The sequence below is a fragment of the Streptomyces sp. NC-S4 genome (genome assembly GCF_054353315.1).
On sequence record NZ_CM135937.1, the window covers coordinates 1,240,808 to 1,295,470 of the forward strand.

Below are 54,663 nucleotides of genomic sequence, written 5' to 3' on the forward strand. Positions count from 1 at the left end.
GGAGAACCGGGACACCGCGAAATCGCCGACCGAGCGGCCCCAGGCGCTCATGCATATGACGAACCCGCTGACGAGGAAGAATGTCTCGACGCCGAGCCAGCCGTAGACGGCGAGCGGGTGAGCGGTCGGGAAGATGTCCGCGGGGGCTTTCCCCCAGGCGCTTTCGAGGGCGGAGTAGTGGTAGAGGAGCACACCGAGCGCGGCGAGGACCCGTACCCCGTCGAGGACCACCAGGCGCCCGCCGGGAACCGCTCCGGCCGACGCGCGGCCGTGGCCGCCCGTCTCCGGCTCTCCGGCTGAACTGCGCGAGATCATCCCTCGACCGCCCCCTCGAATGTACGACTGTCCGATGACCGCCTTGGATCAGCGGAACCTTACAGCGCACGTCCGCGCAGCTCACATCGCCGATCGGGAGCCAGGGACGGCCTAGGTGAGAGCCGCCGGGGCTTGGAACCAGGTCGGCTCGTCGCTCAGGGCCCGGTGGATCCGCTCCAGGCCGAAGGGGTCCAGCGGCGGCAGCGCGTCCACCGCGAACCAGGCCACCTCGAGGGACTCGTGGTCGTTGGCCCGCGCCTCGCCGCCCGTCGCACGGCAGCGGAAGGTGATGTCCTGGAACTGGCAGATGTCACCGTTGGGGTAGGTCATCGGCTCCGTCATCTGGACGAGGACCACGCGCTCGACGACGCAGCGCACCGCCGTCTCCTCGTACACCTCGCGCACGGCGGTCTCGGCGGGCTGCTCCCCCGGCTCGGCGATCCCGCCGACCACCGCCCACTGTCCGGTGTCGGAGCGTCGGCCGAGCAGCACCCGGCCGAGGTCGTCGAACACGATGGCCGTGACTCCGGGCAGCAGGAGCAGCTGGTGCCCGGCGGTGGCGCGGATCCGGCGGATGAAATCGGGTGTGGTCATGCCCCGACCCTACGAGGCCGCCGGACCGGATCCGGCCTCAGGCCGCGCGGCGCGAGCGGATCCGGCGGTTCAGGAGCCATCCGAAGCCGCCCGCGGCCAGCAGGAGCAGGGCGTACTCGGGCAGCGGACCGACGACCGTGGCCGGGGTGCGGCCGGAGCGCAGCGGGATCTCGGCCACCAGCGCGTCCGCCGTGAACATCTCGGTCTGCGAGACGATCTTCCCGTCGGGACGGATGACGGCGCTGACCCCGCTGGTGACGGGGACGAGGACGGTGCGGCTGTGTTCGACGGCGCGGATCCGGTCCATGGCCAGCTGCTGGTAGGTCATCTGGGTCCGGCCGAAGGTGGCGTTGTTGCTCGGTACGGCGATCACCTGGGCGCCGGCCCGGACGGTGGAGCGCACGGCGTCGTCGAAGGCGGCCTCGAAGCAGGTGACCATGCCGACGCCGCTGCCGGCCATGTCGAAGACGCCGGGTTCCTTGCCGGGACCGAAGTCGCGGCGCACCCGGTCCACGTCGGCGCTGAAGAGCCGGACGACGGAGCGCATCGGGATGCGCTCGCCGAAGGGCTGGATCTTGCGCTTGTCGTAGGTCGCGGTGGGGCCCTTGACCGGGTCCCAGAGGATCATCGTATTGCGCAGCGGACCCGTCTCGGGGGCCACCACGGCGCCGATGGCGACGGGCACGCCGATGGCCTTGACGGCCCGGTCGATGACGGCGTGGGCGTCGGGCTCGGCGTACGGGTCGAGGTCGGAGGAGTTCTCCGGCCAGACGACGAAGTCGGGCTTCGGGGCGCGGCCGGCCCTGACGTCCTCGGCGAGCTGCACGGTGCGCTTGGCGTGGTTGTCGAGGACGGCCCGGCGCTGGGAGTTGAAGTCGAGGCCGAGCCGGGGCACGTTGCCCTGGATGACGGCGACCACGGCGGTGCCGTCCTCGGCCGCGTCGGAGACCAGCGGGCGGGCGGCGAGGCCCACGCCGATGGGGGCGGCGACGGTCAGCGCGGTCAGCGCGGCGGTGGTGCGGCCGGGGTGGCGGCGGGCGGTGCGCAGGGCCTCGTAGAGGCCGAATCCGCAGAGGGCGACCCCGAAGGAGAGCAGGGGCGTGCCTCCGAGGGCGGCGAGCGGGGTGAAGACGCCGTCGGCCTGCCCGAAGGCGAGCTTGCCCCAGGGGAAGCCGCCGAAGGGGGCCCGGGCCCGCAGGGCCTCGCCCGCGACCCAGACGGCGGCGGCGAACACCGGCCAGGCGGGGAGCCGGCTGACCAGGGCGATACCGAGGCCGGTGAGTCCGATGAGGAGGGCTTCGAGGGTGCTCAGCGCCAGCCAGGGCACCGGGCCGACCTCCTCACCGGTCCAGACGAGGAGAGGCAGCAGGTAGCCGAGTCCGGCGAGGAGCCCGAGGCCGAAACCGGCCCGGGCGCGGCGGCCGTGGAGGCAGCCGGCGAGCAGGGCGAGGGCGAGGGGGGCCAGCCACCACAGCGGGCGGGGCGGGAAGCTGAGGTAGAGCAGCACGCCCGAGAGGGCTGCGAGCAGGGCGCGCAGCAGCCACAGCCCCTTCCGGTTCGCGGCGGACCGGGCGGTCGCGGGGGGCGTGGCCGCGTCGGCCCGGGGCCCGTCGGCGGACTGCGAGGGCTCGTTCCCGGTCGTGCGGGTGACACTGCTGCTCATCTGGCGGAGTGTACGTCCCCGCACCTCGCGGGCGGGTGAGCGCCCGGCCGTGCTGTGCGGGACCCACCCCTACCGGGCGAGGGCGCGCAGGTGGGTGCGGATGACGCGGACGGCGTTCTCGGCGTCGTCGACGGTGACGGTGAACCGTTTTCCGTCGCCGAGGACGAGGGCCAGGCCCTCGCCGCGCCGGACGATGATCGCGGTGCCCTTCTCGGGGCGCCAGCGATGGCCCCAGCCGCCCCATTGCTGCGGGGTGATGCTGGGGACGAACTCGGCGGAGGCGACCTCGGTGAGCCGGATCCTGCGGCGGGGCACCCCCATGTGGCCGCAGCGCACCTCCATGGCCTCGGCGTCGACGGTGACGGCTACGTGTACGAAGGCCAGGGTGCCGTAGAGGACGAGCAGTCCGACGGCGAGGCAGCCGACCACGGACATGAGCAGCGGGATGATGCCGGCGGTCCAGGCGTAGTCCACGGCGAGCTCGACACCGAGCGCCAGACAGGCCGCACCGACGGCGGCCAGCAGCCACTGCACGCGGTTGGAGGCGCGGCCCGCCCAGAGCGGACCCGGAGGGTGACCCGTCATGAGTAGCAGCGTACTCACGTTCCGCTTGCCCGCCACCGTCTCTCGCCCACTCGGTGCAGCGCGGCTCCCGCACGGCGGACGAGCGCGTCGCGCAGGGCCGGGTGGGAGACGGTCATGAAGCGGTGCAGGTTCCGGGAGGCGAAGGCGACGCGCTGGGCGCTGCGGCGGCGCTCGGTGTCGTACGCGCGCAGGGCGCCGGGCAGCCCGGCGGGTCCGGCCGCGGTGACGGCGCGGGTCAGGGCCTCGGCGTCGAGGAGGGCGGTGCAGGCGCCCTGGCCGAGGTTGGGCGTCATGGCGTGGGCGGCGTCGCCGACGAGGGCGATCCGGCCGTCGGCGACGAAGCCGGGGAGCGCGGGGTACAGGTGCCGCATCTCGTACCGGATCCAGGTCGCGGGATCGGTTTCGGCCAGCAGGCGCGGGACGGGGGCGTGCCAGTCGGCGAAGGCTTCCCGCACCTCCTCGGCGGTGGTGGCCCCGGGGACGGCGGCGTACCAGTTGGTGCGGCCGGGCTCGACGGGTGTCATGCCGAAGAAGCGGCCCGCGCCCCAGGTCTCGCCGTACAGGCCGGTCTCGAATCCGGCGATGCCGATCCAGGCGGCCGTGCCGACCGGGCGCGGGCCGGCCGTCCGGCCGAAGTGCGCCGTACGCACCGTGCTGTTGATGCCGTCGGCGCCGACGACCAGGTCGGCTGCGAGTGCGGCCGGATCGGTGAGGTGCCGGCCGTACGCGATCCGCCCGCCGCCGCCGAGCCGCTCGAGCTCGGCGAGCAGCGCGTCGATGAGGTGGGGCCGCGAGATCAGCAGTTCGGGGCGGCCCGCCCGGCGCTCGATCCGTTCGAGCGGGAGGGCGGCCAGCACCTGCCCGTCGGGGCGCCGGATCCGGGCTCCCCGGTACGGGACGGCCCGCGCCCGCAGCGCGTCGCCGAGGCCGAGCCGGTCGAGCGCGGCCTGGGCGGTGGGGTGGATGCCGAAGGCGGTTCCGTAGCGTTCGAGCGCGGTGCGCCGTTCGAGGACGGTCACCTCCCAGCCCGCACGGCACAGGCCGACCGCCGTGGCGAGTCCGCCGACCCCCGCGCCGACGACCACGGCCGTGCCCGCCCCGTGCCCCGTTCTCCGCCCGTTCGAGGTTTCGCTCATGGCCTGCCCCGCCCCTTCGCCGCACGGTCGACATCAACCACCACAGCCGTGGTACTACATCTGTGGTACCACGGCTGTGGTTAAGGTGGCAACGTGAATCAGGACCGGAGGGACCGGCTGCGGGACGCGGCCATCGCCGTACTGGCGCGGGAGGGCGGGCGCGGGCTGACGCACCGGGCCGTCGACTCGGCCGCCGACGTGCCGACGGGCACCGCCAAGAACTACTTCCCGACCCGCGACGCCCTGCTGCGGGCCGCGGCCGAACGCTGCGCGGAGCGGTACCGGGCGCTGGCGCGGTCCCTGGCGGGGCCCGGACCGGGGCCTGCCGACGCGGCGCAGCTCGCGGCTCTGCTCGCGGAACTGCTGCGCGACACGGCCGGGCCCGGCCGCACCCGCGTACTGGCGTATCTGGAGCTCCGGGCCGAAGCGGCGCGCCGGCCCTGGCTGGCCGCCCTGCTGGACCCGGTCGCGGCGGCGGACTTCACGGCGCACGCACACCTGCTGCGTGCGGCCGGGCTGCCGGCCGGGCCGTCGCGGGCCCGTGCGCTGACCCTCGCCCTGCACGGGGCCGTTCCCCACCTGCTGACCGGCGCTCCGGCCACCCTGGCGGCTGCCGGCCTGGACGACCTGGACCGCTTCACGCGCGAACTGCTGGCGGCCGTGTGCGGGGAGGAGAACCGGTGATCACCCGAACGGACCGGGCCGTGGGAGCCGTCATCGGCTCGGCGGCCGGCGACGCACTCGGCGCGCCCTACGAGTTCGGGCCGGCGGGGGAACTGACGGCGCGCGGCGCGGAGATGGCCGGGGGTGGCGGCTGGGACCCCGGCGAGGCCACGGACGACACGCAGATGGCCGTCCTCGTCGCGGAATCCCTGCTGGAGCACGGAGGTCTCCAACTCCCCGACATCTTCGGCCGGTTCCAGCGCTGGGCCGCCGGACAGCCCAAGGACATCGGGCTGCAGACCGAGGACGTGCTGACCAACGGCGAGTCCTGGGAGCTCGCCGCGGCCCTGCACTTCCAGGTCAACGCACGGGCGGCGGGCAACGGTTCCCTGATGCGGGCCGCCACCTCGGCGGTCTACTTCGCCCCCGCCGGGCGGGAGGGGACCATGGACGCCGCGCGGCGGATCGCGGCCCTGACGCACGGCGACCGGGCCGCCTGGGAGGGGACCGCGATCCTGCACGAGCTCGTCCGCGTCGCCCTGGAAGGGGCCGATCCGCTGGCCGCCCTCCCCGCGGCGCTCGCCTCGGTGCATCCGGACCACCGCGAGCGGTACGGTCGCGTGCTCGCCCCCGACTGGCATCCGGAGCTGGCCACCGAGTTCAACGGGGCGGTGTGGCCCTGCCTGGGCTCGGCCGTGTGGGCGCTGCGGACCACCACCGGCTTCGCCGGGGCGGTACGGGCCGCCGTGGACCTGGGCGGGGACACCGACACGGTGGCCGCGGTGACGGGGGCCCTGGCCGGGGCCCGGTACGGCCAGGGGGCGGTCCCGGAGCACTGGACGGCTCCGCTGCACGTGCCGCTGCCCGGTTTCGGGGACCGGGTCCTGGACGCGGACGACCTGCGTACGCTCGCTCAGCGGCTCGCGGCGGCCGGCTCCCGCTGAAGCTCCAGGCGCCGCCCCCGGAAGGCCGCGCGCAGCCGCCGGTCGTGCGTGACCAGGACCAGCGTGCCCCCGAAGTGGGCCAGGGCCGCCTCCAGTTCCTCCACCACGGCCGGCGCCAGGTGGTTCGTGGGCTCGTCCAGCAGCAGCAGGTCGAGGGGCCGTGCCACCAGCCGGGCCAGCTCCAGCTTGCGGCGCTGACCGGCGGAGAGGGCGCGCACGGGCCGGGTGAGATCGTCCGCGGCGAGCAGTCCGTGTTCCGCCACGCGGTCGGCGTGCTCCTGGCCGAACACGTCGACGGCGGAGCGCGGTTCGCGCTGCCACGGGTCGTCCTGCCGGAGCAGCCCGACCCGCGGGGGCCTGCGTACGGTGCCCTGCGCGGGCTCCAGTTGACCCGCGAGCAGGTGCAACAGGGTCGACTTCCCGACGCCGTTGGGCCCGGTCACCAGGAGGCGCTCCCCCGGTGGCAGCGTGAGCGAGACGGGCGCGAGCCGTCCCGGCAGGGCCGCTCCGGCGATCTCCACCACTCCCGCCGAGCCCCCGGTGAACCGGCCGGTGAAGACCAGCGGGCGCGGGGGCGGCGCGACCGGGCGCTCGGTCAGCCGGTGCAGCCGTTCGCGGGCGGCCCGGATCCGGCTCGCGGCGCCGTGGGTCCGGGACCGGGCGCGGAAGGCGCCGGCTCCGCTGAAGCCGCGCGGCAGCTTCCGCGGGATCGCGGCGAACCGCCCGATGTTGGTGTCGGCGAGCCGCTCCGCGTCCCGCACCTCCTCGCGCCACTGCTCGTACTCCCGCTCCCGGCGGGCCCGTTCGGCGGCGCGGGCCGTGAGGTAGCCCGCGTAGCCGTTGCCGTAGCGGCGCACCGTCCGGCTGTCCCGGTCCACTTCGAGGACGGCGGTCGTGATGCGGTCGAGGAAGAGCCGGTCGTGGGTGACGGCGACGACGGTGCCGCGGTGGGCGAGCAGATGGTCCTCCAGCCAGGCGACCGCCTCGTCGTCGAGGCCGTTGGTGGGTTCGTCGAGCAGCAGCAGTTCCGGCTCGGCGGCGAGGGTCGCCGCGAGCGCGAGCCGGGCGCGCTGACCGCCGGACAGGGTGCCGAGGAGGCGGTCCGGGTCCGGCTCGGCGCGTTCGCCGAGGCGGCGCAGGGTGGCCGCGACGCGCCGCCGGGCATCGCGGCCGCCGCGCGCCTCGTAGGCGGCCAGGAGGTCCCCGTACGCGACGAGTTCCTCGGGGCCGGCCCGGTGGAGCAGGGACTCCGCGGCGCGGATCCGGCGCTCCAGGGCGCGCAGGTCCGCGAGGGCGAGGTCGACGGCATCGCCGACCCGGGCGGTCGGCGGGAGATCGAGGGTCTGCGCGAGGTGCCCGAGGCCGCCGGGGACGGTGACGGCGACCTCGCCGTGGTCGGGGCGCTCCCGTCCGGCGAGGAGACGGAGCAGGGTGGACTTGCCGGAACCGTTGTCGCCGACGACGCCGACCCGCTCGCCGGGCCGGACCGTACAGCTGACGCGGTCCAGGACGACGCGGGTGTCGTAGCTCTTGGTGACCTCGGACAGGACGATCTGGGTGGTGGCGAGTGGAGCACGCAAGGGCGATCCCTTTCACGGAATGGAATGAGAGACGAACCGTTCCGTCTCGTTACATCGGCAACCGTAGACCAGGTCCTGGTTCACGTGCAAGACGATTCGTCTCGTCAGCCGACGGGCGCGCCCTGGCCCGCGAGCAGCCGGCCCTCCGCGTACGCGAGCGCGGCGGCGGGCAGCGCCCCCTCGCGCCCGCTGCGCAGCACGGTCAGTCCACCCGTGCGCGGCAGGCCGGGCTCGGGCCGCAGTCCGAGGCGACGCAGCGCCTGGACCGCGACGGGCTCGGCGGAGCCGTGGTAGACCAGCTCCGCGCCCTGGGTCCGCTCGGCGAGGGCGGCCCGGATGGGGCTCTCGACCAGCTCGTAGTGGGTGCAGCCGAGCACCACGTCGGTGACGTCGGCCGGGGTCAGCGCGGCGGCCGCGGCGACGGCGGCCGCGACGGCGGCTTCGTCGGCCGTCTCCACCGCGTCGGCGAGCCCCGGGCAGGGCACTTCGGTGACCCGGGCGCCGGTGGCGAAGTCACGGATGAGCCCGCGCTGATAGGTGCTGCCGGTGGTGGCGGGGGTGGCCCAGATCGCCACCCGGCCGCCGGCGGCCGCGGCGGGCTTGATCGCCGGCACGGTCCCGATGACCGGGATGGCCGGCTCCAGCTCCGCCCGCAGGGTGTCGAGGGCGTGCACGCTCGCCGTGTTGCAGGCGACGATCAGCGCGTCCGGGCGGTGCGCGGCGGCGGCCCGGGCGACGGCCAGCGCCCGCCCGGCGAGGTCGGCGGGGGTCCGCGGGCCCCACGGCATGCCGTCGGGGTCGGAGGACACGACCAGGTCCGCGTCCGGCCGCAGCCGGCACACCGCCGCGGCCGCTGCGAGGAGGCCGATTCCGGAGTCCATGAGCGCGATCTTCACCCGGCCACCTTAGTCGACCCCCGCCCGGACGGGGCCCTCCGCCCGAACACGACCGGGCCCTGCGGTTCGGCCCGCCCCCTGCGGCCCACGCCGACCGAAGCCCGCCTCGCGGCCACGGCGAAGCCGCCGCACCCCCGACCGGCAGCCTGCCCCACCGCGCCCGGGGCACGGGGACGCGCACCGCCCCGACCGGGCCCTGCGCACGAACGCAGCGAAGCGGCACGCCCGGGCCGGCAGGCCGTCCGCCCGGGGCGGCGGAACACGCACCACCCCACCCGGACCCCGGCAGCACGAGCACGGCAAAGCCCTCGCACCCCGGGGCACCAGGAGGTGCACCGCCCCGACCGGGCCCTGCGCACGAGCGCAGCGAAGCGGCACGCCCGGGCCGGCAGGCCGTCCGCCCGGGGCGGCGGAGCACGCACCACCCCACCCGGACCCCGGCAGCACGAGCACGGCAAAGCCCTCGCACCCCGGGGCACCGGGAGGTGCACCGCCCCGACCGGGGGCCGGCCGCACAAAGGCCGCGAGGCCACCGCACCCGGCCCGGGGGCGTCCTGCTCGCGCCGGAAGCCACCGCTCCCTTGACCGGAAGGCCGTCGGCCCCGGCACCGGGCTCGCGACACACCGGCCGGGGCCCGTCACATGGGCACAGCAAGGCCTTCGCGCCCCGGCCGGGAGGCCGTCGCTCCGGGGCGGCGGGGTGCGCGGCGGCGGCCGGGGGCGGGAGGCCGTCGACCCCCGCCGGGAGGCCCGCCGCACCCGGGGCGGCGGGGTGCGGGACACACCCGTCGGGGCCCGGCACACTGCCGACATGGGCCTCCTCACCGCCGCCTGCGCGGCCTACGCCTCCCTCGCCGCCTGGCTGTGGCTCACCCTCGCCCAGGGCATGTTCTGGCGGACCGACGTCCGCCTCCCGCCGCGCACGGCCCCCGCCCGCTGGCCGTCCGTCGCGATCGTCGTCCCGGCCCGCGACGAGGCCGAGGTGCTGCCGCGGAGCCTGCCCTCGCTGATCGCCCAGGACTATCCGGGCGAGGCCGAGGTGATCCTCGTCGACGACGGCAGCACCGACGGCACCGGCGGGCTCGCGCACCGCCTCGCCCGCGAACACCCCGGACTCCCCCTCACCGTCACCTCCCCCGGCGACCCCGCCCCCGGCTGGACGGGCAAGCTCTGGGCGCTGCGGCACGGCATCGGGATCGCCCGCACCGCGCACGCCACCGAGCCCGACTTCCTCCTCCTCACCGACGCCGACATCGCACACGAACCCGACAGTCTGCGCGAATTGGTCGCCGCCGCCACCTCCGCGGACCTCGACCTCGTCTCCCAGATGGCCCGCCTGCGGGTGGCCGGCCCGTGGGAGCGCCTCGTCGTACCGGCCTTCGTGTACTTCTTCGCCCAGCTCTACCCCTTCCGCCGGATCAACCGGCCCTCCGCCCGGACGGCGGCGGCCGCCGGCGGATGCGTCCTGCTGCGTACCGCGGTCGCCGCGCGGGCCGGGATCCCCGACTCCATCCGCCAGGCGGTCATCGACGACGTGTCCCTCGCCCGCGCGGTGCACCGCTGCGGCGGCCGCATCTGGCTGGGGCTCGCGGAGCGGGTGGACAGCGTGCGCCCGTACCCCGCGCTCGCGGACCTATGGCGGATGGTCTCGCGCAGCGCCTACGCCCAACTGCGCCACCAGCCCCTGCTGCTGGCCGCGGCGGTGGCCGGACTGGCGCTCGTCTACCTCGTGCCCCCGGCCGCCCTGCTGACGGGTCTCGCCGCCGGGCGTCCGGCCATCGCCTGGGCGGGCGGCCTGGCGTGGCTGCTGATGGCCGGCACCTACCTGCCGATGCTCCGGTACTACCGCCAGCCGGCCGCGCTCGCCCCGCTGCTTCCGCTCACGGCGCTGCTCTACCTCCTGATGACCGTCGACTCGGCCGTTCAGCACTACCGCGGCCGCGGGGCGTCCTGGAAGGGCCGTACCTATCCCCGTCCCAGTGACGCCTGAAACGGCGAACTGCCGCCGGAAGCCGCGTCATCCGAGGTCACCGCGTTGTGACGCTGCGTCAGCACGAAGTCGGTGCAACACCCGACCGGTGAGTACGAGTACCAACAAGATGGGGCGGAAGTGGCGAATCGTGCACGTGAACGTCAAGTGAAAGGTGAGGCCCTGACCTGCGAATATGCAGGTCAGCGCGGGGTTGACGCCACCTCGCTATGGACCCGGTGAAGTCGTGGGCTTAACTTAGGTCCCATGACCTCCCCCCGCTCCACTTATGGCGGCGGTTACTACTCCGCGCCCTCCTTCCCGGACACCCCCATCTACGACTCCCTCGTCGCCGAACGCGGCACTCCGCAGATCGCCCCGATCCGCGTCCCGGCCGCCTACGAGTCCCCGAGCGCCGGATACTCGAGCGGCGGGTACCTGCCGGCTCTCGCGTCGTCGATGCCCGCCCTGCCGCCGGCCCAGCCCCAGCAACAGACCTCGGGGTACGGATACCCGTACCAGCAGCAGTCGGCCCCGCAGCCGATGCCGCTGCAGCAGGCGCCGGCCCCGTACATCCCGCAGCAGCAGCCGATGGGGGGCCGCGGCGGATTCGTGGCGCAGTCCCAGCCGCAGCAGCCCCGCCCTGCGGCCATGGCCACCGGGTACGAGGCGATGCGCCCGGCCGCGCCGCGCCCGATGCAGGTGCCCGCACCGGTGCCGGCCGCCTCGTACGAGGATCCGTACGGCCGCCCCTACCAGGGGCGCGGCTACTGACGGGGCGCCGGGACGCGGGCGGCGGAGGGGCTGGCAGGATGCCCCCATGTCGAACATGCACGTGCAGGCGCTCCACGTCCATCCCGTCAAATCGGTAGCGGGGACCGCTCCCGACGAGGTGGCCGTGGAGCCCTGGGGTCTTTCCGGGGACCGGCGCTGGGCGCTGATCGATCCCGAGGGCGCCGTCATCACCCAGCGCCGCCATCCGCGCCTCGCCCTGGCCGCGGCCCGTCCCGCGGGCGGCGGCCGGATCGCCGTGACCGCACCGGGCATGGCGGAGCTGTTCGTGGAGGTGCCCGAGCCGGGACCGCTGGAGCCGGCGGTGCTGTTCGGGAAGAAGGTCGAGACCGTCGTCGCGGCGACCACCGCGGCCGACTGGTTCAGCGCGTACCTCGGGGAGTCGGTACGGCTGGTGCACATGGACGATCCGGCGGTACGCCGTCCCGTGGACCCGGACTACGCCCTGCCGGGCGAGACGGTGAGCCTCGCCGACGGCTATCCGCTGCTGATCACCACGCTCGCCTCGCTGGACGCGCTCAACTCGCTGATCGCCCAGGGGGACCATCCCGAGGAGGGTCCTCTGCCGATGAACCGTTTCCGCCCCAATGTGGTGGTTTCCGGGGCCGAGGCGTGGGCGGAGGACGGCTGGCTCCGCATCGCGATCGGTGATGCCGTCTTCCGCGGTGTGCGCGAATGCGGCCGGTGCGTCGTCACCACCACGGACCAGGAGACGGCGGAGCGGGGCAAGGAGCCGCTGAAGACCCTGGGCAAGCACCGGCGGATCGGCCGGTCGCTCGCGTTCGGGAGGCAATTGGTACCGGTTCGGCTGGGTACGGTGCGCGTCGGCGACGAGGTCCGGGTCCTCGCGTGACGCTCCGCCGCCCTCGCTAAACCGGTGAGGCAGGTGGGGCGAGAGTGACGGGTGGGTGGTCGCGGACCGGCGACCGGCCGTCCGGATTGACACCTTCGAGGGGCTCCGCGCCCGGGCTGGAACCAACTGGCACGACCAAGCCGTTGGATCGGTCAGGACAGAGGCGCAGACAGGCGGAGACTGGCACAGGTTGGGGGAGCCGGACCGTGCGGACAGCATTGGGTGTGTGGCGTTGGCGGCGCAATCCGCTGCGGCGGCCGACCGACCTCTTCGAGGCGTGGGTGGCGTTCGCCGCGCTGGTGTGCGTCCTGGTGGTGGCTCCGGCCATCGGCTGGGTCGCGGGCCTGCGGGTGGACGGTACGCTTCAGCAGGCCGCGCACCAGCAGCAACAGGAGCGCCATCTCGTCCCGGCGGTCGTCCTGCGGCCCGCCTCCGAGTCGGCGGCGGCCGCGAGCGCCTCCGCCGACGCGTCGGCGCAGCGGACGGCCCCGCACCGTACGCAGATCGTGGCCGCGTGGACCGCGCCGGACGGCAGCAGCCACCAGGGCACGGTGCCGGCCGCGGAGGAACCGCCGCGGCCCGGCGAGCGGTTCCGGATCTGGACCGACGCGCGCGGCAGGCTGGTCGGGCAGCCGCTCGACCCGTCCTCGGCCGTGTTCCACGCGGGGATGGCGGGGCTGGCCGCCGCGATCTGCGTGGCCACCCTGGTGGAGACGGTCCGGCGGCTGGTCGTACGACGGCTCATGCATCGGCGGTACATACGTCTGGACCGGGCCTGGGCGGCGACAGGACCGGACTGGGGTCGGGCGGGCGCGGGCAGTTGACCTGGCCGCTCTTCGGCTCCGCGCGCGCTACGGTGGAGCGGCCGGATCGGTCGCTCCGGTCACTCCGGTGACTGCGGTGACTCCAGACTTCCGTGGCATCGGCGGTATCGGCAGCGCGAGTACGAGGGTGGGGGCACGACAGCACCATGGTTCAGGGCACGGTCCAGGTGACACACGGCGGGACTTCGCGGTGGCGGCGCCGCTCCGGTGAGTATCCGACGCTGACCGCCGCGCTCGCCGTCGCGGGCGACGGGGACGTGCTGACGATCGCCCCCGGCACCTACCGCGAGAACCTGGTGCTGGACCATGCCGTCACCCTGCGCGGGCCCGAGGGCGCGGCGGGGTCGGTGCGGATCGCCCCGCTCGACGGGGTCGCGCTGACCGTGCGCGCCTCGGCCGTGGTCCAGGACCTGTATCTCGAGGGGCAGGACCGGGCGGCGCCCGCGCTGCTGGTGGAGGACGGCTCCCCCGAGCTCACCGACCTGCGGGTGAGCACCCACTCCGCCGCCGGCATCGAGGTGCGCGGCCCGGGAGCCCGTCCCCTGGTGCGGCGGTGCACCGTGGAGAATCCGGCCGGCGTCGGCATCGCCGTACTGGACGGCGGTGGCGGCGTGTTCGAGGAGTGCGAGGTGGTGGCCGCCGGGCAGAACGGCGTCTCGGTGCGCGGCGGCGGCCGGCCCCGGCTGGAGCGCTGCCGCATCCACCACGCCACGGGCGCGGGCATCGCGATCACCGGCGAGGGCTCCGGGCTGGAGGCGCTGGGCTGCGAGGTGTACGAGGTCAAGGGCGCCGGCGTGCAGATCGCCGCGCGCGCCACGGCCCGGCTCACCGACTGCTCGGTGCACCGCACCTCGGCCGACGGGGTCACGCTCGACACCGACGCGGCGCTCGCCCTGACCGACTGCGACATCCACGACGTCCCGGAGAACGCGGTCGATCTGCGGTCCCGTTCCGTGCTCACCCTCAGCCGCACCACCGTGCGCCGGTTCGGCCGCAACGGCCTGTCCGTGTGGGACCCGGGCACCCGGGTGGACGCCGAGTCCTGCGAGATCCACGACAGTACGGGTGACTATCCGGCGGTGTGGATCAGCGACGGGGCCACGGTCTCCCTCGACTCCTGCCGGGTGCACGACGTACCGGACGCGCTGTTCGTACTGGACCGCGGATCGCGCGTCGACGTGGTCGACAGCGATCTGTCCCAGGTGCGCAACACCGCCGTCTCCGTGAGCGACGGGGCCACCGCACAGCTCGACGACTGCCGGATCCGCGAGGCGGCGACCGGGGCCTGGTTCCGCGACCACGGCAGCGGCGGCACGCTCGCCGGCTGCACCATCGACGCCGTGCAGACCGGTGTGATCGTCACGAAGGGCGCCGACCCCGCCCTGGAGCGGTGCACGGTCACCTCCCCCGCCGAGGCGGGTTTCTACGTGTCGGCGGGCGGCCGGGGCACCTTCACGGCCTGCCGGGTGACGGGCAGTTCCGGCTTCGGCTTCCACGTCATGGACGGCTGCCGCACCACGCTGACGCGCTGCCACACCGAGCGCTGCGCCCGCGGGGGCTACGAGTTCGCCGAGGACGGGCCGACCGCCTCGGAGTGCACCGGCGACGAGTCCGGTGCTCGCCCCGCGGACCGGTCCGCCCCCGGCGGCGCGCCGGCCGGGGCGCGGGCGGGCATCCGTACGGCCACGTCCACGGCCACGGTGCCGCAGGGCCCCGCGGCACGGCCCGCGCAGACGCCCACGGCCTCCGTCCCGCGGCCCGCGGGCGGGGCGGAGGGCGGTCCGGCCGCCGCCGCGCGGGAATCCGGCGAAATGCTGGGCCGGCTCGACGCGCTGGTGGGCCTGGACAGCGTCAAACGCGAGGTGCGGGCGCTCACCGACATGATCGAGGTGGGCCGGAGGCGGCAGCAGGCGGGCCTGAAGGCCGCCTCGGTGCGCCGGCACCTGGTCTTCACGGGCTCCCCCGGCACCGGCAAGACCACGGTCGCCCGGCTGTACGGGGAGATCCTGGCCTCGCTCGGGGTGCTGGAGCGCGGGCACCTGGTCGAGGTGTCCCGGGTTGACCTGGTCGGCGAACACATCGGCTCCACCGCGATCCGTACGCAGGAGGCCTTCGAGCGGGCGCGCGGCGGAGTGCTGTTCATCGACGAGGCGTACGCGCTGGCGCCGGAGGACTCGGGCCGGGACTTCGGACGCGAGGCGATCGACACGCTGGTGAAGCTGATGGAGGACCACCGGGACGCGGTGGTCGTGATCGTCGCCGGGTACACGGCGGAGATGGAGCGCTTCCTGACGGTGAATCCGGGGGTGGCCTCGCGGTTCTCCCGGACCATCACCTTCGGCGACTACGGGCCCGGGGAGCTGCTGCGGATCGTGGAGCAGCAGGCGGAGGAGCACGAGTACCGGCTCGGGGAGGGTACGTCACAGGCGTTGCTGACGTACTTCACGGAGCTGCCCAAGGGCCCGGCCTTCGGCAACGGCCGCACGGCCCGCCAGACCTTCGAGTCGATGGTGGAGCGGCACGCGGGCCGGGTGGCCCAGCTCGCGGAGCCCAGTACGGACGAGCTCACCCTGCTGTTTCCCGCGGATCTTCCGGCGCTGCCGGTCCAGCCCGCTCCTTGCTGACCGCGTCCGCGATCCGCTGCCCCGGTAGTTCGGCCCGTGCGGCAGTGTCCAAGCGGGCGAGCAGGGCGTCGCGTTCGGCGGCAAAGGCCGGGTCCGCCTGGTAGTCGGAGTGGCCCAGGATCGGGGCGGGCAGCGGATGGCGGGCGCTGCGCCCGTAGGCGAGCGGGTCGGCGAGCGGGCCCCGGTCCACGTCGGGCACCGCGCCGGGCAGCGCCGGCCCGCCGATGGGGTCGGTGGCCCGCCAGAGGTTGCGCCAGCAGTCGACCTCGTCGTGCAGGGCGGTGAGCTGGCCCGGGCCGAAGTAGGCGGGGAACCAGCGGCCGTAGAGACGGCCGAGCGGGGATCCGTAGGTGAGCAGGGCGACCCGGCGGCGGGTGGGTGGCGGCAGCTGCCAGACGGCCGCGGCGGCGAGCACGCTGCCCTGGGAGTGGCCGGAGATGACCAGTCGGCCGCCGGTGCGGCCGGTCCAGCCGGCCATCCGCCACGTCAGGTCGGGTACGGCCCGCTCGGCGTAGCAGGGCGGGGCGAAGGGGTGGGCGGCGCGCGGCCAGAAGGTGCCGACGTCCCACAGGATCCCTATGGTCCGGCGGGCGGCGGGGTCCCGGTAGGCGCGGCGGCCCCAGGCGATGAAGGCGGCGATGCCGAGGCCGATGAGCCAGGACCCGGCGTCCTGGGCGGCGCGGGCGGCGGCTTCCAGCAGCGGCACGGTCCCACGGGCCGCCTCGCCCGGGACCTTTCCGCTGGACCATGCCCCGGCCAGCGCGCCCGCACCGAGGACCAGGGTGATCCCGGAGACGGCCGCCACGAACCAGGGCGCGGAGTCGGTGAGCGCGGCCGCGGTCCGGGCCCCGGCGATCCTGCGGCTGCGGGCGAGGTCCGGTGTCTCCCCCGGGTACTCGGCGGCCACGGCGGCGGCGAGGCGGCCCCGCGACCGTGCTCCGGTGACCGCGAACCAGCCCGCGAGCAGCGCCAGTACGAGGAGCAGCGGGGGCAGTACGGCGGCCTGCCAGGACAGCAGCACGGGCGGCCCGGGCAGCGGGGCGCCGGGCGTCCCGGGCGTGGCTCCCCCGTCCAGCCAGTCGGCGACGCGCTGGGCGACCCCGCCGGACATCACCCCGCCGAGCGCGCAGCCGAGCATGGCGACGGCGGGCCCGCCGAGGCCGTAGAGGGCCGTCGCCGGGTCGGGGGCCCTGCGGTAGAGGTGGCGGGCGACGGCGGCGAGGGCGAGCACGCAGAGTCCCTGGCCCAGCATGAGCCCGCCGAAGGTCAGGTCCCCGGGGAGCCGTCCGGTGGCGGTCCAGCCGGGGCGCGACCAGCAGGCATGGACGAGGACGGCGGCGAGCAGGGCGAGGGCGGCGCCGGGCAGCAGGGTGACGGCGGCCCGGTCGAGCCGGTGGTCGGGCCGGGCCTCGGTACGGCCGCGCCGGCATACGACCGAGGCCACGGCGACGGCCCCGGCGGCGAGCAGGACCTGGGTGAGCGTGCCGAGGGCCGCGAGGACGGGGGCGCCGCCCCGGCGGTCGTGGCGGGCGGTCGGTACGGAGACGGCCACCGCCACGGTGAGCAGCCCGGCGGCGGTGTGCGCGGCGCGCAGCCGGGCCACGAGGCGGCGGCCGTACCAGAATCCGGGGCGCCCGAGCGCGGGCACGGGGTCCGACGCGGTGTCCGGGTCGGCGGAGCCGGCGGGCGGGGGCTGGGACTCGTAGGCGCTCCAGGTGCGGTTCGACAGGTACCAGAGCAGTCCGGTCAGCGCGGCGGGGACCAGGGCCCCGAGGGCGAGGCGGCGCCCGGGCTGGGCCCACCAGCCGCCTCCGGGCGCGAGGAAGCCCAGCCAGGAGCGGAACCGGGCGCCGGCGCAGGTCCCGGAGCCGGCGCACTGCCAGGCGAGGAGGTCGAGCGCGACCTCGCAGGCGGCGGCGACGAGCAGCACGGTCAGGCTGAGGGCGAGGATCCGTACGAGGACCCCGTAGGTGCGCACGGCGCGCGGTGCGGGGTCGTCGGCGGGCGTGCCCGGCCGGGCCCAGTGGGCGAGGTTGGCCACCATGAAGGGCAGGAGGAGCAGCCACAGGGCGCGGGCGCCGTTGCCGGAGGTGAGCCGGGACCAGCAGTAGGCCTCGGGGACGGGCCGCCCGGCGTACCGCTCGGGGTGGGCCTCGGCGTCGGCGTCCTCGGTGCGGCGGAAGACGGCGGCAGTGGAGTCGCCGGTGACCCGGACGGTCCGCGGATCGCCGAGCAGCTCGCCGGGAGCGGCCCCGGCGACTCCGTGGACCAGGAGTTCGAGGGCGAGGGGTGTGTCGGGCGGGAGGTGGGGCGGGACCTCGGGAGGGGCCTGGGGCGGGGAGGTGTCGGGCTGGGGGCGGTCGGGCACAGCGGCCTCCGCTCGCGGGGCGGGATCGGCGCGGGTCCAGCATCCCGCGCGACGGAGCCGCTGCCCAGGCCCCACGCGGGGATCGGCACAGATCGGACGGGGTCGGACAGGGGCGGGCGGGGCCGGACGCGATCGCTCGGGATCGGTCGGGATCGGTCGGGATCGCTACGGACTTCTCACCGGTCCGGGGCTATGGTGGCGCGCACACCCGTCCAGAACCTCACCCCAGGGGGTACCGCCCATGGCTCGCCGACTCCGACCGGTGGGGCTCGACTTCATCGACGAGGCACCGGTCCGGCTGGTCTTCGCCACCGACGCCGCGGCACCGCCCGGGGCGGTGTACCGGGCGCTCGCCGAGGAAGTGGAGGGCTGGGCCGACTGGTTCGGGGCGGTCACCCTGGCCCGCCCCACGCACGGGGGCGCGGGCCGTGAGATCAAGCTGATGGGCGGGGTGCGCTTCCAGGAGACCATCATGGCCGCGGATCCCGAGCGGCGTTACGCGTACCGGATCGACACCACCAACGTCCCCGGGGTGCGGGCCCTGTTGGAGGAGTGGCGGCTGACTCCGGCCGGTACCGGCACGCACGTCCGCTGGACCTTCGCGGCGGACGGGCCGGCCCCGCTGCGCCTCGGCCTGGCCGCCGCCCGCCCGGGCCTGGGCCACTCGTTCCGCACGGCGGTCCGGAACCTGGACGGCCGCCTCAGCGCCCGCCGCGCGTCGGGCCGGTGACAGCGGCGAGGCGGGCGTACTCCCACGGGTCGTGCGCGCTGAAGACGGTGACCTCGTCCGCGTGGTCGCGGACGAGGCGGCGCAGGCGGTCGCGGGTCGCGGTACGTGCCGCGGCGTCGGTCTGCGCGCCCTGCTGGACCGGTTCGAACACGGGGTGGGCGAGCGGCGGGGTCTCTTCGAGCTCCCCGTGATAGGTGTACGCGTCGCCCGCGTGCAGCAGCCACCGGCCGTCGTCGTCGCGCACCGCGACACCCGCGTGTCCGGCCGAGTGGCCGGGCAGCGGCACCAGCAGCAGCTCGCATCCCAGCCCCTGCGGCCGGGCCACGCCGGGGAAGCCGAACCACGTCGTGTGCCCGTCGGCGGTCGCGGGTGACAGCAGCGGGCCGTGCGCCCGGTGCGCCGGCATGAACCGCTCGGCACTGTGCCGGTGGTGCGCGGCGGAAGGGTCGGTGACGGCCCGGTACTCGTCGGGGTGCACGTGCACCCGCGCGTGCGGGAAGTCCGCCAGCCCGCCGGTGTGGTCCCGGTGCAGGTGGGTGAGGACGATGTGCCGCACGTCCCGCGGCTCGTACCCGAGGCGGGCGACCTGGTGCAGCGCGGTCTCCCGCGGGTCCAGCGCGGGCCGGGCGTAGGCCACCCAGTCCGCGCCCAGCGCCCGGTCGGGCCGGCGCAGGTCGGCGGTGCCGAGGCCGGTGTCGACCAGGACCGGTCCGTCCGTGTCCGTCTCGATGAGCAGGCAGTGGCAGACGGCGGGCGGTGCGCGGTGCGCGGCGCCCGCCGCGGGCTCCGCGCCGAGCGGTGCGATCGTACGGAGCGAACCGCAGTTGAGATGATGGATGCGCACTAGGACCCCCTGGAGGACACGGGCGGGCTGTTCGCAACGGACGCTACGAGGGGCTTTCGTGACTCACCAAACGGTTGGACACGCGATGGAGGGCGCCCGGGGCGGCCCGCTGGCGGACTGCCCGGACACCGCCCTCGTCCCGCCCGCCCGCGAACCGCACTGCCCGGTCGACATCACCCTCACCGCGCTGGCCGGCCGGTGGACGCCGCTGGTCCTGAGGGAGTTCCTGCGCCGCGGCGAGGCCACCTACTCCGAGCTGTCCGCGGCCCTGCCCGCCCTGTCGGACAAGGTCCTCTCGGACCGGCTGGCCCAGTTGACCCGGGTGGGCGTCATCGAACGCCACCGCACGCCCGGTTGGCCTCCGCGGGTCCGCTACGTCCTCACCGGCCGGGGCCGCGCCCTGGAACCGGTGGTGCACAGCATGTGGGAGTGGGGCAGCGCAGGACAGCCGTAGCCGTCCGCTCAGGCGGCCGGTTCGCGCCAGACGCCGGTCGTCAGCAGCGTGTCGATGGTCTTCGCGTACGGGGCGATGTCGAGCCGCTGCGCCGCCAGCCACTCGTCGGAGTAGTACTTGTCCAGGTAGCGGTCGCCCGGGTCGCACAGCAGGGTGACGACGCTGCCCGTGCGGCCCTCCGCGACCATCTCCGAGATGATCTTCAGGGCGCTCCACACGCCGGTGCCGGTCGAGCCGCCCGCCTTGCGCCCTATGGCCGTCTCCAGCGCGCGGCAGGCGGCGATGCTCGCCGCGTCCGGGACCTTCATCATCCGGTCGATGGCCCCGGGCACGAAGCTCGGCTCCATCCGCGGCCGGCCGATGCCCTCGATGCGCGAGCCGCAATCGCTGCGCGCGTCCGGGTCGTTGTTGGTCCAGCCGTCGAAGAAACAGGAGTTCTCCGGGTCCGGCACGCAGACGCGGGTGTCGTGCTGCATGTAGTGCACGTAGCGCGCGATGGTCGCCGAGGTGCCGCCGGTGCCGGCGGTCGCCACGATCCAGGCGGGTTCGGGGTACCGCTCCAGGCGCAGCTGCTGGTACATCGATTCGGCGATGTTGTTGTTGCCGCGCCAGTCGGTGGCCCGCTCCGCGTAGGTGAACTGGTCCATGTAGTGCCCGCCCGTTCGGGCGGCGAGCTCGGCCGACTCCTCGTACATCTTCATCGGGTCGTCCACGAAGTGGCACGCGCCGCCGTGGAATTCGATGAGCCGGCACTTCTCCGGGCTGGTCGTGCGCGGCATGACGGCGATGAAGGGCACACCGATCAGCTTGGCGAAGTAGGCCTCGGAGACGGCGGTGGAGCCCGAGGAGGCCTCGATGACCGGGCGGCCGGGGCGGATCCAGCCGTTGCAGAGCGCGTAGAGGAACAGCGAGCGCGCGAGGCGGTGCTTGAGGGAGCCCGTCGGGTGCGTGGACTCGTCCTTGAGGTAGAGGTCGATGCCCCATGCCTCGGGGAGCGGGAAGCGCAGCAGGTGGGTGTCGGCGGAGCGGTTGGCATCGGCCTGGACCTTGCGGACCGCCTCCTTCAGCCAGGCCCGGTAGTCCGCGTCGCTGCGATCGACGTCGACGGTCGTGGCAGTCGTACCGGTGGTTCTGGTGGTGCCGGTGGTGCTCATGTGCCGCGCTCCTTCGTGGGTGAACTTCTCCCCCCTTCTTCGCAATGTACCCCTCCCACCTGCACAAACGTTCGCTTTGGGGATCCATGCGAATCCCTTTCGATCGCGTTCGGTTGCACTGCGCGGCACGGTGAGTGACCCTGGTGGAGCATCACCGAGGGTGCAGCACCCGTAACACTCATGTCGGGGAGTCGCAGCCGTGATCACTCATTCCCGCAGGCACTGCGTCGTCGAACTGCAGGCCTTGCCGTCGCGGATCGGCCAAATCCGCAGAATCGTTTCTGCACAACTGCGCCACTGGGAGCTCGACCCGCTCATAGACCGGGCTGCGCTCGGTGTGACGGAACTGCTCAGCAACGTCCACCGCCACGCGCAGCCGGACAAGACCTGCATCGTGGAGATCGAGCTCCGGCTCGGACGCCTCACGGTCTCGGTCATCGACAGCGATCCGCGGCTGCCGGTCGTCCGGGGGACGCAGGCGGAGGCGCTGGAGACCTGCGGCCGCGGGCTCGCCCTGGTGGAAGCCCTCAGCGAGGCCTGGGGGGCGCGCGAGCGGCCCGACGGCCCCGGGAAGGCGGTGTGGTTCTCACTCACGGCGGCCCCGGCCCGGGCGGCGCCGGTGCGGCCGGTCACGATCCGGACCACGCCCGTACGAGAACCGGCGCGCGCGGTGCTCCTGGCCGTCGATCCGGGAGCCGTCGCGACGGACCTGCCGGTGGCATCACCGGTCGGCGCCCGGCCCGGGTGACCACCCGCGGGCCCCGGGGCCCGGCCCGTTGCGCGGGTAAGGCCCGCGCAGGCCGGCCGGGGCCGGCCCGGTCCTCGCGGGGCAGCCCTCAGGCCAGGGCTCCCAGCGGATCGTCGAGCACCGGCTGCCACGCCAGCTCCGCCGCGCCGACCAGGCTGTTGTGGTCCAGGGTGCACGGCAGGATCGGCACCCCGCCACTGCGTCCCCACAGGCTGCGGTCCGCGACCACCGCGCGCAGCCGTTCCGGGTCGGCGTACAGCAGCTCCCGGTGCAGCCCGCCCAGGATGATCCGGTCCGGGTTGAGGATGTTCACCAGGCCCGCGAGGCCCAGCCCGAGCCGGTCGATCAGCTCCTCCGTGGCCGCCCGTACCGCCGGTTCCGCGGGCTCGTCGCGCAGCAGGTCGCGAGCCTGCTGGAGCAGCGACACCTCGGGGCCGGGGCTGCGGCCCGCCGCGGTGAGGAAGGCGAGCGGGTCCGCCTCCACGTCCAGGCAGCCGCGGCTGCCGCAGTGGCAGGCCCGCCCCTCGGGGTTCACGGTGAGGTGGCCGACCTCCAGGGCCAGGCCCGAACTCCCGCTGTGCAGGCGGCCGTCCAGCACCAGCGCCCCGCCGACCCCGCGGTGCCCGGTGGCCACGCACAGCAGGTGCTGGGCACTGCGCCCCGCGCCGTGCCGGTGCTCGGCCAGGGCCGCGAGGTTGACGTCGTTGCCCGTCAGGGCCGGGCCGTCGATCCCGGCCGCCTTCACGCACTCCGCGAAGATGGCCCGTACCGGAGAGCCGGCCGGCCAGGCCAGGTGCAGCGGGTTCAGCGCCGTACCGTCCGGCTCCGCGACCGCCGACGGGACCGCGAGACCCGCGCCGACGCAGCGGCGGCCGCTCTGCACGAGCAGCTCCGCGCCCGCCTCCACGACCGCGCCGAGCACCTGCGCCGGGTCGGCGGAAACCGTGACCTTGCCCGGGGCGGTGGCCACGATGCGGCCGCCGAGGCCGACCAGGGCTGCGCGGAAACCGTCCGAGTGCACCTGGGCGGCCAGCGCCACCGGGCCGTCCTCGGCCACCGAGAGCCGGTGCGAGGGGCGCCCCTGGGCTCCGCCGGTCCCGCCGGTCCCGACGGCTCCGGCCGGGCGGGAATCGACGCGGATCAGCCCGAGGGCCTCCAGCTCGGCGGCGACCGCTCCGGCGGTGGCGCGGGTGACCCCGAGCTCGGCCGTCAGCACGGCGCGGGTCGGGGCACGACCGGTGTGGACGAGCTCCAGCGCCGGCCCGAGCGCGCCGCGCCCCCGTTCCAGCCTGGTCCGCGCAGCCGTACCGGACGCGGTTGGCGCGGTCGCATCCCCCACCCGCGGCGGGGCCCCGTTGCCGTTCATGGCATCGATCCTCGCATGATCGGAGGGTGCCGGGTGCCGCCGCTCAGCCCAGCCCGCCCACCCGGAGTGTGATGTTCAGCCGCCCGGTGAGCCCGAGCTCCCGCGGGCCCGTGCCCGGCAGGACCTTGGGCACCCCGTGGTAGGCCAGTCGGCTCTCCTCCCCGAAGACGAAGAGATCCCCGCTGCGCAGCTCGACGTCCCGGTACGGGCGCCCGCGCGAGGCGTTGTTCCCGAAGCGGAAGACGCAGGTGTCGCCGAGGCTGAGCGAGACCACCGGCGCGGTGGAGCGCTCCTCGGCGTCGCGGTGCATGCCCATGCGGGAGTCGCCGGCGTAGAAGTTGATCAGCGCGATGTCGTAGGCCGTCCCGGGCCCGGGCTCCGGCGCTTCCCCGTACGCGGCGGTCACCGCCTCGCGCCCCAGCTCGGCGAGCCACGGCGGCATCGGCTTGACCGGTGCCCCGTCACCGTCGACGGCGGTGCGCGCGTACCCGTACGGGTACCAGTGCAGGCCGAGGCACACCTGGCGGGCGGTCATCACCCCGCCGCCCGGGGTGCGTACGGTGCGCAAGCCGGCGGGGGGCCTCGCCCAGGCGCGGCAGGCCGCCAGCAACTCGCCCTGGCGCCCCGGCCCGAGCCAGTCCGGCACGTGCACGGCGCCGGGGGCGATCGCGGTCGGCTCGCGCGGAAAGAGTTCCCCGTCCATGCTCTCCATTGTCACGGGCGGACCGAGAGGACTCACGGCATGGAGATCACCGAACATGTGAAGACCCTCGCACGCGAGGGCGAGCTGCTCGCCGAGGTGGCCGAACGCGCCGGTACGGACTCCCCGGTCCCCACCTGCCCGGGGTGGCGCGTCACCGACCTGTTGCGGCACACCGGTTCGGTGCACCGCTGGGCCGCCGCGTACGTCGCGGAGGGGCGGCTGGAGCCGGCGGGCTTCCCGGACGCGCCGGAGCTGGTCGGCGGCGAGCTGCTGGCCTGGTTCCGGGAGGGCCACGCGGACCTGGTGCGGATCCTGAACGAGGCGCCGGCCGATGTGCAGTGCTGGACCTACCTGCCGACGGTCCCGGCCTCGCCGGTGGCGTTCTGGGCCCGGCGGCAGGCGCACGAGACCACCGTGCACCGGATGGACGCGGAGGCTGCGCTCGGCGTGCTGTTCTCGGCGGTGGAGCCGGAGTTCGCGGAGGACGGGGTGGACGAGCTGCTGACCGGCTTCCACGCCCGGCCGCGCAGCCGGGTGCGGACCGCCGGGCCCAAGGTGGTCCGGGTGCGGGCCGCCGACACGGGCGGGGTGTGGACGGTACACCTGTCGGCGGCGCCGGCCCTCACGGTGCGGGGCGACACGGGCGAGGCGGCCGACTGCGAGCTGACCGGGGAGGCGGCCTGGCTGTACGCGGCCCTGTGGAACCGCCTCCCGCTGGCGGGTCCGGGGGTGACGGGCGACCCGGCACTGGCCCGGCTGTGGACGGACACGGCCGGAATCTGACCGGGCCGACGGCCGGCGCGGCGTGGGGGGGCTTGTGACGGGCCGTGCACGCTGTGACACTCCACGCATGGAGCGACGACGTACGCAGGCGGACCGGGACGCGATCACCATCGAGATCGGCTATGCCTTCGTCAGCGCCTGCTTCGCGGCCGTCCTCGCGTTCGGCGCGGTGTACGGACCCACGCTCGCGTTCTCCCTGGCCCCGTCGACGCGCGGCATCCTGGCCGTGGCGGGCGGGATCCTGGCGGCGGCGGTGTTCCTGCTCCGGATCACCCACGTGCTGCTCGGGTTCGCCCGCCGCCCGGAGAACGACGGGCGCTGAGCCGGGCACGGCGTAGCGCGACCGGATGCCTGAATGCCGCGTCCATGACAGGTCGCGCCGGCGGCTTACGCCGGATCCGCCGCGCCGCGTTTGTCCTCCACGTGGACGACGTCGAGTTCGATGCCGTCCTGATGGCGCCTGGAACGTCCGTACAACCCGACGGCGATGTCCGACGCGTCCACGAGCTCGTCGGGGCCGACATGGGTGAGGACGTCGTTGTGGTGCCCGACGACGGCCCATCCCTCGGCGTCCCGGGATGCCGATCGACCGGTTCGCCGCCCTTTCGCCTTCAGCCGAGGGTGGCCGCGTACGTGGTCTGGGTGCGGTACTTCCATGTCGGGCCCGCGTTCCAGGGATTGGGCATGACCGTGCTGGTCGCGTACGCGTAGCCCGCGCCGCGGTCGAAGGCGGTGCGCAGGGTGGCGCGCATCGCGCCGGGGTCGGGGACGTCGTGGACCAGGTGCCAGAACGCCGTCCCGCTGGGGTCGAGTTCGGCACCGGAGCGGTAGCCGGAGAGGGGGTCGAAGACGTTGCCGCCGAGCCAGCCGACGCCGGTGTACGCCGCGTAGGTGTCCTCGAACGTGACGAAGACGTCCGCGGTGCGGTGGCCCGGCTCCAGGTAGCAGTCGGCTATGGCGGTGCCGGGGTTGTTGACGACGAGGTCGGGGGCGGCCGGGTCGGCGGCGTCCATCGTGTCCTGGACGTAGCGGCGCAGCTCGGCGTAGTAGTCGCGGGTGGCGTTGGCGGGGCCGCAGTCGCGGCTGACGACGTCGAAGAAGATGCCGTCGACGTGGAGGCGGCCGTCGGGGGTCCTGAGGTAGTTGTCGACGGAGGCCTTGGCCGCGGCGATGTCGCGGTTGCCGTGGTCGGTGTGGACGTAGCCGAGCACCCGGGTCCGCTCGCCGGTGGAGGTGGTGCGGGCGCGCAGTGCGTCGGCACGGGCGCGCCAGGGGCCGTCGAACGGGGAGTCGCCGTTCCCCGGGTTGAGTACGACCACCGAGGGGGCCGGAGCGGTGGCGGTGAGGTCGCTCAGCATGGGGTCGTTCGCCCAGACGTACGCGGGGACGCCGATCTCCAGGCCCCGCACGCCCGGCGTCCGGGGGGTGGGGGGCGGCGCGGTGGACGCCGGGGCGGCCGGCCGCGGCCCGTCCTGCGCCGCGGCGATGATGGCGGGCGCCGACGCGGCCAGCAAGGCAGTGACCACGGCTGCGTACAGGGCCTTCACGGCGCGGGGCATGAACGTTTCCTCCGGCGGCGGAAGGGGGCGACCCGAGGAACACTAGACGCGCGGCCCCTCGTTCAAGGCTGAACCGCCCGCATTCGCATGAGGAACAGAAGAGCGAGCCATCCCCTCATCATGTGAATCTCCCGGATCTCCACAACGGTCCGCGCCGCCGCCCTCCCGTCATACGGCCGGCAGTCCGACCCCGTGCGCCAGTTGGCCGGCGGCGTGCGCGAAGAAGGCGGTGCGGTCCTCGACGACCCGGTTGAACTGACCGAACAGTTCGAAGGACAGCAGCCCGACCAGCTGGGCCCACGCGGCGACCAGAGCGGCGGTGACCGCGGGGGGCAGGCCCTCGGCGAAGTCTGCGGTCATCCGCTCGGCCTCGGGGCGCAGGGCGGGCGGCAGCGGCGGGAGGCCGAGGCCGGGGCCCTCGTACGCGGCGCGGAGGATGCCGATGAAGGTGTTGCCGACGCGGGAGGCCGGGCCCACGGTGTCGGTGGGGGCGCTGTAGCCGGGGACAGGGGAGCCGTAGATGAGGGCGTACTCGTGCGGGTGCTCCAGCGCCCAGGAGCGGACGGCCTCGCAGACCGCGATCCAGCGGGCTCGGGGCGGGGCCCCGGCGGCGCGGGCGCGGGCGTCGGCCGCCTCGGCGGCCGCGCCGACGCTGTCGTACGCGTCGATGATGAGGGCGGTGAGCAGTTCGTCCCGGCTGGGGAAGTACCGGTAGAGGGCGGAGGAGACCATGCCCAGCTCGCGGGCGACGGCACGCAGGGAGAGTCTGGGGGCACCCTCCGCCGCGAGCATGCGGCGCGCCTCGTCCTTGATGGCGGCGGTGACCTCGACGCGGGCCCGCTCCCTTGCCCCTCGCACGGTATTCATGCGGGTCAGTCTGCCACGCGAACGGAGCACTGCCCAGAAAACGGATTGCCGCTCTATTTCGAGAGCACTGCTCTTGTTTTGGCGCACCGATCCGTGCACACTGCTCTCAAGCGAGAGCAGTGCTCTCTCGATGAAGAAAGCGGCCCCGGAGGTCACGATGAACGCGCCCACCCCGTACTACGTCCAGGCCACCCCGTTCGAGGCCCGCTTCAACGCGCTCTTCGGCAAGCTGGCCCGCTTCGGCATCAGCCTGGCGGGCAGCGCCGAGCTGTCGGTTCGCGGCCGCAAGTCCGGCGAGATGCAGCGGATCCCGGTCAACCCGCACACCTACGAGGGCGCCCAGTACCTGGTCTCGGCCCGCGGCCACTCCCAGTGGGTCCGCAACATGCGGGTGGCGGGCGGCGGCGAGCTGCGCGTGGGGCGCAAGGTGCGCGCGTTCACCGTCACCGAGATCACCGACCCGGTGCTGAAGGCCGACATCCTGCGCGCCTACCTGGAGAAGTGGGGGTGGGAGGTCAACCGGTTCTTCCAGGGGGTCACCGCCAAGTCCTCCGACGCCGAACTGCGGGCGGCCGCCGGCGACCACCCGGTCTTCCGGATCACGGTCTCCGGCTGACCCCACGGACGGCCGGCCCCGAGGGCGGCCGTCTCCCGGAGGCGGGCCCCCGGACGGCGACCGCCCCGCCCGCACCCGTCCGGCTCAGCCGAACGGCCGGCGCAGCCGGTCCACCAGCCGCTCCCACAGGTGGTGCCGCCACAGCCAGAGCGGCAGCTCCCGGTGCGGCACGAAGGACCACAGGTCGTCGTCGGCCTCGTTGCCCCGGGGGCAGCCGCGCAGCAGCTCCAGACAGCGCCGGTCCACCGTGCGGTGGAGCCGCGCGACGTGGGCCAGGGCGATGACCCCCTGCCGGCGGACCTCCCGGTCCGCCGACTCCATCGCCCGCGCGACCACGGGGAACACGACCTCCGGGTCGGCGTGGTTGAGGGCGAGCCCGATCACCGCCACCCCGACCTTCGGCTCCCCGCGCCGGAAGGCCGCCAGGACGACCTCCGGCTGGTCCACCCCGAGGAGGCCCGAGCCGCCCGACCAGTCGGGACCGGTGCCCGCGCCTCCCCCGTGCACGGTGCCCTTCAGCCCTTGCTGCCGCTGCCGCTGCCCCCGCCGCTGCGGGCCGCTGCCGCCTGCCGGGCGTCCATCATGTGCAGCGCCTTGCGCGCCAGCGGGTACGTACGCACCAGCTCGGCCAGCGTCGTCGAGCCCCGCGTGATCCGGGCGAACGCCCGCCAGGCCGGACCGAAGCCGGTGATCGCCGCGTGCAGCATCCGCGGCCGGACCTCGAAGAGGTTCAGCATCCGCTTGCCGACCCCCATCTCCACGCCCAGCCCGGCCTTCACCGCGAAGGCGTAGTTGAGGGCCTGGCGGCGCGCGTCCACGGCGTCCTGGGCCTCGGAGATCTTCACCGCCCACTCCCCCGCCAGCCGACCGGAGCGCAGCGCGAAGGAGATGCCCTCCCGGGTCCACGGCTCCAGCAGTCCGGCCGCGTCGCCCGCCACCAGCACCCGGCCGCGCGAGAGCGGCGAATCGGGCTTGCGGCAGCGCGTCAGGTGCCCGGAGGAGACGGCCGGTTCGAAGCCGGCGAGTCCGAGCCGGGCGATGAAGTCGTCCAGATAGCGCTTGGTCGCGGCGCCCTCGCCCTTGGCCGAGATGACCCCGACGGTCAGGGTGTCGCCCTTGGGGAAGACCCAGCCGTAACTGCCGGGCAGCGGGCCCCAGTCGATCAGCACCCGCCCCTTCCAGTCCTCGGCGACCGTCTCCGGGACGGGGATCTCCGCCTCCAGGCCCAGGTCCACCTGGTCCATCTCCACGCCGACGTGCGCGCCGATCCGGCTCGCGCTGCCGTCCGCGCCGACGACGGCGCGGGCCAGCACGGTCTCCCCGTCGGCGAGCACCACGGCGACGGTGCGCCGGTCGGGAACGGCCGCCCCGTGCTGTTCGACGCGGGCCACGGCCGTACCCGTACGGACGGTGGCGCCGGCCTTCTCCGCCGCGGCGACCAGGCCGGCGTCGAACTCCGGACGGTTGATGAGCCCGAACAGCATGTGCTTCGAGCGCCGGGTGCGGGTCAGCTTCCCGTCCATCGAGAAGGTGACCGCGTGGATGCGGTCCTTGAGGGGCAGCACGAAGCCCGGGGGCAGGGCGTCGCGCGAGGGGCCGATGATGCCGCCGCCGCAGGTCTTGTAGCGGGGCAGCTCGGCCTTCTCCAGCAACAGGACGCGCCGCCCGGCCGTCGCCGCCGCGTACGCGGCCGAGGACCCGGCCGGTCCCGCCCCGACCACGACCACGTCCCACACCTCGCCGGTCTCCCCGGCCGCCCCGTCGTCCGCCCCTCGGGCGTCCTGCCCCGTGCCCGCGCCTGCGTCTGCGCCCACGCCTGCGTCCGCGCTCGCGCCCGCCTCCGCGCTCGCGCCCATGCCTGCGTCTGCGTCGCGTACGTCGTCGTCGCTGCTCACGATGTGTTGCTGCTCCTGATCACCCGGTTGCTCCGATGCCGGGGAAATCCTACGGCGAGACACCGCCCCGTTCCGCTGTGCGAGGATCAAGACTGTCTTTCGCCGTACCCGGCATACGCACACCCCGCGGATGCGGGCGGCGTACACGGAGAACAACGTCGCACCCAAAAGGAGCGTGCCCATGTCCCAGAATCCGATCGCCGAGACCATCGCCTCGCTGATGCCCCGCGCCAAGCAGGAGCTGACCGAGCTGGTGGCCTTCCAGTCGGTGGCGGACTGGGCGCAGTTCCCCAAGAGCGAGAGCGAGGCCGCCGCGAACTGGGTGGCCGACGCCCTGCGCGTCGAGGGCTTCCAGGACGTGGCGCTGCTCGACACCCCGGACGGCACCCAGTCGGTCTACGGTTTCCTCCCGGGCCCCGAGGGCTCGCCGACCGTGCTGCTCTACGCGCACTACGACGTCCAGCCGCCGCTCGACGACGCGGCCTGGACCTCCCCGGCCTTCGAGCTGACCGAGCGCGACGGCCGCTGGTACGGGCGCGGCTCGGCCGACTGCAAGGGCGGGTTCATCATGCACCTGCTGGCGCTGCGCGCGCTGAAGGCCAACGGCGGTGTGCCCGTGAACGTGAAGGTGATCGTCGAGGGCTCTGAGGAGCAGGGCACCGGCGGCCTCCAGCAGTACGCCGAGGCGCACCCGGAACTGCTGGCCGCCGACACCATCGTCATCGGCGACGCGGGCAACTTCCGCCTCGGCCTGCCGACGGTGACGGCCACCCTGCGCGGCATGTGCCTGGTCAAGGTGAAGATCGACACGCTGGGCGGCAACCTGCACTCGGGCATGTTCGGCGGCGCCGCCCCCGACGCGCTGGCCGCACTGATCCGCGTACTCGACTCGCTGCGCGCGGCGGACGGTTCGACGACCGTGGACGGGCTGGCCTCGGACGAGGTGTGGGAGGGCCTGCAGTACCCGGAGGCGGACTTCCGCGCCGACGCGAAGGTCCTGGACGGGGTCGAGCTCATCGGCGAGGGCACGATCGCGGACCGGCTGTGGGCCCGCCCGGCCGTCACGGTGCTCGGCATCGACTGCCCGCCGGTGGTCGGCGCGACGCCGTCCGTGCACGCGAGCGCCGGTGCTCTGATCAGCCTGCGGGTGCCGCCGGGCGTGGACACCGCCGCGGCCGTCAAGCTGCTGCAGGCCCACCTGGAGGCGCACACGCCGTGGAAGGCGCGCCTCGAACTCGAGGTCGTCGGCCAGGGCCAGCCGTTCCGGGCGGACACCGACAGTCCGGCGTACGCGTCGATGCGCTCGGCCCTGGAGGCCGCCTATCCCGGCCAGGAGATGCAGATCAGTGGCATGGGCGGGTCGATCCCGCTGTGCAACACGCTGACCTCCCTGTACCCGGATGCGGAGATGCTGCTGATCGGGCTGAGCGAGCCGGAGGCGCAGATCCACGCGGTCAACGAGAGCGTGTCGCCCGAGGAGCTGGAGCGCCTGTCGGTGGCGGAGGCCCTCTTCCTCGTCAACTACGCGGAGTCCAAGCGCGCCTGACCCGCGCGGGCGGTCGATCGGCCGCGGCGTGTACGCCCGGGGCGCAGTGCGCCCCGGGCGTACTGCGCTCCCGGCGAACTCGACGCCGGGAGGGGCCAGGCCGTCCGTACGTTGACCTCATGGATCTTGTCGAAGTACTGCCGAACCGGCTCCACATGCTCCGCTTCCCCATCGGCCAGGCCTATCTCTGGCAGGACGGCGAAGCCCTCACCCTGATCGACGCGGGCCATGCCGGATCCGCCGACGCGATCGAACGGGCGATCCGTTCCCTCGGGCCGACGCCCGAGCGGCTGGAGCGGATCGTCCTCACGCACTGCCATCGCGACCACGTCGGGGCGGCGGATGAGCTCGCCGCCCGCTGGGGCGCGCGGGTGCTGGCGCACCGCCTGGACGCGCCGGTGATCCGGGGCGAGCTGCCGATGCCCGAACCGGTGCTGCTGGACTGGGAGATCCCGCTGTACGCGCGCGGCCTGACCGTCCCCGAGGCCCCGCCCACCCGGGTCGACCACGAGGTGGAGGACGGGGAGGCGCTGGGCTTCGGGGACGGGGCGTACGTGGTCCACGCCCCCGGCCACACGGACGGCAGCATCGGGATCCACCTTCCGCGCCACGGCGTGCTGTTCACCGGTGACTGCGTCGCCGCCGTCGGCCCGCTCATGCTGGGCGTCTTCAACGTGGACCGCGCCCGGGCGATCACCGCTTTCCGGCGCCTGGCCGCGCTCGCCCCGTCGATCGCCTGCTTCGGCCACGGGGATCCGCTGACGGAGAACACGGCGGAGGCGCTCACGAAGGCGGCGCACGAGGCGGCCGCTGCCGGCTGAGGCCCGCCACCGGGGCCGCCCGCGGGCCGTCGGCGGGCTGCGCGGATCAGCCCAGCCCCGGTGGTTCCCAGGCGTGGTGCCGGAGGATCATGCGCACGGCGGTGCGGGAGGGAGTCAGCCGCATCGCCGTGTTGCGCAGGGCGACGGGCAGCGGATGGGCGAGCCGGTGGCCCATCCGTCCGGCCTGCCGTGCGGCCCTGGCGACCGCCTGGCTGCGCGGTCGGCGTTCGGCGTCGTAGCGGACGAGTGCCGCCTCGACGGTGGCTTCGCTGCCGAGCGCGGCGGCCAAAGCGACCGCGTCCTCCAGTGCCTGACAGGCCCCCTGCCCGAGGTTCGGGGTCATCGCGTGCGCCGCGTCGCCGAGCAGCGCGATCCGGCCGACCGCGTACGAGGGGAGCGGCGTGCGGAGTTCGCCGACGTCGTGGTGGAGCACGGCCTCGGGCCGGGTGGCGTCGAGCAGGGCCGGGATCGGGTCGTGCCAGTTCTGGAACCGCCGGCGCAGTTCGGCGAGCGGGTCGGCGAACCGCGTCCCGGCGGGGAGGCCGAGGACCGCGTGCCACTCGGCCCGGCCGTCGGGGAAGGCGATGTGCCCGAACTCTGCGCCGCGCCCCCAGGTCAGCTCGAAGTCGGTGCGCAGGGCGAGCGGCTCCGCGGTGATGGCCCGCAGCACCGCGGAGCCGCTGTGGACCGGTCCCGGGTGGGCCGGGAAGAGGCGGCCGCGGATCCTGCTGCCTATGCCGTCGGCCGCCACCACGAGGTCGGCGTCCAGGGCCGTGCCGCCCCGGTCGACCCGGACGGTCGCGGGGCCGATCCGGGTGACGGGTCCCGCCTCGCGGCCGGTCAGGAGCGTTCCGGCGGGCAGGGCCGCGCGCAGCAGCCGGTGCAGGGTGGCTCGGGGAATGCCCATGATCGGCGTACCCACGGCCCGTTCCAGCTCCGCGCCGTCCATCCGGGCCAGCCAACGGCCGCCGGGCGTGCGGGTGCCACCGGTGTACTGGCCTCGCGACGCCTCCCGTACCGCCGCGCCGACGCCGAGTGCGTCCAGTGCCCGCAGGCCGTTGGCGGCCAGCGAGATGCCCGCTCCCGCGTCGTCGAGCACGCCGGCGCGCTCGACGACCGTGACGTCCCAGCCGATGCGGCGCAGACCGATCGCGGCGGCCAGCCCGCCGATGCCCCCTCCGACGACCACTGCCGTGCTGCCCATGCCCGACCCACCCCTTCTACACCTGTAGAAGACCGACCCTACCCGAGCCGCCACGGGGTTACTACAGGTGTAGAAAGGGACCATGGAAACCCTGCCTGCCGATCGGCGCACCCTCCTCGCGGACGCGGCTCTCGACGTGCTCGCCGACGAGGGCATGCGCGGCCTGACCCACCGCGCGGTCGACCGCCGGGCGGCCATGCCTCCCGGCACCACGTCGGCGTACTACCGCACCCGGGCCGCGCTGCTCACGGCCCTGGTGACCCGGCTCGTCCAGCTCGATCAGGCGGAACTGCGGGCGACGGCCGAGCAGTTCCCCCTCCCGCGCACCGTCGGGGAACTGGTGGACGGCATGGTGGCGCTCACCCGCCGCCGGCTCGCCGGGGAGGGCCGCCGCCGCTCGCTCGCCCGGTACGCCTGCACCGTGGAGAGCGTGCGCGACCCGGAGCTGCGCGAGATCCTCGTACCGCGCGAGAACGCCGGCCGCGAAGCCGTCCGGCTGTTCCTCGCCGGGCACGGCGTGCGCGCGACGGACGTCGAGAACCGCACCCACACCCTGCTGACCTGCCTCGACGGGCTGGTCTTCGACCGGCTGGTGGGCGGTGGCGACGTGCCGCGCGAAGCCCTCGAAGGCCTGGTCGCCGCCGCCCTGCGTCCGTCGGAGCGGTCGGAGCGGTCGGAGCAAGCAGGGCAGCCGGATCAGCCGGTGGGGACGCCCGCCTCCAGGTAGAGCGGGTGGCCGCGTTCGCGGGCGCGCAGGGCCCAGCGCAGGCGCTCGTAGCGGTGTCGCGGGAGCAGATCGGCGGCCTCGGCCTCCGTGACGAAGCGCCAGGCCCGCAGTTCCGGGCCGGGCAGCCGGAGCCGGGCCGCCGCCTCCTCCGAGAGGCGGCCGCCGTCGAAGAGCAGGCGCAGTCCGCCGTAGCCGGGCGGCTGGGGCGGCTCCCAGTCGACCACCAGGAGCCCGGGCGTCCGTTCCAGTACGACGCCCAGTTCCTCCGCGACCTCCCGTACGCCCGCGCCCGCGGGCGCCTCGCCCGCTTCGACGACTCCGCCCGGGAACTCCCAGCCGGCCTTGTAGGTCGGATCCACCAGCAGCACCCGGTCCTGCTCGTCGAAGAGCAGTACCCCGGCCGCCACCGTCTCCCGGGTGGGCTCCGGTGTCTGCACGATGTCGCAGACCTTCGCAGTCTCCGAGCGGACGGCGTCGGCGATGCGCTCCGCCGTCTCCCGCGGGCTCAGCAGGCTGTTGTCGACGACGTGCGCGTCGGCGGTCAGCCAGCCGAGGGCCTGCTGGTAGACCGGGATGTGGTCGTACGCCCACCGGCGGACCCGTAGGTCGACCTCGGCGGGCTCCCCGGGTTCCTCCCGGGTCGCGATCCGCTCCCGGAGGATCGTTTCTGCAGGAGCGAGCAACACGTGCCGCACCGGGATCCTCCGAGCCGCCAGCCCGCCGAAGATCTCGTCCCGATAGTCCTGGCGCAGCAGCGTCATCGGTACGACGAGCACCCCGCCCAGTTCGGCGAGCATCGCCGCGGCCGTGTCCACCACCAACCGCCGCCAGCTCGGGAGGTCCTGGTAGTCGGTGACCTCCGCCAGTCGTTTGGGCGGCAGCAGGACACGCAGCGCGTCGCCGACGAGCTCCGGGTCGAACAGGGTGCTGTCCGGCAGGATTCCGGTCAGTTCGCGGGCCGTGCTGGTCTTTCCGGCGCTGAAGGTGCCGTTGATCCAGACAATCACGTCTACCCCTCTCCCCATGGCTCGTCCGGAGCCCCCAGTGGCTTGCCCGCCCCAGCCTGCCACGAAAACCTCACGATCGGCCCAGTGCTTATCCTCAAGGTCACAGCCCCGCACGTGAGCCCCGGAGGATTCACCACCGTGCCCGACAACCGCCGCCCGTCCGAGCCCCGCTACGGCAACCGGCCGACCATGAAGGACGTGGCGTCCCAGGCGGGCGTCGGCCTGAAGACGGTGTCGCGCGTGGTCAACGGGGAGCCGGGGGTGACCCCCGAGACCGAACGGCGGGTCCAGCAGGCCATCGAGGCCCTCGGCTTCCGCCGCAACGACAGTGCCCGCGTGCTGCGCAAGGGCCGCACCGCCACCGTGGGCCTGGTCCTGGAGGATCTCGCCGACCCCTTCTACGGCCCGCTGAACCGGGCGGTGGAGGAGGTGGCCCGCGCGCACGGGGCGCTGCTCATCAACGGCTCCAGCGCCGAGGACCCGGACCGGGAACGGGAGTTGGCGCTCGCGCTGTGCGCCCGCCGGGTGGACGGGCTGATCGTGATCCCGGCCGGGGACGACCACCGCTACCTGGAGCCGGAGATGCGGGCCGGTGTGTCCACGGTGTTCGTGGACCGCCCGGCGGGCCGGATCGAGGCCGATGTCGTCCTCTCGGACAGCTTCGGCGGCGCCCGGGGCGGGGTGGCCCACCTGATCGCGGGCGGCCACCGCCGGATCGGCTTCATCGGCGACCAGCCCCGCATCCACACGGTGGTGGAACGGCTGCGCGGCTACCGCTCGGCGATGGCGGAGGCGGGTCTGCCGGTGGATCAGTCGTGGATCTCGCTCGGGTCCACCGCCCCGGAACGGGTCGCGGCGGCGGCCGGGGCGATGCTCTCGGGCCCGGACCCGGTGACCGCCGTCTTCGCCGGCAACAACCGGGTGACCGTGACCCTGGTACGGGTCCTCGCGGCGCACGGCCGGCCGGTGGCGCTGGTCGGCTTCGACGATTTCGAGCTGGCCGATCTGCTGCGCCCGGGCGTGACGGTGGTCGCCCAGGACCCGGCGGCCCTGGGCCGGGTGGCCACGGACCGCCTCTTCCAGCGCCTCGCGGGCGCGGACCTGACCCCGTGCCGCATCCAGCTGTCGACCCGCCTGATCGCCCGGGGCTCGGGCGAGATCCCGCCGGCCGGCTGACCCTTCACCTCATCGGATCAGCCCGTGCAGCACGGGCACGGCCGCCCCGGCGGCGGAGAGCCCGGCGAGTACGGCCAGGGCCGGGCCGGTGCCCCCCAGGAAGGCCAGGCCGCCCGCCGCGAGGCCGATCAGGGCGGCGGCGATCAGCACGACGGCGGCATGCAGGGTCACGAAGTGGGCGTCGTCGCCCGAAGGTGTGGTCATGCCTCGATTGGAACGGGCCGCCGGGCCCGGTCCCTCCCCGGCCGAACGGATCCGCAGCGCGTCGATACCCACCGAACTCCCTGGATCGGACCGAGGTGTTCGCGGCCGTTCGGCGAAGTTCGGGACCCTGCGGCGGGCGGACGCCTAGCCTGGTGCTCCGCACGGTTCGGGGAGCAGGATGGACGGGCAGATCGCCTTCGGGGAAGAACTGGGCCGCTTCGCGGCGGACTTGCGCCGCCTCCGCATCGAGCGGGGCAATCCCTCGTACCGGGAGCTGGGATCGCGTGCGGTGAAGTCCGGGGCCGGCGGGCGACTGCCCGTCGCCACCCTGAGCGACGCGTTCCGGGGCAAGCGGCTGCCGGGCCTGGACAAGCTGATGACGCTGGTGCGGGTGCTGCACTCGTACGACGAGTACGGCCGCCCGACCGCCGTCCCGCCGCACACCTCCCCCGTGCTGGAACCCTGGCGGCAGCGCTGGCGGACCCTCGCGGCCCATCAGCCGCCCGCACCGGTCCGGGAGCGCGGTGTCCGGCGGCCGCTGAGCCCGCCGCCCACCGAAGCGGCCGCCTGCGGACCGCCGCCCGTGGCGTCCTCGCCGTCTCCGCCGTCCTCCCCCGAGACGTACACGAGGTCCCACGTACTGACCAGCGAGCGCAACAACATCGCGGTGGCGTTCTCCCCGGACGGCAGCCTCCTCGCCGTCATGGGCGAGGACGGGACGGTGGAGTTGTGGGACCCCGTCGGCGGTCGCCCCGTGGGCGAGATCAGGACCGGGGCGTCACCGTTCACCTTCGCGTTCTCGCCGGCCGGCCCGAGGCTCGCGGTCGGGGCGGAAGGGCTCCGGGGCGCGGTGCAGCTCTGGGACACCGAAAGTCTCGCTCCGGTGGGTGCGCCGCTGCCCTGCGGCAGCGCCATCGACGTGGTCGCGTTCACCCCCGACGGCCGCACGCTCGTCGCGGCCACCGACAACGAGGTGGTCCACCTGTGGGACACCCGGACCGGGGCACCGGCGGGCGGGCCCCTCGTGGGTCACATCGGGGAGGTCTGCGCGCTGGTCTGCCGTCCCGACGGAACACTGCTCGCCGCCCTGTCGGGACGGCACTCGGTCCGCCTGTGGGACCTGCGGGCGGGCACGAGCGTGGGACGGCCGCTCGGCATCGCCGAGGGCGATCTGTACGCGATCGCGTTCTCCGCCGACGGCGCTCTGCTGGCCACGGCCGGGCAGAACGGGGCGCAGTTGTGGGACACCACCACGGGCCTCCTGCACGGCCCGCCCCTGCACCCCGGGCACACGGTGTCGGGCGTGGCGTTCTCCACCGACGGAACCCTGCTGGCCACCACCGGGGCGGACCGCACGGTGCGCCTGTGGGATCCCGCCACCGGGGCCTGCGCCGCCCCGCCGCTGGCCGCGCCGACCCGGCGCTCCGAGATGCTGGACCGGCTCGCCTTCTCGCCCGACGGAGGCACCCTGGCGGGCTCGGGTGACGGTCGCACGGTGGTGATCTACCAGCGCGTCCCCGACCCCCGCCCGCTGGCCGACCGAGCCCTGGCCGCGGCCCGTGCCGAGGGGCACGCCCTCGCGCTGCCGGCCGTGTCCTCCGAGACCGGAGTACCGCTGTACGGCGTGGCGTTCTCGCCGGACGGCGCGCGCGTGTACGTACGCACCCAGGACCGGGAGATCGCGGTGTGGGACCCGACGACCCGCGCCGAGCTGCCCGGGACGCTGCCGCTGCCGGAGGAAGGGCCGTGCGCTCTGGAGTTCCCGCTGGAGCGGGGCCCGGCGGCCCTGTGGACGTGGGGCGGGCGCGACGGTCCCCCGAGCCGCCCGGTCTCCCTGGTCAGGCGGGTGGCGTTCACCCCGGACGGGCGCAGGGCCGCCTGGATCGGCTCGTCGGGCTGGGTGCGGCTGTGGAACGCGGTCGACGGCGGGCTCGCGACCGTCCATCTTTCCCCGGCAGCCGACAGCGCGAGGACGTTGGCGTACGCCCCCGACGGCCGGATGCTGGCCGTGGCCGTGCACCACAGGGTCGAGATCTGCTATCCGGACGCCGCCCGGAAGGTCGGTCCGCTGCTGAACGGGCACCGCACCTCGGTCAGGACCGTGGCGTTCTCCCCGGACAGCGCCCTGCTGGCCACCGCCGACGACCACGGGACCGTACGGCTGTGGCGCACGGGCGGCGATCACCCCGTCGAAGGCCCGGTCGTCGACGCCCACGCCGGGCCGGTCAACGACCTCGCCTTCGCCCCCGACGGCCGACTGCTCGCCAGTGCCGGTGCGGACGGCACCGTGCAGTTGTGGGAGGCGCGCACGGGTGAGGCCGCCTCGTGCCTGCCGCTGACCGGGCACACCGGCGCCGTCCGCGGCGTCGCGTTCGCCCCCGACGGGAGCCTGCTCGCAGCCGCCGGGGAGGACGGCACCCTGCGGTTCTGGATGCTGCCGGGCCCGCACGCGGCGGCGGCCCGGCCCCGGTGATCCGGGTCCGGGCCGCTCGTGGCGCCGGGATCAGTTGGTCGCCGTCAGGGTGGCCGAGCGGCGCGGGATGGCGAAGGCGTCCAGTTCCGCGCGGGTCAGGCCGGTGAGGGCGGTGACCTCGTCGGTGCCCACCGCGCCGCAGTCGAGTCCGCGGACCAGGTAGCCGGCCAGGGCCTTGGCGGTGGCCGGCTCGTCCATCACGTCGCCCTCGATCTTGGCGACGTACGCCTTCAGGCGCGCGGCGGCGGCCTCCAGACCCTCGCGGTAGAAGGTGAAGACGGCCGCGTAGCGGGTCGGCAGGTGCGCCGGGTGCATGTCCCAGCCCTGGTAGTAGGCGCGGGCCAGGGCGCGGCGGGTCAGGCCGTAGTGCAGCTTCCAGGCCTCGTGGACGTGCTCGGTGGTGCCGATCGGCAGCACGTTGGTGGAGCCGTCGGAGACGCGTACGCCGGTGCCGGCGGCCGCTACCTGCATGATCGCCTTCGCGTGGTCGGCGGCGGGGTGGTCGCTCGACTGGTACGCGGCGGAGACCCCGACGCAGGCGCTGTAGTCGAAGGTGCCGTAGTGCAGGCCGGTGGCGCGGCCCTTGGAGGCCTCGATCATCCGGGCGACCGTGGCGGTGCCGTCGGAGGCGACGATGGACTGGCTGGTCTCGATCTGGATCTCGAAGCCGATCCGGCCCGGGCGCAGGCCCCGGGTGGTCTCGAAGGCTTCCAGCAGCTTGACGAAGGCGCTGACCTGCTCGGCGTAGGTGACCTTCGGCAGGGTCAGGACGAGGCCCTCGGGCAGGCCGCCGTGTTCCAGCAGGCCGGAGAGGAAGATGTCCGTGGTGCGGATGCCGCGGTCACGGACGTTGGACTCCATGCACTTCATGCGGATGCCCATGTACGGGGCGTTGGTGCCGTTGGAGAAGGCTTCCGAGACGAGACGGGCGGCGCGGGCCGCGGCCTGGTCCTCCTCCTCGTCGGAGCGGACGCCGAAACCGTCCTCGAAGTCGACGCGGAGGTCCTCGACGGGCTCGCTCAGCAGCTTGGCGCGGACGCGGTCGTAGACGGGTACGGCCAGCTCGTCGGAGATGCCGAGCACCTTGGCGAAGGTGGCGGCGTCCGGGGCGTGCTCGTCGAGGGCGGCGAGGGCCTGGTCGCCCCAGGAGCGGATGGTGTCCGCGGCGAAGACGTCACCGGGGACGTACACCGTGTGGATGGGCTGCCGGGTGCCGGGGTCGCCCGGGTAGTGGCGCGCGAGCTCCGCGTCCACCGGCGCGAGGGAGGCGCTGATGCCCTCGCTGACCGCGCCTGCGAGGCTCGTCGCCACCTTCTCCTGCTGACCCATCGTGCACTCTCCTCTTTTCCGCTTCACGGAAGCTTAGATCCGCATAGCAGAATTTAGTCACGGGGTTCCGCTCAGTCAATGGTCCCCCTGCCGTCCTGGACGAACGACCCGGGGCCACGTGGTGACAAACACCACACGGCCCCGGAGCCGGAGAGTGCGCAGGTCAGCTGCTGCGGAGTCGGATCAGGCCGGGGCCCTCGCCTCCCCCAGGCGGGGAACGAACAGGGCCGTGACGAGGGCCGCGGCCGGCCACACCGCCAGCCCCCAGCCCACCGCCGCGTAGACGGCTCGGCCATCGGCCGCCAGGATCCCGGCGAACACCACGGCGTTGAACAGACCGGACTCCGTACCGAGCCAGGCCACCCAGGGGTCCCGCCGGGTCAGCGCGCCCACCAGCCCTCGGACGAAATGGGACAGGAACAGCAGCACGAACCCCGACAGGAGCAGGACCAGCACCCCCACCCACCAGGGGGCCGGCGGCCAGAACAGCAGCAGCACACCGATGAGGGCACCGGCCGTCAGCGCCGCCGCGACCCCCCGGCTCTCCTCCTCGGTCACGTCCGCGGAACTCCTGGAGACGAGGAACGCCAGCAGGCAGGCGAGCAGCGCGGCACCGAGCGCCCCGAGGGTCAGCGAGCCCCATTCGCCGAGGAGGACGAGCTGGGTGTACACGCCGGCGGCGGCGAGCACGGAGCCCCACAGGAGCCGCGGCCGGGTGCCGGGGACCGACGAGGCCGGAATCGGGTGGCGGGTCCCGCCGGGCGCGGCGGGGGCCGGCGGCGCATCGGTTCCGAGGGCGGTCTCGGTGTCGCGCCGGCGCCCCGGATCGGTCACCGTCCGGGAGCGGGACCGCGAGCGGGCGCCCGCCGCCCCCTTGCGCAGCCGGTCGATCACCTGCTGCGCGTCGGCCGGTCGCGCCGCGGGCTCCTTGGCCAGCAGCTCCAGCACCAGCCGTTCGAGTTCCTCGGGCACCGCGGGCCTGAAGTCCCTGATCGGGGCGGGCTCACCGGTGAGGTGCTGCGAGAGCACCGACAGCCCGGAGCCGGTGAACGGCGGGCGGCCGGCCAGCAGTTCGTACAGCATGCAGCCGAGGGAGTACAGGTCGCTGCGGCCGTCGATGCGACGGTCACCGCGTGCCTGTTCCGGGGACATGTAGGCCGGCGTGCCGATGGCCGCGCCGGTGGCCGTCAGGCCGGTCCCGGTCTCCTCCGCCAGGCGGGCGATACCGAAGTCGCAGATGGTGACGTCGGCCTCGGCGGGCCCGTGGACCATGATGTTGGCCGGCTTGATGTCCCGGTGGACCACACCGGCCCGGTGTGCCGCGGCCAGGCCCTCGCAGATCTGGACGGCCCACCGGACCACGGCGGCGGGGTCGACACCCGAGCGGTGCTCACCCAGTACGGCGGTCAGGGGACGCCCCCGCACCAGCTCCATCACGAGGAAGAGCACCGGGGTGCCGTCGACCTCGACCTCGCCGTGGTCGTGGACGGTCACGATCCGGGGGTGGGCCAGGCTCGCGGCCGTACGGGCCTCCTTGCGGAACCGCTCCTCCAGGAGGTGGTCACCGGCCACTCCGCGGGAGATCACCTTGACCGCGACCTCCCGGTCGAGCCGCAGGTCCCGAGCCTGCCACACCTCGCCCATCCCACCGGCCCCGAGCCTGCGCTCCAGCCGGTACCGCCCCTCCAGTAACGCGCCCCGCATAGGAAGAACTCCCTCCCCGTTCCCGAGCCCTCCCCGGGCCGATCGCAGCCTACGCCCCTCCCACGACCGCACGAGAGGGGTTGGACGAGCGATCCCCCGCCCAGGGGAAAGGCGGGGCCGAAACCGACGAGGGCCTCCCGGTCCGGTGCGGACGTCACCGTCAGCACCGGCCCCGGAAGGCCCTCGCTCGTTCGTGCAACCGAGACGCGTCGCGTCCTCGTCCCGGGGGCGGGGCTACTAGCCCTTGCGCGCCTTGATCTCGTCGGTCAGCTGCGGGACGACGGCGAAGAGGTCGCCGACGACGCCGTAGTCGACGAGGTCGAAGATCGGGGCCTCGGCGTCCTTGTTGATGGCCACGATGGTCTTCGAGGTCTGCATGCCGGCCCGGTGCTGGATCGCGCCCGAGATACCGGAGGCGATGTACAGCTGCGGGGAGACCGACTTGCCGGTCTGGCCGACCTGGTTGGAGTGCGGGTACCAGCCGGCGTCCACGGCGGCACGCGAGGCGCCGACGGCCGCACCGAGGGAGTCCGCGAGGTCCTCGATGATGTGGAAGTTCTCGGCACCGTTGACGCCACGGCCGCCGGAGACGACGATCGCGGCCTCGGTCAGCTCGGGGCGGCCGGTCGACTCGCGCGGGGTGCGAGCGGTGACCTTGGTGCCGGTGGCCAGGGCGCCGAAGGTGACGGCGAGCGCCTCGACGGCGCCGGCGGCCGGGGCGGCCTCGACCGGGGCCGAGTTCGGCTTCACGGTGATGACCGGAGTGCCCTTGGAGACGCGGGACTTGGTGGTGAACGACGCGGCGAAGGCGGACTGCGTCGCGACCGGGCCCTCGTCACCCGCCTCCAGGTCGATGGCGTCGGTGATGATGCCCGAGCCGATGCGGACGGCCAGGCGCGCGGCGATCTCCTTGCCCTCGGCGGAGGACGGGACGAGCACGGCGGCCGGGGACACGAGCTCGTACGCGGCCTGGAGCGCGTCCACCTTCGGCACCACGAGGTACTCGGTGAACTCGGGGGCGTCGGCGGTGAGGACCTTGACCGCGCCGTGCTCGGCGAGCACCGCGGCGGTGGCGTCGGCACCGGCGCCCAGGGCGACGGCGACGGGCTCGCCGATGCGGCGGGCCAGCGTCAGCAGCTCGAGGGTGGGCTTGCGGACGGCGCCGTCCACGTGGTCGACGTAGACGAGAACTTCAGCCATGGGACTGCTCTCCTGCGATTGCGAAGTGTCTGGGGGCTAAGAGGGGTGGCCGAGGTTCTTAGATGAACTTCTGGCCGGCCAGGAACTCGGCCAGCTGCTTGCCGCCCTCGCCCTCGTCCTTGACGATCGTGCCGGCGGTGCGGGCCGGGCGCTGCGCCGCGGAGTCGACCGCGGTCCAGGAGCCCTCGAGGCCGACCTCGTCGGACTCCAGGTCCAGGTCGGACAGGTCCCAGGACTCGACCGGCTTCTTCTTGGCGGCCATGATGCCCTTGAAGGACGGGTAGCGGGCCTCGCCCGACTGGTCCGTCACCGAGACGAGCGCGGGGAGGGAGGCCTCCAGCTGCTCGCTCGCGGTGTCGCCGTCACGGCGGCCGGTCACGGTGCCGTCCTCGACCTTGACCTCGGAGAGCAGGGTGACCTGCGGGACGCCCAGGCGCTCGGCCAGGATCGCCGGCAGCACGCCCATGGTGCCGTCGGTCGACGCCATGCCGGTGATGACCAGGTCGTAGCCGGCCTTCTCGATCGCCTTGGCGAGCACCAGCGAGGTGCCCATGACGTCGCTGCCGTGCAGGTCGTCGTCCTCGACGTGGATGGCCTTGTCGGCGCCCATCGAGAGCGCCTTGCGCAGCGCGTCCTTGGCGTCCTCGGGGCCCACCGTCAGAACGGTGATCTCGGCATCGTCGGCCTCGTCGGCGATCTGCAGCGCCTGCTCGACGGCGTACTCGTCGAGCTCCGACAGCAGGCCGTCGACGTCGTCACGGTTGACGGTCAAGTCCTCGGTGAACTGCCGGTCGCCCGTGGCGTCGGGCACGTACTTCACACAGACAACGATCCTCAGGCTCACGCCGGCTCTCCTACCGCATCGTCTTTTCTGGTACCGCCTTATGCAGGCAGCATAGGCGCCTTGTCGGGCGGATCCCGGTCGGGGCGGCCCGCGCTCCGAAGGGAATGTTACTCGTCAGTACATCGTGGGTCCCGCCAAGTCGCAAGGCTGGTGAGCTGTGATCTGCCCAACGCCGCCCGACCCTGCCGAGCAGGGACGATTCAGTCGCGCAACGCGTTGAAGCGCCCCTGGTGGTACAGCAGGGGGCGGCCTTCCCCGGCCGGGTCCCCGACGACCGCCTCAGCGATGATCACACGATGTTCGCCCGCGGGCACACGTGCGACCACCCGGCAGACCAGCCACGCCAGGACGCCGTCCAGCACCGGTACCCCGTGCGGGCCGGTGGCCCAGCCGGTCGGCGGGCCGAAGCGGTCGGCTCCGCTGCGGGCGAACAGGCCCGCCAGCTCCCGCTGGTGTTCGCCGAGTATGTGGACGCCGAGGTACTCGCTGTCGCGCACCGCGGGCCAGCTGGAGGCCCCGGTGGAGATCGTGAAGGACAGCAGCGGCGGATCCGCGGAGACGGAGTTGAGCGAGGTGGCGGTGAACCCCACCGGGCGGCCGCCGTCCTGGGCGGTGATCACCGCGACGCCCGCGGCGTGCTGCCGGAAGACCGAACGCAGCAGGTCGGGCGAGCCGGTGCGGGCCGTGCCGGTGGCCGGGTCGATGGCCGTACCGGCGCCGGTACGGGGGGAGAGCGGGGAGCGGGGGGACGGAGCCGTCGGGACCGTCGGGACTGTCGGAGCAGTCATCAGGGTTCTGCCTTCTGCCGCGGGACACGCGGGCGCTGTCGGGGATCGGGGGCCGGGCTGTTCAGTGGCCCCGACAGCGCGCGCTCGCGTGGCGGACGAGGTCCACATGGACCCGTCCGTAGAGCAGGAGTTCATACCGCATGCCGCCAGCGTGGCGATCTCCCGTGGACCCAGTCAAGCGGGATCGGGCAGATGTCAGGCGCGTCACGCTGTGTGCGGGCGCGCGCACCGGCGCCCCCGGCCCCGCCGCGTCGGGCCGCGCGGTGACCGGGCCGCGCGTCATACGGCGGCCCCGAGGGCGGCGATCACGTCCACCTTGCGCGGCATTCCGGCCGCCCGCCGCACGATCCGGCCCGTCCGGTCCAGGACCAGCACGGTCGGGGTCTTCTCGATCCCGAGGGCCCGTACGAGTCCGAGCCGCTCCTCCGCGTCGATCTCGATGTGCGCCACCCCGTCCACCATCGCCGCGACCTCGGCGAGGATCCGCCGCGTGGCCCGGCAGGGCTGGCAGAAGGCGCTGGAGAACTGCACCAGGCTGGCCCGCTCCCCCGGTTCGGCGCCCAGTTCGGCCGCGCCCAGCCGGGTCCGCCCGTCTTCCTGCCCGAGCACCCGCGCTCCCCTCGCCGTATTTCGTCCGCGTACATCATCCTCGTACGCTCGTCCGTGGATCGGAGCGCCCCACGGGCCCTCGACATTCCCGGCGTGATGAGAATCTCCCCTGGCAGGGGCTTCTGGACTGGCCAGCGGGCCGCGTATGGGGCACGATCCCCATGGTCGCGTACCTACGCTTCCGTAACTTCCGGCCGGGAGAACCTCCCCAGGCAGAAAGCGGTGTCTCCCCACCATGGCTGAGCTCGTCTACCCTCCCGTGATCGGCGCCGCGCACGGACTCTTCCGCGCGCTGGACATCCGCATCGACATGAAGGGCACCGAGAACATCCCCCGCAAGGGCGGTGCGGTCCTGGTGTCGAACCACATCGGATACCTCGACTTCATCTTCGCCGGCCTGACGGCGCGGCCGCAGAAGCGCCTGGTCCGCTTCATGGCCAAGGAGTCGGTGTTCCGGCACAAGGTGTCCGGTCCGCTGATGCGCGCGATGAAGCACATCCCCGTCGACCGCAAGCAGGGCGAGGCCGCCTACCAGCACGCCCTGGAGTCGCTGCGGGCCGGCGAGATCATCGGCGTCTTCCCCGAGGCGACGATCTCCCAGTCCTTCACGCTCAAGAGCTTCAAGTCGGGCGCCGCGCGCATGGCCCAGGAGGCCGGGGTCCCGCTGATCCCGGTGGCGCTGTGGGGCACCCAGCGGCTGTGGACCAAGGGCCGGCCGAAGAACCTCAAGCGCAGCCACATCCCGGTGACGATGCGCGTGGGCGAGCCCGTGGAGGCCCCGGCCGACCAGTACGCCGGCGCCATCACCCGCCGGCTGCGCGAGCGCGTGCAGGAGCTGCTGGACGCCGCGCAGCGCGCCTATCCGGAGAAGCCGAGGGGTGCCGACGACTCGTGGTGGCTCCCGGCCCACCTGGGCGGAACCGCGCCGACGGCGGCCGAGGTCCGCGACGCCGGCTGATCCCCTCCGCGCACGGGGCGGGCAGGTTCCCGGGCCGCCCCTCCCAGATCCTGCCGGCCGGGCCCGCGGCGTCCGGTGCCGTGCCCGGCAGCGCCGTCGGGCGTCGCGGGCCCGGCAAGATCCGAAAGAGACGGCCTAGACGGGGGCGGCGCCCGGGGGTTCGCAGGGGGCGGCGAAGCACTGCCACTGCGGCTTCCCGTCCGGGATCCGCACCCCGTCGTCGCCGTGCCTGCCGGGACGGTACCCGCCCCATTCGTCGTGGCCCCACGGGCCGTAGGGGCCCCACTCGTCGTAGGGCTCCGTTTCCGGGCCGGTGCCGCCCGGCGGTTCGCAGGGGGCGGCGAAGCACTGCCACTGCGGCTTCCCGTCCGGGACGTGCACCCCGTCGTCGGTGCCGTCCGCCACGACGGTGCGCGGCGCCGTCGGGGTGGCGGCGAAGGCGGTCGTGGGGACGAGCACGCCTCCCGCGGCGATCGCGGTCGAGGCGACGAGCAGGGCGAGGCGCCGGGGTCGGGGTCGGGGTCGGATGTGGTGGGTCATGGCCGTTCTCCTCGTGCAGGAAGCCGGGATGGTTCCCTCCAGTAGGCGGCACCCGACATCTCCCGTCATGCCACTGGATCTCGTGGCTTGACGGGAGATATCGGGTGGGCCCCGTTCCGGCCGACGGCCGCGGCTGCGCGGGGGCCTCAGCCCTCCCCCTCGCGCTTCCGGCGGCGGTGGGCCGCGACCCGCTCCCGCGTGGCGCAGGCGCCGGAGCAGTAGCGGCGCGCGCTCCCCGGGCCGGTGGCGAGGAAGAACCGCCCGCAGCCCGCCGCGGCGCAGGCGCCCCAGGCGATCCGCCCGTACTCCGTGAGCAGCTGGGCGAGCGCGAGGGCGCCCGAGGCGAGGAACCAGTCGCCCCAGCCGGCCTCCTCGCCCCGGTCGACGTGCAGGTGCCAGGGGTGGCCGTCGTGCCGGGTCAGGCGGGGGCGGGTGCCGTACTCCGCGAACAGTGCGTTGAGGGCCTCGGCGGCGCGGTCCTCGTCGCCCTCCCCGAGCACCTCCCCCATCCGCCGGGCCGCGGCGCGCAGTTCGGCCGCGCTCGCGTCGGGGAACGCCTCCGGCGTGAGGTCGGCGGGGCGCTCCCCGTGCCCGGCCAGCAGCTCCGCGAGCGCGGCGCGCGGCAGTTCGGGGTCCGCCCGGACCGCTTCGGCGAGGTCGATCAGCCTCCGGGCCGACGAGAAGCCGCCCCTCCTCGAGTCGCTCATCCGCACATCCTTTCGCCGGGCACGTACATGACGTAACGTCTTGTACGTCTATCGCGTTACAGCATACCGGGGAGGGGTCCCATGGGAGGGTTCGGGCGGTACCTGGCGGCGGCACTGGCCGCGCGCATCGCCTCGGAGGGCATGGGCATGGCCGTGGTGTTACTGGCCCTGGAGCGCACCGGGAGCGCGGGACACGGGGCGTTCGTCCTGACGGCCTGGCTGGCCCCGCACGTCCTGGCGGCCCCGCTCGCGGGGGCCGCCGCGGCCCGGACCCGCCGGCCGCGCCTGTTCCACGCCGGCGCCCTGGCCGGGTTCGCGACGGCCGTCGCGGCGCTGACCGTCCTGCTCGGCCGGGCCCCCGCCCCGCTGGTGCTGGCCGTGGCGGTGCTCGGCGGCTCCTGCGGGCCGATGGTCACGGGCGGACTGTCCAGCCTGATCACCGGCCTGGTTCCGGCGGGGCCCGGGCGGGACCGGGCGTACGGCTGGGACGCCGCGACCTACAACGCGGCGGCCGTCACCGCGCCGGCGGCGGTCGGCCTGGTCGCGGCCCTGGGCTCGGCCGGGCCCGCCATGGCCGTCCTGGCCGCGTCCGGAGCCGCGGCGGCAGCGCTTGCGGCCACCCTCCCGTACGAGGACCGGGGCGCGGGCCCGGCCCCCGACTCGCCCCGGGCCGGGCTGGGCGCGGGGCTCGCGGCCCTGTGGCGGGTCCGTGAGCTGCGGGCGGTCACCTCGGCCACGACCCTGGGCTTCGTGGGCATCGGCTCGCTCACCACCGTCTCGGTGCTGCTGGCCACGGAGCTCGGCAGCCCGGGCGGCGGGGGCGTCCTGATGACCGCCTTCGCGGTGGGAGCGCTGGGGGGCTCGCTCACCTTGGGCCGGATGACGTCCGTGGAGCCCGGCCGGCAGGTGCGGTGGGCGCTGGCCGGCACCGGGGCGGCGCTCATGGGGGCAGCGTTCGCCCCGTCGGTGGCCGTGACGGCAGCGCTGTTCGCGCTCGCCGGGGTGTGCGACGGGCCGCTGCTCACGGCCACGCTGCGGATCCGCGCCCAGTACGCGCCGGACGGGGTGCGCACCCAGGTGTTCACCCTGGGCGCGGGGCTGAAGATGACGGCGGCGTCGACCGGGGCGGCCCTGGTGGGGATCGTGGCCGACGCGCCCGCGGCGGCGCTGCTGACCGGGATCGCCGGACTGCTGCTCGCGTCGGCGCTGCTGCACGCCCTGACGGTGGTGCGGGAGCCAGGGCGGCCCCGCCGGCCCGCCCGTACCGGGGCTACAGAGCGCTCGGCAGGTTCCGCCACAACTGCGGCCGGTCCGAGGACTCCCGAAGGGCCCTGAGCGTGACCGGGTGCGGGGCGGCGTAGAGCTCGGGGTAGTCGATCTCGCCGAGCTCCGGGCGCACGGGGAAGGCCAGTCGCTCCCGGTCGAGGTCGAACCGGGCGTCCACGCCGGGCTTGTTGCCGCGCGGGTCGAGGCGGGACCAGCGCGCACTGCCGGGCAGCCGCAGGGCGACCAGGCCGTGCACGACGGGGTTCGCGCCGTGGTCGTCGACGAGGCGCTGGTAGCACAGGGCCCCCGGGATGCCCTGGGCGCGCAGCAGGGCGACGAGGGCGTGGGACTTGGCGTAGCAGATGCCATTGCGCGTGGCGAGGACCTCGGAGGCGCGCCAGGCGACGCGCGGGTCGCCGGAATCGCCCGAGTGCGGGATGGTGTCGCGGACGAACTCGAAGGCGGCCTTGGCGTATGAATATGCGTCTTCGTTGGCGCTCCAGAGGGTGTCGGCCGTTTCCTGTACGACCGGATTCCAGTGGTCGATCGCCTCGCCGGACGCCAAGTAGGCATGAATGTCCGGGCTCTGCTGGATGAGCTGCATGGCCGGAGCATAGCTATACCCCCGACCGCGAATCCATGGATTTACGGTCGAGGGTATAGCTATGCAAATCTTCGCAGGGTGCTGGTGCCGACTAGCGTGCCAGCTCTTCCTTCAGCGCCTGGAGGAAGCCGTCCACGTCCTCTTCCTGGGTGTCGAAACCGCACATCCAGCGGACGTCACCCGCGGCCTCGTCCCAGAAGTAGAAGCGGAAACGCTTCTGCAGCCGCCGCGAGACCTCGTGGGGCAGCCGCGCGAACACCGCGTTCGCCTGCACCGGGTAGAGGATCTCCACACCGTCCGTCTCACGCACGCCGGCGGCGAGCCGCTGCGCCATCGCGTTGGCCTGGCGGGCGTTGCGCAGCCACAGGTCCTTGGCGAGCAGGGCCTCCAGCTGCACCGACACGAAGCGCATCTTGGACGCGAGCTGCATCGACATCTTGCGGATGTGCTTCATCTGCCGGACCGCGTCCGGGTTGAGCACCACCACGGCCTCGCCGAACATCATGCCGTTCTTGGTGCCGCCGTACGACAGCACGTCCACGCCGACCGCGTTCGTGAAGGCGCGCATCGGCACGTCGAGGGAGGCAGCGGCGTTGGCTATCCGGGCACCGTCGAGGTGGACCTTCATGCCGAGCCCGTGGGCGTGCTCGCAGATCGCCCGGATCTCGTCCGGGGTGTAGACCGTGCCCAGCTCGGTGTTCTGGGTGATCGACACGACCTGCGGCATCGCCCGGTGCTCGTCCTCGAAGCCCCAGGCCTCCTGGTCGATCAGCTCGGGGGTGAGCTTGCCGTCCGGTGTCGGTACGGCGAGCAGCTTCAGGCCCGCCATCCGCTCCGGCGCGCCGCCCTCGTCCACGTTGATGTGGGCGCTCTTGGCGCAGATCACGGCGCCCCAGCGGTCCGTCATCGCCTGGAGGGCGGTGACGTTCGCGCCGGTGCCGTTGAAGACCGGGAAGGCTTCCGCGTACGGCCCGAAGTGGCTGCGGATGACCTTCTGCAGGTGCTCGGTGTAGTCGTCCTCGCCGTACGCGACCTGGTGGCCGCCGTTGGCGAGCGCGACGGCGGCCAGGACCTCCGGATGCACTCCCGCGTAGTTGTCGCTCGCGAACCCGCGCACCGCCGGGTCGTGGTGCCGCCGGGCGTCGGTCCTGCCTGCCTCGGTCCTCACGGTTGCGGAGTGAGCCACAGACGCTGTCCGTTCACATCGATGGCGGGCCGCTCCCAGACGCCGGCGATGGCCTCGGCCAGTTCCGTCACGTCGGTGAAGCCCGCGAACTTCGCATTGGGACGCTCGGCGCGCATCGCCTCGTGCACCAGTGCCTTGATGACAAGGATCGCAGCTGCCGCGCCGGGGCCCTCGTCACCCCCCGCCTTGCGGAAGGAGTCCGCCATGGCCAGGGTCCAGGCCTCGGCCGCCGCCTTGCCCGCGTTGTACGCGGCGTTGTTGGCGACCGGCTTGTGCGCCCCGGACTGGCTGATGAGCACGTAGCGCCCGCGGTCGCTGCGCAGCAGCCCGTCGTGGAAGGCCAGCGAGGTGTGCTGGACCGTGCGGATGAGGAGCTTCTCGAGGAAGGTCCAGTCCGCGAGGTCCGTATCGGTGAAGGTCTTGCTGCCGCGCCAGCCGCCGACGAGGTGTACCAGGCCGTCGACGCGGCCGAACTCCTTCTCGGTCTGCTCGGCCCAGGCCTTGGTGGCGTCCAGGTCGAGCAGGTCCACGGTGTCACCGGTGATGGTGGCGCCACCGTGGGCGTAGCGCGCCGCGTCCACGGCCTCCGCGAGCCGCGCCGGATCGGCGTCGGACGCGATGACCACCGCACCCGCCTCGGCGAGGCGGAGCAGGGTGGCGCGGCCGGCGGGCCCGCCGGCCCCGGCCACCGCCACCACCGCTCCGTGCAGCTTTCCGTTGCCGTTCCCGGAGCCGTTCATCTCTGCAGCCTCCTGTGGGCGAGTGCTCACGCGGCGACTCGCTCGGCCTGCTCCGCGTTCTGGGCGGTGATGCCCTTGGTCGCTGCGATGGTGCCCTTGAGCTTCTTGGCGAGCGCCTCAAAGAACATGCTGAGCGGAAACTCGTCCGGAAGCACGTCGTCGACGAGCTTGCGCGGCGGCTGCGTCATGTCCAGGGCGTCGGGGCCCTTGGCCCACTTGGATCCCGGGTGCGGGGCGAGGTAGGTGGAGACCAGCTCGTACGCCTTGAACCAGTGCACGAGCTTCGGGCGGTCGATGCCGGCCCGGTACAGGTCCTCGATCTCGGCGCACAGCTGGTTGGTGACCTGCGGGGCACGCATCCAGTCGATCTTCAGCTTGTTGTCCGTCCAGCGCACGACGTCGTGCTTGTGGAGGTAGGCGAAGAGCAGCTGGCCGCCGAGGCCGTCGTAGTTGCGGTTGCGGTCGCCGGAGACCGGGAAGCGGAACATCCGGTCGAAGAGGACGGCGTACTGCACGTCACGGCCGTGCTCGTTGCCCTCGGACTCCAGCTTCACGGCCTCCTTGAAGGCGGTGAGGTCGCAGCGCAGCTCCTCCAGGCCGTACATCCAGAACGGCTGGCGCTGCTTGATCATGAAGGGGTCGAACGGCAGGTCGCCGTGGCTGTGGGTGCGGTCGTGGACCATGTCCCACAGGACGAAGGCCTTCTCGCAGCGCTCCTGGTCATCGACCATGCGGGCGATGTCCTCGGGCAGGTCGATGCCCAGGATGTCGACGGCGGCCTTGGTCACCTTGCGGTAGCGGGCGGCCTCGCGGTCGCAGAAGATGCCGCCCCAGGTGAAGCGCTCGGGGGCCTCGCGCACGGCGATGGTCTCCGGGAAGAGCACCGCGGAGTGGGTGTCGTAGCCCGGGGTGAAGTCCTCGAAGGTGATGCCGAGGAAGAGCGGGTTGTCGTACCGGGTGCGCTCCAGCTCGGCGAGCCACTCGGGCCACACCATCTTGAGCACGACGGCTTCCAGGTTGCGGTCCAGGTTGCCGTTCTGGGTGTACATGGGGAAGACGACGAGGTGCTGGAGCCCGTCGGCGCGCTCGGCGGCCGGGTGGAAGGCCAGCAGGGAGTCGAGGAAGTCCGGCACCTTGAAGTCGTCCGCGGCCCACTTGCGCAGGTCGGCGACGAGGGCCCGGTGGTACGCGGCTCCGTGCGGGAGCAGCGGCGAAAGGGTCTCGACCGCGGCGATCACGCGGTCGACGGCGGCCAGGACGGTGGCACGGCCGTGGGCGCCCTCGACCTCGAAGTCGATGGAGCCGTCCTTGGCCTGCCAGGGCCGGATCTCCTCCACGGCGGCCTTGAGCTCGGGCCACGCGGGGTGGTCGACCACCCGCGCTCCGGCGGTTATCACGGCGCCGCCGGTACCGGGCACAAGAGTTTCCGTCATGTCACTTCCTCCACAGGAGAACCTCACGTATGGGCAGAGTATGCGTGTGAGGCTCTTCCCCTCAAGAGGGAACTCGGGAAATTATCCTGCGTCACCCCCCATTTCACCGGAAGTCTTCCCGTCCGTTGCTGCGGAACCGACCACTCCGCCCAATTGCGCCAAGGATTCCTCGGCCTGAAGCCGCCCCTCGACCGCGCCGGAACGGGTGGGGCGCGGCGGGCGGCAGAGGCGCACATCACACGCCCCGGAAGTGTGGAATGACCTTTTCGCCCCATTGCCTCAGGGTCTCCAGGCAGGCCTCCTGCCCCACCGTGCCCATCTGGATCAGGCACATGACCTCGTCGGCGCCCGCCTCCCTCAGCCGCTCCACGTACGCGATGGCGTCGTCGGCGGTCCCGTAGGCGTGGTCGGCGTTGAAGGTGGCCGTCGCGGTCGGTCGCACCGGGATGTCCAGCCCGTGCAGCCGGGCCACCACCTGCTCGGCGGCCCGGCGCAGCTCCGCGGCCTCGTCGGCACCGGCCACCACGGCCTCGTCCGGGACCCCGGCCCCGCCGTACCAGTGGCCGATGGACTGGGCGAAGAACCGCTGCCCGCGGGTGCCGATCCGGCGCGCCTCCTCCCGGTCGTCGAGCACGATCGTCGGGCACAGCACGCAGAAGTGGTCGTTGACCACGGTGGACACGAAGAGGCCGCCGTCCCGTCCGGCGATCGCCGCGTCGTAGACGGAGCGCAGCCGCGCGACGGACTCGGGGCCGGCGAAGCCCATCACCAGTGCCCCGATCCCCAGCTCGGCCGCCCGGACCAGGGTCTCGTCCCGGCTGCAGGCCAGGAACAGCGGCGGATGCGGGGTCTGCCGCGGCCTCGGCAGGATCGGGTGCGGGTCTATGTCGATCAGCTCCCCGTGGTACTCCAGCTCCTCCTCCTGCCAGGCGCTGCCGATGATCCGCAGGGCCTCCTCGACCTCGGCGGCGGTGCGGTCCCGGTCCACTGCGCACAGGGAGGTCTCCTGCTCGGTGCCGCCGCGCCCGGCCCCGAGGTCGAGGCGCCCTCCCGAGAGCAGGTCGAGCATGGCGGCCCGTTCCGCGACCCGCACCGGATGGTTGAAGTTGAAGGGCATGCACACGACGCCGTGGCCGATGCGTATGGTGCTGGTCTTGGCGGCGACCCAGGTCAGGAAGACCTCCGGGGCGCTCATGTGCGCGTACCACTTGAGCGAGTGGTGCTCGACCGCCCAGATCCGGTCGAATCCCATACGTTCGGCCAGCACGGCCTGCTCGACGCAGTCGCGGATGACCTGGTGCTCCCGCTCCACCGTCGGGTCGGCGAGCTGGGCCTCGAAGATGACGGAGAATTTCACGGTGCCTCCAGGGTTGGATCGCGTACCCGGTATCACTTCGATTCGAAATATGACTAGTAGTCAGGAGTCGAAGAAGCAAGAGCTGCCGCCGACCGCGTGGGCCGTTCTGGGCCTGCTCTCCTTCCCCGGCGAGCGCACCGGCTACGAACTGAAGAAGTGGGCGGACTCCTCCCTGCGCTTCTTCTACTGGTCGCCGGCGATCAGCCAGATCTACGCGGAGCTGCGCCGTCTGGAGGAACTGGGCTACGCGGCCTCCGTGCGCTCCGGGCCCGAGGAGACGCGGGCCAAGCGGCGCTACGCCATCACCGACGCGGGGCGGGCCGCGCTGGCCGGCTGGGCCGCCGACACCGGCGAGGCCGGACCCCCCGTGCTCAAGCACGGCCTGCTGCTGCGGATCTGGCTCGGCCACCTGGCCGAACCGGAGCGGCTGCGCGCGATGGTCGGGGAGCACCTGGAGCGCACCCGGGGCGAACTGGCCGCCGTACGGGAGGCCATGGAGCACGCGAGCGGCGTACCGGAATGGACCTTCCCGGCCCTCGCGCTGCGCTGGAGCGAGCGGCAGCACCTGGCCGAACTGGAGCTCGCCGAGGCCCTGCTCACCGACCTGGACGGGCTTGCCGGGGCCCCGGCGGACCCGGTCCGTCAAGCCGGCGGGGACGCGCCCACGCCCGGGTGACGCGACAAGGGCGGCTCCGGTCCCGGCAGGGCGCACAGC

53 protein-coding genes (1 of these 53 running past the window's edge) are annotated in these 54,663 nt (G+C 74.0%); 21 read left to right on the forward strand and 32 right to left on the reverse strand.

Annotation, left to right across the window (positions count from 1 at the left end):
* The 5 genes from ACXNSR_RS05155 to ACXNSR_RS05175 form a co-directional block, all read right to left on the reverse strand.
* Nucleotides 1-315, reverse strand: partial view of an acyltransferase family protein gene (locus ACXNSR_RS05155; protein ID WP_458640953.1) — the start only. It extends 885 nt beyond the left edge of the window; the window shows 315 of its 1,200 coding nt (coding positions 1-315); it begins with the start codon at nt 313-315; its stop codon lies beyond the left edge, outside the window.
* Nucleotides 316-426: 111 nt separating this feature from the next.
* Nucleotides 427-909: an NUDIX hydrolase gene (locus tag ACXNSR_RS05160; RefSeq protein ID WP_458640954.1), complete on the reverse strand. Its 483-nt coding sequence runs from the start codon at nt 907-909 to the stop codon at nt 427-429.
* 37 nt (nt 910-946) lie between these two features.
* Nucleotides 947-2,572, reverse strand: a complete 1,626-nt coding sequence (gene lnt, locus ACXNSR_RS05165) for an apolipoprotein N-acyltransferase (RefSeq protein ID WP_458640955.1) — start codon at nt 2,570-2,572, stop codon at nt 947-949.
* A 69-nt stretch (nt 2,573-2,641) separates the two neighbouring features.
* A complete protein-coding gene (locus ACXNSR_RS05170; RefSeq protein ID WP_458640956.1) occupies nt 2,642-3,157 on the reverse strand; it encodes a hypothetical protein in 516 nt (171 codons plus the stop codon).
* Between the two features lie 14 nt (nt 3,158-3,171).
* Nucleotides 3,172-4,293: an FAD-dependent oxidoreductase gene (locus ACXNSR_RS05175; RefSeq protein WP_458640957.1), complete on the reverse strand. Its 1,122-nt coding sequence runs from the start codon at nt 4,291-4,293 to the stop codon at nt 3,172-3,174.
* A 93-nt stretch (nt 4,294-4,386) separates the two neighbouring features.
* Here ACXNSR_RS05175 and ACXNSR_RS05180 point away from each other — a divergent pair, with 93 nt between their 5' ends.
* Both ACXNSR_RS05180 and ACXNSR_RS05185 read left to right on the forward strand, forming a co-directional pair.
* Nucleotides 4,387-4,977 (forward strand): TetR/AcrR family transcriptional regulator, encoded by a 591-nt coding sequence (locus ACXNSR_RS05180; protein ID WP_458640958.1) that lies wholly within the window; start codon nt 4,387-4,389, stop codon nt 4,975-4,977.
* Nucleotides 4,977-5,900, forward strand: coding sequence for an ADP-ribosylglycohydrolase family protein (locus ACXNSR_RS05185; RefSeq protein ID WP_458643569.1), 924 nt, complete (start codon nt 4,977-4,979; stop codon nt 5,898-5,900). The genes ACXNSR_RS05180 and ACXNSR_RS05185 overlap by 1 nt, the downstream gene beginning before the upstream one ends.
* On the opposite strand, the gene ACXNSR_RS05190 is transcribed toward ACXNSR_RS05185, so the two are convergent.
* Both ACXNSR_RS05190 and ACXNSR_RS05195 read right to left on the reverse strand, forming a co-directional pair.
* Nucleotides 5,870-7,480 (reverse strand): ATP-binding cassette domain-containing protein, encoded by a 1,611-nt coding sequence (locus ACXNSR_RS05190; RefSeq protein ID WP_458640959.1) that lies wholly within the window; start codon nt 7,478-7,480, stop codon nt 5,870-5,872. The two genes, ACXNSR_RS05185 and ACXNSR_RS05190, sit on opposite strands and share 31 nt — an antisense overlap.
* Nucleotides 7,481-7,584: 104 nt before the next feature.
* Nucleotides 7,585-8,376 (reverse strand): glutamate racemase, encoded by a 792-nt coding sequence (locus ACXNSR_RS05195; protein WP_458640960.1) that lies wholly within the window; start codon nt 8,374-8,376, stop codon nt 7,585-7,587.
* A gap of 811 nt (nt 8,377-9,187) precedes the next feature.
* Here ACXNSR_RS05195 and ACXNSR_RS05200 point away from each other — a divergent pair.
* The 5 genes from ACXNSR_RS05200 to ACXNSR_RS05220 all read left to right on the forward strand — a co-directional run bounded on the left by ACXNSR_RS05200 (nt 9,188) and on the right by ACXNSR_RS05220 (nt 15,438).
* The gene (locus ACXNSR_RS05200; RefSeq protein ID WP_458640961.1) at nt 9,188-10,366 is read left to right on the forward strand and encodes a glycosyltransferase; all 1,179 of its coding nucleotides are present in this window, start codon (nt 9,188-9,190) and stop codon (nt 10,364-10,366) included.
* A gap of 246 nt (nt 10,367-10,612) precedes the next feature.
* On the forward strand, nt 10,613-11,119 hold the full coding sequence (locus tag ACXNSR_RS05205) for a DUF6643 family protein (RefSeq protein ID WP_458640962.1): 507 nt from the start codon (nt 10,613-10,615) through the stop codon (nt 11,117-11,119).
* 46 nt (nt 11,120-11,165) lie between these two features.
* The gene (locus tag ACXNSR_RS05210; RefSeq protein WP_458640963.1) at nt 11,166-11,990 is read left to right on the forward strand and encodes an MOSC domain-containing protein; all 825 of its coding nucleotides are present in this window, start codon (nt 11,166-11,168) and stop codon (nt 11,988-11,990) included.
* Between the two features lie 206 nt (nt 11,991-12,196).
* The gene (locus ACXNSR_RS05215; protein ID WP_458640964.1) at nt 12,197-12,814 is read left to right on the forward strand and encodes an Rv1733c family protein; all 618 of its coding nucleotides are present in this window, start codon (nt 12,197-12,199) and stop codon (nt 12,812-12,814) included.
* Nucleotides 12,815-12,960: 146 nt separating this feature from the next.
* Complete coding sequence (locus tag ACXNSR_RS05220) at nt 12,961-15,438, forward strand: right-handed parallel beta-helix repeat-containing protein (protein ID WP_458640965.1); 2,478 nt, start codon at nt 12,961-12,963, stop codon at nt 15,436-15,438.
* On the opposite strand, the gene ACXNSR_RS05225 is transcribed toward ACXNSR_RS05220, so the two are convergent.
* Nucleotides 15,380-17,806, reverse strand: a complete 2,427-nt coding sequence (locus ACXNSR_RS05225; protein ID WP_458640966.1) for a hypothetical protein — start codon at nt 17,804-17,806, stop codon at nt 15,380-15,382. The genes ACXNSR_RS05220 and ACXNSR_RS05225 overlap by 59 nt on opposite strands.
* A 241-nt stretch (nt 17,807-18,047) precedes the next feature.
* Between ACXNSR_RS05225 and ACXNSR_RS05230 the strand changes: the two genes are divergently transcribed.
* Entirely contained in the window at nt 18,048-18,536 is a 489-nt protein-coding gene (locus tag ACXNSR_RS05230; protein ID WP_458640967.1) for an SRPBCC family protein, read from the forward strand.
* Here the strand turns inward: ACXNSR_RS05230 and ACXNSR_RS05235 are convergent.
* Nucleotides 18,508-19,380 carry an MBL fold metallo-hydrolase gene (locus ACXNSR_RS05235; RefSeq protein WP_458640968.1) on the reverse strand — a complete coding sequence of 291 codons (873 nt, stop codon included), beginning with the start codon at nt 19,378-19,380 and terminating at the stop codon, nt 18,508-18,510. The two genes, ACXNSR_RS05230 and ACXNSR_RS05235, sit on opposite strands and share 29 nt — an antisense overlap.
* A 58-nt stretch (nt 19,381-19,438) precedes the next feature.
* Between ACXNSR_RS05235 and ACXNSR_RS05240 the strand changes: the two genes are divergently transcribed.
* Nucleotides 19,439-19,834 (forward strand): winged helix-turn-helix transcriptional regulator, encoded by a 396-nt coding sequence (locus ACXNSR_RS05240; RefSeq protein ID WP_458640969.1) that lies wholly within the window; start codon nt 19,439-19,441, stop codon nt 19,832-19,834.
* An 8-nt stretch (nt 19,835-19,842) separates the two neighbouring features.
* Here the strand turns inward: ACXNSR_RS05240 and ACXNSR_RS05245 are convergent, their stop codons facing one another.
* Nucleotides 19,843-20,988 (reverse strand): PLP-dependent cysteine synthase family protein, encoded by a 1,146-nt coding sequence (locus tag ACXNSR_RS05245; protein ID WP_458640970.1) that lies wholly within the window; start codon nt 20,986-20,988, stop codon nt 19,843-19,845.
* Nucleotides 20,989-21,187: 199 nt separating this feature from the next.
* Here ACXNSR_RS05245 and ACXNSR_RS05250 point away from each other — a divergent pair, with 199 nt between their 5' ends.
* Entirely contained in the window at nt 21,188-21,736 is a 549-nt protein-coding gene (locus tag ACXNSR_RS05250) for an ATP-binding protein (protein ID WP_458640971.1), read from the forward strand.
* An 88-nt stretch (nt 21,737-21,824) separates the two neighbouring features.
* On the opposite strand, the gene ACXNSR_RS05255 is transcribed toward ACXNSR_RS05250, so the two are convergent.
* The gene (locus ACXNSR_RS05255; RefSeq protein WP_458640972.1) at nt 21,825-23,102 is read right to left on the reverse strand and encodes an ROK family protein; all 1,278 of its coding nucleotides are present in this window, start codon (nt 23,100-23,102) and stop codon (nt 21,825-21,827) included.
* Between the two features lie 43 nt (nt 23,103-23,145).
* Nucleotides 23,146-23,805, reverse strand: coding sequence for an alpha-ketoglutarate-dependent dioxygenase AlkB family protein (locus ACXNSR_RS05260; RefSeq protein WP_458640973.1), 660 nt, complete (start codon nt 23,803-23,805; stop codon nt 23,146-23,148).
* Nucleotides 23,806-23,844: 39 nt separating this feature from the next.
* On the opposite strand from ACXNSR_RS05260, the gene ACXNSR_RS05265 reads away from it, so the two are divergent.
* Nucleotides 23,845-24,588: a maleylpyruvate isomerase family mycothiol-dependent enzyme gene (locus ACXNSR_RS05265; protein WP_458640974.1), complete on the forward strand. Its 744-nt coding sequence runs from the start codon at nt 23,845-23,847 to the stop codon at nt 24,586-24,588.
* A 67-nt stretch (nt 24,589-24,655) separates the two neighbouring features.
* The gene (locus ACXNSR_RS05270; RefSeq protein ID WP_458640975.1) at nt 24,656-24,910 is read left to right on the forward strand and encodes a DUF6332 family protein; all 255 of its coding nucleotides are present in this window, start codon (nt 24,656-24,658) and stop codon (nt 24,908-24,910) included.
* A 289-nt stretch (nt 24,911-25,199) separates the two neighbouring features.
* On the opposite strand, the gene ACXNSR_RS05275 is transcribed toward ACXNSR_RS05270, so the two are convergent.
* Complete coding sequence (locus ACXNSR_RS05275) at nt 25,200-26,147, reverse strand: spherulation-specific family 4 protein (RefSeq protein WP_458640976.1); 948 nt, start codon at nt 26,145-26,147, stop codon at nt 25,200-25,202.
* Between the two features lie 168 nt (nt 26,148-26,315).
* Nucleotides 26,316-27,014 (reverse strand): TetR/AcrR family transcriptional regulator, encoded by a 699-nt coding sequence (locus ACXNSR_RS05280; RefSeq protein ID WP_458640977.1) that lies wholly within the window; start codon nt 27,012-27,014, stop codon nt 26,316-26,318.
* 157 nt (nt 27,015-27,171) lie between these two features.
* On the opposite strand from ACXNSR_RS05280, the gene ACXNSR_RS05285 reads away from it, so the two are divergent.
* Nucleotides 27,172-27,630, forward strand: coding sequence for a nitroreductase/quinone reductase family protein (locus ACXNSR_RS05285; protein WP_458640978.1), 459 nt, complete (start codon nt 27,172-27,174; stop codon nt 27,628-27,630).
* Nucleotides 27,631-27,714: 84 nt separating this feature from the next.
* On the opposite strand, the gene ACXNSR_RS05290 is transcribed toward ACXNSR_RS05285, so the two are convergent.
* Together ACXNSR_RS05290 and ACXNSR_RS05295 are read right to left on the reverse strand one after the other, a co-directional pair.
* A complete protein-coding gene (locus tag ACXNSR_RS05290) occupies nt 27,715-28,137 on the reverse strand; it encodes a hypothetical protein (protein ID WP_458640979.1) in 423 nt (140 codons plus the stop codon).
* 8 nt (nt 28,138-28,145) lie between these two features.
* Nucleotides 28,146-29,486 (reverse strand): geranylgeranyl reductase family protein, encoded by a 1,341-nt coding sequence (locus ACXNSR_RS05295; protein WP_458643570.1) that lies wholly within the window; start codon nt 29,484-29,486, stop codon nt 28,146-28,148.
* A gap of 220 nt (nt 29,487-29,706) precedes the next feature.
* Here ACXNSR_RS05295 and ACXNSR_RS05300 point away from each other — a divergent pair, with 220 nt between their 5' ends.
* Together ACXNSR_RS05300 and ACXNSR_RS05305 are read left to right on the forward strand one after the other, a co-directional pair.
* Nucleotides 29,707-31,071: a M20/M25/M40 family metallo-hydrolase gene (locus ACXNSR_RS05300; protein ID WP_458640980.1), complete on the forward strand. Its 1,365-nt coding sequence runs from the start codon at nt 29,707-29,709 to the stop codon at nt 31,069-31,071.
* Between the two features lie 119 nt (nt 31,072-31,190).
* Nucleotides 31,191-31,892 carry an MBL fold metallo-hydrolase gene (locus ACXNSR_RS05305; protein ID WP_458640981.1) on the forward strand — a complete coding sequence of 234 codons (702 nt, stop codon included), beginning with the start codon at nt 31,191-31,193 and terminating at the stop codon, nt 31,890-31,892.
* Between the two features lie 46 nt (nt 31,893-31,938).
* On the opposite strand, the gene ACXNSR_RS05310 is transcribed toward ACXNSR_RS05305, so the two are convergent.
* The gene (locus ACXNSR_RS05310; RefSeq protein ID WP_458640982.1) at nt 31,939-33,096 is read right to left on the reverse strand and encodes an FAD-dependent monooxygenase; all 1,158 of its coding nucleotides are present in this window, start codon (nt 33,094-33,096) and stop codon (nt 31,939-31,941) included.
* A 91-nt stretch (nt 33,097-33,187) separates the two neighbouring features.
* Between ACXNSR_RS05310 and ACXNSR_RS05315 the strand changes: the two genes are divergently transcribed.
* Nucleotides 33,188-33,823 (forward strand): TetR/AcrR family transcriptional regulator, encoded by a 636-nt coding sequence (locus ACXNSR_RS05315; protein ID WP_458643571.1) that lies wholly within the window; start codon nt 33,188-33,190, stop codon nt 33,821-33,823.
* Here the strand turns inward: ACXNSR_RS05315 and ACXNSR_RS05320 are convergent.
* Nucleotides 33,793-34,848 carry an NUDIX hydrolase gene (locus tag ACXNSR_RS05320; protein WP_458640983.1) on the reverse strand — a complete coding sequence of 352 codons (1,056 nt, stop codon included), beginning with the start codon at nt 34,846-34,848 and terminating at the stop codon, nt 33,793-33,795. The two genes, ACXNSR_RS05315 and ACXNSR_RS05320, sit on opposite strands and share 31 nt — an antisense overlap.
* Nucleotides 34,849-35,019: 171 nt before the next feature.
* On the opposite strand from ACXNSR_RS05320, the gene ACXNSR_RS05325 reads away from it, so the two are divergent.
* Complete coding sequence (locus tag ACXNSR_RS05325; RefSeq protein WP_458643572.1) at nt 35,020-36,006, forward strand: LacI family DNA-binding transcriptional regulator; 987 nt, start codon at nt 35,020-35,022, stop codon at nt 36,004-36,006.
* Nucleotides 36,007-36,015: 9 nt separating this feature from the next.
* On the opposite strand, the gene ACXNSR_RS05330 is transcribed toward ACXNSR_RS05325, so the two are convergent.
* Nucleotides 36,016-36,210, reverse strand: coding sequence for a hypothetical protein (locus ACXNSR_RS05330; protein WP_458640984.1), 195 nt, complete (start codon nt 36,208-36,210; stop codon nt 36,016-36,018).
* A gap of 178 nt (nt 36,211-36,388) precedes the next feature.
* On the opposite strand from ACXNSR_RS05330, the gene ACXNSR_RS05335 reads away from it, so the two are divergent.
* Nucleotides 36,389-38,683, forward strand: coding sequence for a WD40 domain-containing protein (locus ACXNSR_RS05335; RefSeq protein ID WP_458640985.1), 2,295 nt, complete (start codon nt 36,389-36,391; stop codon nt 38,681-38,683).
* A gap of 30 nt (nt 38,684-38,713) precedes the next feature.
* Here ACXNSR_RS05335 and ACXNSR_RS05340 read toward each other — a convergent pair whose 3' ends face one another.
* The 6 genes from ACXNSR_RS05340 to ACXNSR_RS05365 all read right to left on the reverse strand — a co-directional run bounded on the left by ACXNSR_RS05340 (nt 38,714) and on the right by ACXNSR_RS05365 (nt 45,157).
* Nucleotides 38,714-40,012 carry a DUF6986 family protein gene (locus tag ACXNSR_RS05340; RefSeq protein WP_382593691.1) on the reverse strand — a complete coding sequence of 433 codons (1,299 nt, stop codon included), beginning with the start codon at nt 40,010-40,012 and terminating at the stop codon, nt 38,714-38,716.
* Nucleotides 40,013-40,195: 183 nt separating this feature from the next.
* A complete protein-coding gene (locus tag ACXNSR_RS05345) occupies nt 40,196-41,716 on the reverse strand; it encodes a serine/threonine-protein kinase (protein ID WP_458640986.1) in 1,521 nt (506 codons plus the stop codon).
* A 237-nt stretch (nt 41,717-41,953) separates the two neighbouring features.
* A complete protein-coding gene (locus ACXNSR_RS05350) occupies nt 41,954-42,916 on the reverse strand; it encodes an electron transfer flavoprotein subunit alpha/FixB family protein (RefSeq protein ID WP_458640987.1) in 963 nt (320 codons plus the stop codon).
* A gap of 58 nt (nt 42,917-42,974) precedes the next feature.
* A complete protein-coding gene (locus ACXNSR_RS05355; protein ID WP_030012969.1) occupies nt 42,975-43,760 on the reverse strand; it encodes an electron transfer flavoprotein subunit beta/FixA family protein in 786 nt (261 codons plus the stop codon).
* Nucleotides 43,761-43,960: 200 nt separating this feature from the next.
* The gene (locus ACXNSR_RS05360) at nt 43,961-44,548 is read right to left on the reverse strand and encodes a flavin reductase family protein (protein WP_458640988.1); all 588 of its coding nucleotides are present in this window, start codon (nt 44,546-44,548) and stop codon (nt 43,961-43,963) included.
* Between the two features lie 279 nt (nt 44,549-44,827).
* Nucleotides 44,828-45,157: a TlpA family protein disulfide reductase gene (locus ACXNSR_RS05365; protein WP_458640989.1), complete on the reverse strand. Its 330-nt coding sequence runs from the start codon at nt 45,155-45,157 to the stop codon at nt 44,828-44,830.
* Between the two features lie 235 nt (nt 45,158-45,392).
* Here ACXNSR_RS05365 and ACXNSR_RS05370 point away from each other — a divergent pair, with 235 nt between their 5' ends.
* Nucleotides 45,393-46,115 carry a lysophospholipid acyltransferase family protein gene (locus ACXNSR_RS05370; protein ID WP_458640990.1) on the forward strand — a complete coding sequence of 241 codons (723 nt, stop codon included), beginning with the start codon at nt 45,393-45,395 and terminating at the stop codon, nt 46,113-46,115.
* A 135-nt stretch (nt 46,116-46,250) separates the two neighbouring features.
* Here ACXNSR_RS05370 and ACXNSR_RS05375 read toward each other — a convergent pair whose 3' ends face one another.
* Both ACXNSR_RS05375 and ACXNSR_RS05380 read right to left on the reverse strand, forming a co-directional pair.
* Nucleotides 46,251-46,655, reverse strand: coding sequence for a hypothetical protein (locus ACXNSR_RS05375; RefSeq protein ID WP_458640991.1), 405 nt, complete (start codon nt 46,653-46,655; stop codon nt 46,251-46,253).
* Between the two features lie 146 nt (nt 46,656-46,801).
* Nucleotides 46,802-47,362, reverse strand: a complete 561-nt coding sequence (locus ACXNSR_RS05380; protein ID WP_458640992.1) for a CGNR zinc finger domain-containing protein — start codon at nt 47,360-47,362, stop codon at nt 46,802-46,804.
* 81 nt (nt 47,363-47,443) lie between these two features.
* On the opposite strand from ACXNSR_RS05380, the gene ACXNSR_RS05385 reads away from it, so the two are divergent.
* Nucleotides 47,444-48,697, forward strand: coding sequence for an MFS transporter (locus tag ACXNSR_RS05385; protein WP_458640993.1), 1,254 nt, complete (start codon nt 47,444-47,446; stop codon nt 48,695-48,697).
* On the opposite strand, the gene ACXNSR_RS05390 is transcribed toward ACXNSR_RS05385, so the two are convergent.
* The 5 genes from ACXNSR_RS05390 to ACXNSR_RS05410 form a co-directional block, all read right to left on the reverse strand.
* On the reverse strand, nt 48,633-49,232 hold the full coding sequence (locus ACXNSR_RS05390; RefSeq protein ID WP_458640994.1) for a transglutaminase-like domain-containing protein: 600 nt from the start codon (nt 49,230-49,232) through the stop codon (nt 48,633-48,635). The two genes, ACXNSR_RS05385 and ACXNSR_RS05390, sit on opposite strands and share 65 nt — an antisense overlap.
* Before the next feature lie 91 nt (nt 49,233-49,323).
* On the reverse strand, nt 49,324-50,418 hold the full coding sequence (locus ACXNSR_RS05395; RefSeq protein ID WP_458640995.1) for a threonine aldolase family protein: 1,095 nt from the start codon (nt 50,416-50,418) through the stop codon (nt 49,324-49,326).
* Entirely contained in the window at nt 50,397-51,158 is a 762-nt protein-coding gene (locus ACXNSR_RS05400) for an SDR family NAD(P)-dependent oxidoreductase (protein ID WP_458640996.1), read from the reverse strand. Before ACXNSR_RS05400 ends, ACXNSR_RS05395 begins: the two co-directional genes overlap by 22 nt.
* A gap of 26 nt (nt 51,159-51,184) precedes the next feature.
* Complete coding sequence (locus tag ACXNSR_RS05405) at nt 51,185-52,591, reverse strand: DUF6421 family protein (protein WP_458640997.1); 1,407 nt, start codon at nt 52,589-52,591, stop codon at nt 51,185-51,187.
* Nucleotides 52,592-52,826: 235 nt separating this feature from the next.
* Nucleotides 52,827-53,948: an LLM class flavin-dependent oxidoreductase gene (locus ACXNSR_RS05410; RefSeq protein WP_458640998.1), complete on the reverse strand. Its 1,122-nt coding sequence runs from the start codon at nt 53,946-53,948 to the stop codon at nt 52,827-52,829.
* A 49-nt stretch (nt 53,949-53,997) separates the two neighbouring features.
* Between ACXNSR_RS05410 and ACXNSR_RS05415 the strand changes: the two genes are divergently transcribed.
* Complete coding sequence (locus tag ACXNSR_RS05415; protein WP_458640999.1) at nt 53,998-54,624, forward strand: PadR family transcriptional regulator; 627 nt, start codon at nt 53,998-54,000, stop codon at nt 54,622-54,624.
* The last annotated feature ends 39 nt before the right edge of the window (nt 54,625-54,663 follow it).

Excerpts from the sequence above, each read along its gene's own strand:
- ACXNSR_RS05205 (WP_458640962.1), top strand. The coding sequence starts at position 10,613 with ATGACCTCCCCCCGCTCCACTTATGGCGGCGGTTACTACTCCGCGCCC.
- ACXNSR_RS05330 (WP_458640984.1), bottom strand. The coding sequence starts at position 36,210 with ATGACCACACCTTCGGGCGACGACGCCCACTTCGTGACCCTGCATGCC.
- ACXNSR_RS05310 (WP_458640982.1), bottom strand. The coding sequence starts at position 33,096 with ATGGGCAGCACGGCAGTGGTCGTCGGAGGGGGCATCGGCGGGCTGGCC.
- ACXNSR_RS05380 (WP_458640992.1), bottom strand. The coding sequence starts at position 47,362 with ATGAGCGACTCGAGGAGGGGCGGCTTCTCGTCGGCCCGGAGGCTGATC.
- ACXNSR_RS05275 (WP_458640976.1), bottom strand. The coding sequence starts at position 26,147 with ATGCCCCGCGCCGTGAAGGCCCTGTACGCAGCCGTGGTCACTGCCTTG.
- ACXNSR_RS05200 (WP_458640961.1), top strand. The coding sequence starts at position 9,188 with ATGGGCCTCCTCACCGCCGCCTGCGCGGCCTACGCCTCCCTCGCCGCC.
- ACXNSR_RS05175 (WP_458640957.1), bottom strand. The coding sequence starts at position 4,293 with ATGAGCGAAACCTCGAACGGGCGGAGAACGGGGCACGGGGCGGGCACG.
- ACXNSR_RS05305 (WP_458640981.1), top strand. The coding sequence starts at position 31,191 with ATGGATCTTGTCGAAGTACTGCCGAACCGGCTCCACATGCTCCGCTTC.
- ACXNSR_RS05325 (WP_458643572.1), top strand. The coding sequence starts at position 35,020 with ATGAAGGACGTGGCGTCCCAGGCGGGCGTCGGCCTGAAGACGGTGTCG.
- ACXNSR_RS05370 (WP_458640990.1), top strand. The coding sequence starts at position 45,393 with ATGGCTGAGCTCGTCTACCCTCCCGTGATCGGCGCCGCGCACGGACTC.
- ACXNSR_RS05160 (WP_458640954.1), bottom strand. The coding sequence starts at position 909 with ATGACCACACCCGATTTCATCCGCCGGATCCGCGCCACCGCCGGGCAC.
- ACXNSR_RS05335 (WP_458640985.1), top strand. The coding sequence starts at position 36,389 with ATGGACGGGCAGATCGCCTTCGGGGAAGAACTGGGCCGCTTCGCGGCG.
- ACXNSR_RS05360 (WP_458640988.1), bottom strand. The coding sequence starts at position 44,548 with ATGACTGCTCCGACAGTCCCGACGGTCCCGACGGCTCCGTCCCCCCGC.
- ACXNSR_RS05265 (WP_458640974.1), top strand. The coding sequence starts at position 23,845 with ATGGAGATCACCGAACATGTGAAGACCCTCGCACGCGAGGGCGAGCTG.
- ACXNSR_RS05340 (WP_382593691.1), bottom strand. The coding sequence starts at position 40,012 with ATGGGTCAGCAGGAGAAGGTGGCGACGAGCCTCGCAGGCGCGGTCAGC.
- ACXNSR_RS05320 (WP_458640983.1), bottom strand. The coding sequence starts at position 34,848 with ATGGGGAGAGGGGTAGACGTGATTGTCTGGATCAACGGCACCTTCAGC.
- ACXNSR_RS05295 (WP_458643570.1), bottom strand. The coding sequence starts at position 29,486 with ATGGGCGCGAGCGCGGAGGCGGGCGCGAGCGCGGACGCAGGCGTGGGC.
- ACXNSR_RS05390 (WP_458640994.1), bottom strand. The coding sequence starts at position 49,232 with ATGCAGCTCATCCAGCAGAGCCCGGACATTCATGCCTACTTGGCGTCC.
- ACXNSR_RS05385 (WP_458640993.1), top strand. The coding sequence starts at position 47,444 with ATGGGAGGGTTCGGGCGGTACCTGGCGGCGGCACTGGCCGCGCGCATC.
- ACXNSR_RS05230 (WP_458640967.1), top strand. The coding sequence starts at position 18,048 with ATGGCTCGCCGACTCCGACCGGTGGGGCTCGACTTCATCGACGAGGCA.
- ACXNSR_RS05260 (WP_458640973.1), bottom strand. The coding sequence starts at position 23,805 with ATGGACGGGGAACTCTTTCCGCGCGAGCCGACCGCGATCGCCCCCGGC.
- lnt (WP_458640955.1), bottom strand. The coding sequence starts at position 2,572 with ATGAGCAGCAGTGTCACCCGCACGACCGGGAACGAGCCCTCGCAGTCC.
- ACXNSR_RS05270 (WP_458640975.1), top strand. The coding sequence starts at position 24,656 with ATGGAGCGACGACGTACGCAGGCGGACCGGGACGCGATCACCATCGAG.
- ACXNSR_RS05375 (WP_458640991.1), bottom strand. The coding sequence starts at position 46,655 with ATGACCCACCACATCCGACCCCGACCCCGACCCCGGCGCCTCGCCCTG.
- ACXNSR_RS05280 (WP_458640977.1), bottom strand. The coding sequence starts at position 27,014 with ATGAATACCGTGCGAGGGGCAAGGGAGCGGGCCCGCGTCGAGGTCACC.
- ACXNSR_RS05345 (WP_458640986.1), bottom strand. The coding sequence starts at position 41,716 with ATGCGGGGCGCGTTACTGGAGGGGCGGTACCGGCTGGAGCGCAGGCTC.
- ACXNSR_RS05255 (WP_458640972.1), bottom strand. The coding sequence starts at position 23,102 with ATGAACGGCAACGGGGCCCCGCCGCGGGTGGGGGATGCGACCGCGCCA.
- ACXNSR_RS05350 (WP_458640987.1), bottom strand. The coding sequence starts at position 42,916 with ATGGCTGAAGTTCTCGTCTACGTCGACCACGTGGACGGCGCCGTCCGC.
- ACXNSR_RS05170 (WP_458640956.1), bottom strand. The coding sequence starts at position 3,157 with ATGACGGGTCACCCTCCGGGTCCGCTCTGGGCGGGCCGCGCCTCCAAC.
- ACXNSR_RS05400 (WP_458640996.1), bottom strand. The coding sequence starts at position 51,158 with ATGAACGGCTCCGGGAACGGCAACGGAAAGCTGCACGGAGCGGTGGTG.
- ACXNSR_RS05285 (WP_458640978.1), top strand. The coding sequence starts at position 27,172 with ATGAACGCGCCCACCCCGTACTACGTCCAGGCCACCCCGTTCGAGGCC.
- ACXNSR_RS05405 (WP_458640997.1), bottom strand. The coding sequence starts at position 52,591 with ATGACGGAAACTCTTGTGCCCGGTACCGGCGGCGCCGTGATAACCGCC.
- ACXNSR_RS05210 (WP_458640963.1), top strand. The coding sequence starts at position 11,166 with ATGTCGAACATGCACGTGCAGGCGCTCCACGTCCATCCCGTCAAATCG.
- ACXNSR_RS05220 (WP_458640965.1), top strand. The coding sequence starts at position 12,961 with ATGGTTCAGGGCACGGTCCAGGTGACACACGGCGGGACTTCGCGGTGG.
- ACXNSR_RS05300 (WP_458640980.1), top strand. The coding sequence starts at position 29,707 with ATGTCCCAGAATCCGATCGCCGAGACCATCGCCTCGCTGATGCCCCGC.
- ACXNSR_RS05245 (WP_458640970.1), bottom strand. The coding sequence starts at position 20,988 with ATGAGCACCACCGGCACCACCAGAACCACCGGTACGACTGCCACGACC.
- ACXNSR_RS05415 (WP_458640999.1), top strand. The coding sequence starts at position 53,998 with ATGACTAGTAGTCAGGAGTCGAAGAAGCAAGAGCTGCCGCCGACCGCG.